Origin of the sequence: Maricaulis sp. (assembly GCF_030149425.1) — a bacterium.
Classification (GTDB): Bacteria; Pseudomonadota; Alphaproteobacteria; order Caulobacterales; family Maricaulaceae; genus Maricaulis.
This window is the reverse complement of the sequence record NZ_JASBRQ010000077.1, coordinates 1-49,612: the sequence shown is the minus strand read 5'-3', so window position 1 is coordinate 49,612 and position 49,612 is coordinate 1. Positions and strand designations below refer to the sequence as shown.

The window sequence follows — 49,612 nt, the reverse complement described above, 5'->3', positions numbered from 1 at the left end:
CAAGGCCTATGGCGGTGCTTACGATGTGATGAGCTCCAAGCATCTGCGCGGTGATGTGAACTACGCCTGGCCGACCGCGGAGATCGCGGTCATGGGGGCCAAGGGCGCTGCTGAAATCATCCACCGCAAGGATTTGGGTGATGCCGACAAGATGGCCGAGCATGTGAAGGAATATGAAGACCGCTTCGCCAATCCCTTCATCGCCGCCGGCCGCGGCTATATCGACGACGTCATCATGCCGCGCAACACCCGCAAACGCCTGATCGCAGCGCTAAGAACGCTGAAGAACAAGAAGGCGGAAAACCCGTGGAAGAAACACGATAATATTCCGCTTTGACGCCTTATACGGCGTCATCCCAAACTTGATTTGGGATCCAGAGGGGAAGGCTGCCACGCTTTACAACCGAGTAAGTAACCTTGACGTTACATTGTGTGTGCGGTAGCTCTGGGTGTAGATGTCACCTGGAGGTTACTTATGACCGATATGAAGCAAGTCGAGAAACTGTCGCGCCGCCGTCGCGGTCTCATGCTCGTTTTCGTCGGATCGTTCCTGACCTGGCAGGTGCCCTTCATGGACCGGTACGAAGCGGTAGCGGCGGGCGCGATACGCAATGTGGACCTTGTTTATATCGCCGGTTTTCTGCTCTGGGCCCTGGTCTTGATCGCGTTGCTGCGTTTCGGGCGTAGCGGTGCGAAATCGCCGGAGGTGCGCGCCGCGCTTGAGGACGAGCTGACTCAGGACAATCGCGCCAAGGCGTTCAGTTTTGGCTATTGGGCCATGCTGATTATTGCCGGTGTCGCTTTCGCAGCGTCCTTCTTTGTCGGTATGTCCGCCCAAGAAGTAGCACATCTGATCATAGTTGCCGCCGTGGTCGCGCCGCTACTGCGCTTTGCATTCCTGGAGCGGGGCTAGATGGGAGATCATCAGGGCCTGAAGAACGAGTTGAAGGCGCATCGCATTGCCATGGAGCTGACACAGGCAGAACTGGCCAGCAAGGTTCAGGTCAGCCGCAAGACGATCAATACGGTTGAGAATGGTGTCTTTATTCCGTCAACGATACTCAGCCTGAAACTGGCGCGTGCCCTGGGCGTGGGCGTGGAAGACCTGTTTCAATTGCCCGACTAGACGGTGCAACCGATCAGGCAGCGGCGGGCTCGGCCCGCACAGCCTTCCGCAGCATCGCCGGATAGCCCACTGTCACGCACTCATAGCCCTCATAATAGCCCCGCTCGGCCAGCAGCTTGTGCAGCTTGGGCAGGTGATAGGGCGGGACGGAGGCGAACATGTGGTGCTCGAGATGGTAGTTTACATTGTTCGGGGCGACGGTGAGGACCTCCCACCAGCGCGCGCGGGTGGTGTGCGTATTGCGGCGGGGCTCGATGTCATAGCGGTCCGCAGCGACGCCATGCTCGCCAATATTTCGTATGCGCATTATTGCCGGAAACAGGAAGATACGGGCGGCCCACCACAGTGCATAGGTCCAAAGGACGCCGGTCAGCGCCAATACGCCGATCAGCACGGTATGGAAGGCCAGGAAAGGCGCCTTGGTGGCAAAGCTCGGGGCGCGCCAGCTGCCGATGATTTCCTTGATCCCGGTCTGACCGGTGAGGTCGCGGATAAATTTGCGACGCAGGCTGTCCCTGGAGACCGGATAATTCTTCACCAGCCCCTGATCGGGATCCTGATCCGTACCGGCATGTTTGTGATGTTCGAAATGATAGGCGCGATAAGCCAGGAAGGGCGCATCGATCGCCGCGCCGCCAATCCACTTGCCGGCAAACTCATTGAGCCAGGGCGTACGGAACAGCGCCTTGTGGGCGCAGTCATGCATGACAATGGCGAAGGCGAGTTGCTGGCCGGCGATGAGGATCAGGCTGAGCGGCGCGAAGAGGGGTTCAACCGCGCTCAGCGCCAAGGCGAGAGCGAGCATGACGAGATTGCCGCCCAGCATCAGGGCACCGCGCCAGTTCGAGGTCTGCGACAGGGCGCGTAATTCCTCGCGGGACAGAGCATCAGACAGTTTCATGTGCCCAAGTGTAGGGGAGCCGGGTTTGAACGCAAACCCGGGCCATTCCCCCTAGTTAATCTGTGGCCGGCAGGACACGGGCCGGCGGTAAAGAATATTCACAGTGACGCTTGTCACGCTCATCGCCGTAAACAGCGGTATAAACCGCCTGTCTGTCCCGCTTCTGCCCTTCCCAAGGGGAGCGCATAATCAGGGGTGGATATTGTGTGAGGGGCGCCGCGTTCTTAACTCTTCGCCCACACGAATCGCAAAGGTGTTAGCCCTATGTGGCGACTGGTAACGGCATTCATTCTCGCGCCCGCAGCGGCGATTCTAACCCTGCTTCCGCTCAATGCGGTGGCGGCGGCGAGTGGTCAGGCTGAGCCCGTGCGCGTGAATATTGCCACCGAGCCGGTGCGCTATGGTCGCGATGATGGCCTGGCGCTGTGCGTGGCCAGCCAGTTTGCCCGCGACCCCGATCACGATCCGCGCAATGGCCCGCAGGTTCATATCGTCTGGGCCGGCCCGGGCTTTTCCTTTGCGCCGATCGATACCGCCCTGGCCGGCGAGGACGCCTATGCCTGCCGCCGGGCCAATCGCCAGACTGAAGCCGTGCCGTCCAATTGGGTGGGCGTGGTTTATGGCTATGACCTTGGCCAGTGTGCCCTTGATCCCGAGGCGGAGCGCGCCCGAACCTATAACGGGGATTGCCGCTGGGGCTGGGTTGAGGGCGATGCGATCGTTGCACCGCCGAGCGATCTCCTGCTTGCCGATGCCGAGCCGGACGGCGATTGATAACGCCTGCCGTTCGCGCATGGCGGCTTTCCAAATCGTAACAGCGGCGTAAATCTCCGCACCAGGACATCGCGATAGCCTCGTGGTGCAAGGGTCGGCCTGGGGAGGATGGCGATGAATATTCTTGGACGTAGCGCAACAGCGCTTCTAGCAGTGCTGATGCTCTCTGCAGGGGCGATGGCGCAGGACCGGCTGGTTGTGGTCAACAAGGCAGCCAATACCGTGTCTCTGGTGAATGCTGAAACGCTGGAGGAGGGCGCGGTGATCGCGACCCAGCCCAATCCTCACGAAGTCCATGTCTCGCCGGACGGGCGCTTTGCCTACGTGTCTGATTATGGCGGGTCTTATGGCGACAGCCTGACCGTGATTGACCTGGAGACCGATAGCGCCGTGGCGACCTGGTCGCTGGGCGAGTATCGCGGTCCGCACGGCATCTGGACCAGCAATGATGGCGGCCATGTCTGGGTGACCGCGGAACGGAGCAATCGCGTCGTTGAGTTTGATACGGCCACAGGCGAGATTTCCCGCAGCTGGGATACCGGCCGGCCGGGCAGTCACCAGCTCGCTGTGGCGCCGGATAATAGCGCGCTCTACGTCGCCAATATTGCCGGCAATTCCGTGACCGTGATTGATCTGGCCAGCGATGAGGTGAGGACGATTGAAAGCGGAAACGGGCCGGAAGCAATCGATGTCTCGCCGGATGGTTCCGAGCTCTGGGTGGGGATGAGGCAGGATGATGAGATCCGCGTCTACTCCACTGAAGATATGAGGGAAATTACCCGTATAGCGAGCGGTGGCGAGTTCCCGATCCGGCTCAAATTCACCCCCGATGGGGCCCGCGTCTATGTCTCCAATGCGGCGTCCGGATCCGTGGCGGTGATCGACGCGGCCAGTCGCCAGGCGGTCGGTGAGGTCGGTGTTGGGGCCGTGCCGGTCGGCATTTTGATGCAGCCGGATGGCCGCCGCGTCTTTGTCGCCAATACCCAGGATGACTTCGTCACCATCATCGATGCGGACAGTCTCAGCGTGACCGGCCGCGTCGTTGCCGGCGATGAGCCGGACGGGCTCGCCTGGGCCCCTGAGCTCGGGCGATAGGTGCGGCTAGCGGGACAGGCGTTCGCGTAGGGCTTTGACTTCGCGGCGGCTGACCGGCACGACGCGCCCATCACTCAGGTGGATCTGGTAGCGGCTGCCTTCAGCCGCGCTGAGCCGCTCAACCCTCTCCAGGTCGACCGCATGCGAGCGGTGCACGCGGTAAAAGCGGCTGGGCAGAGCCTGCATGAGCGCTCCCAGATTGCGATTGTCGAGCTCGATCCGGCCATCCTCGAGACCAATCTCGGTGTAGTTTCCGCTCGCATGCAGCGAGATGATAGCGGCCGTCGGCACAAAACGGTTCGAGCCGGTTGCGTCGATCTTCAAACGCTCGGGTTCCGCCGGTCGTTGCGCGAGCGGAACGAGGTAATCTGATTTGCGAACAAGAAGATATCCGAAAAGACTCGCAGTTAGGACGAAGATTCCGATATCCAGAAACCCGGCCCGGACCATCTCGGCAAAGACGAGATAGGGCAGTAATCCGCCCGCCAGGAGAAGGGGCTCCGGGGCCTTCCGGCGGATTGCCGCCAGTCCCAGCCAGATCAGGCTGGCGGCAATGAGGCACATGCAGGCTATGACCGACTTGGCGTCATAGCCGCGCAGGAAAACAACCGCTAACAGGCTTACAGCGGTGGTAAGCAGGCTAATAAACCAGCCAGTATATTTCCCAATATTCCAACGGCTTGCTGTATAAAGTAGAAGTGATGCGCAAAACCCGCACGCCCCGACCATCTGGATGGCCTGGCGCGGCTGATGCCAGTCATAAGGATAGTTGATCAAGGCGCGGGAGATCTCCGCCAGTAGCGCGATCATCAGGGCGGCCAGTCCTGCCGCTAGCCACAGGGCCGGTGGGTATTGGCGGCCCAGTGCGAGGCGCAGGATCAGGATGAACAGGGCGGTCAACGCGCCGGAAATCAGAATAGTCGGTGCGTAATAGCGCAGGGAGCGGCGGGCATCGGCCCGGTAGGGCACGACGGCCATGATCTGGATATAGGTGGAGGGCGTGTAGCCGGCCCGGTGGCTGGATAGGCGCAGGCTGACATAATTCGTATCCGAACGAACGAGGGCGGCGGGGATGGCATAGAGCCCGTCAATCTCGCCCGCGACTTCCTCGGCGCGCTCCGTGCCAGGCTGGCCTTTGCGACCGATCTCATCCCCGTTCCAGTAGATGGTGGCGGAGAAGGGGCCGGACAGCATCAGGGCGAGTGGGGTGCTGGCGTCATCGGGCAGTACCACGCCATCCCAGCGCACCCAGATAGCGCTGTCCCCCGGGTCGACCCGGTAACTGGGTAGCAATGCGCCCTCAGGGCTGTCCGGGCCAAGCGCGGTTTGCGCAGCATTGCCGTCGAGCACGCGGACATCGGGATGGCTGACCGGTTCACCCGCTGGCCAGCTCACAGCCAGAACCAGCACTGCGACCAGTAGCTGGACCGCAAGCGGTTCGGCCAAGGAGGCGAAGTGTTTGAGCCGTTCATACGCCATACGAGCAATTCGCCCTTTTTCCCTGTCGCACACAAGGCCTGGCTGCCACAGCCCGGTGAGTTTCACGCCCATGGCATCGACAAGGAGTTCCCCATGATTGCCAGTCTACTTTCCGCCGGTTTTCTTGCTGCAACAGCGCTCACCACGCAACCGGCTGGCCAGCATGCTGCGGCACAGGAGGTGTTTGACGCACTGGCCGAAAGCTTCCCGGCGCTCAACGCCACTGTGATGGTGGAGGGCGAGATCGTCTGGGAGGCGGAAGGCGGGCTGGCCCGGGATGCCGGGGACAGTGTTGAGCAGGACTACAATTTCTATTCTATCGCCAAAATGCTCACCGGGATGGCCTATGCCCGGCTGGAGGCGGAAAGCGGTCTGGATCTGGATCAGAGCATTCGCCTGATCGATACCGGCCTGCCTGTGGCCTATGACGGCATTACCCTGCGCCAGTTGCTGAGCCACACCGGTGGCGTGCGGCATTATCAGGGCGAGCGTGACTGGCGCCGCTTCAATGACCGGCGCTGTGCGACACCGGAGGACGCGCTCGGCCATTTCATCGACGACCGTCTCATCGCCGCTCCGGGCGAGCGGCATCAATACACGACATTCGGTTTTGCCTTGCTGAGCCATCTCCTGGTGGAGATCACCGGTGCCGATAGTTATGACGCGGCGATGCATGCGGTGCTGGGCGATGTTTACATGGCCCGCACGGATCGTGAGGGCGTAGACAAGGCGGTCACCTATATGGGGGAGGCCGGTGCCTTTGACGCCATCGCGCTATCGGCCGAGTGCAAGTTTGGCGGTGGCGGTCTGCTGGCCAGTTCGCGCGATCTGGCCGCCATGGGCGCTGCCTTTGCTGCAGGCGAGGTGATCGCGACCGAGCGTTTCAGCCAGGTCCTGACAGCGCAGACACTTAATGACGGCACATCAACGGGCATGGCCTATGGCATGGGCGTTGGCTATTGGGAGGAGCTGGGCTCGCACTATGCGACCCATTCCGGTGGTTCGCCCGGAGGGCGCGGCTTCCTCCTGGTTCTCGCCGATCTGGAGATCGTCGTTGCGTTGACCGCCAATTTTGACGGCCCGCAACATGCCGATACGGCGATTGCTCTAGGCCAGTATTTCGCGCGTACCTATGCCGGTATCGACCTGCCGCAGGACTAGGTATCGCTACGGGAACGGGCCGTCGCTTTCGGGATGGCCCGCGCCTGTATGGCTCCGGCAATAACCGCCCAAATCGGCAGGGTGGAAAGAACAGCCTCCTGCCCCTCTGCCAGAGCGGCAAAAACGGCCACTAGGGTGATCAGCCCGCCGGCGCGGATGCGAATGCGGTCGAGTGGCGCACCGGTGGCATCACCCACGCTTTCCACAGCTGGCAGGCTCAGCAGCATCAGGGCAAAGATCGCTGCGACGATGCCGGTCGTGATCATCCATTCGATCTCCACAGCAGCCAGTCCGGCCTCGATCAGGGCCATGGGCTCGCCGCCCCGCTCAACGAGGACGAAGACAGACAATCCGACGCCGAGGAAGGCGAAGATCAGGCTGAGCACGCGCGTACGATCCAGCATGACGTCGAAGATCACGGCCAGGGCGAAGATCGCGCCCATCAGCCAGATGCCGTCACGGAACACCGCGGCGGCAGCGAGGCCGAGGACCAGGACCAGGTCGGAAGCCTTGGCCGGCTGGCCGACGGAGCGGTTGACGATACGCGTCGACATCAGGGCAAGGGCGAGTGTCCACACGGCAGGAGACCAGCCAATAGCGATCGCGGCGACGGCGAGGGCCATGCCAACGAAAGCCGTTTCATTGCGATCGGGATCAATCTCGCGGCCCAGAGCCCAGGCCAGGAAAGCAACCAGCGCGCCTTCACCGCCCGCGGCGGCGGCCTGCATCAGCGAAGCGTCACGGAATTCCCAGGCGCTAAAGCCGACAATCCCGGCTGCAACCGGCAGCAGGATCAGAACGGCCAGATTGGTCGGGTAATTCGGTTCCAGCGGACGCGCAATGGATGAAATCTTGTAGATCGGACGGCTCATCTGATTCCCCTCAACTCAGGCGCGACACTAACGCAGTCTTGCGGGAAGGCCAGATTCGCGCGATTTCCTTATTGTTGTTAAGGACAAAGATGTGGCCTGGAGGCATAGATGGGCGCGGCATTACTGGTTTCAGGCCTGATGGCCGTCGGCACGGTGATCATCCACATGCTTGGTCTGATGGTGCTGATGGGCTTCATGCGCGCGCGGTCTGACCATTTGCACCCGCGCCGCAGTGCTTTCCGGCAATCGGTGTTCATCCTCATGGTCGTGCTCGGCCTGTTTCTGATCCACGCCATAGAGATGCTGGCCTATGCGGCGCTTTATTACGGGCTCGGGGAATTCCTGACTTTTGAGGAAGCCCTCTACTTCTCTGTCTCGACTTTCACCACCTTGGGCATGGGCGACATCTATATCGAGAGCCAGTGGCGCCTCGTTGCCGCCATTGAGGGGTTCAACGGCTTTCTCTTGATCGGCTGGTCCACGGCCTTCCTGGTCACGGTAATCGGGCGCTTGCGGGCGATTGAATTCGACTGGCTCGACCGCCTCGGTGACGAGGATGATTAAGCCGTTGGTGGCAAAGACGCAGGCGCGCACTTGCTGCGGCGCGCGAAGCCACGCTAAACCCTCAAACCAGCTGGACGTCCTGTCCGTTTCCGATTTGGGGCTTCAATGTTCAAAAAGATCCTGATCGCCAATCGCGGCGAGATCGCAGTCCGCGTCATCAAGACCTGCCGCCGTCTGGGTATTGCCACCGTGGCTGTCTATTCCGAGGCGGATGCCGATTCCATGGCCGTGGAGATGGCCGATGAAGCCGTCTTCATCGGTCCGCCGGCCCCCGGCGACAGCTATCTGCGCATGGACAAGATCCTCGAGGCGATCAAGGAAACCGGCGCAGATGCGGTCCACCCCGGTTTCGGCTTCCTGTCCGAGAATGCGGCTTTCCCGGCCGAGCTGGAAAAGGCCGGCGTTGCCTGGATCGGGCCGAATGTGAACGCCATTGAGGCGATGGGCGACAAGATCCGCTCCAAGCAACTTGCCGCTAAGTCCGGCGTGTCGACCATCCCGGGTGCCGATGGCGAGATCAATGATGCCGAAACGGCCGTCGCGGCGGCCAAGGCGATCGGTTATCCGGTCATGCTCAAGGCCTCGGCCGGCGGTGGCGGCAAGGGCATGCGTATTGCCCATGACGAGACGGAGACGCGCGAAGGTTTCGAGGCCGCCCGCAATGAGGCACGCACCTCATTTGGCGATGATCGCATTCTGATCGAGAAATTTATCGTCGAGCCGCGCCACATCGAAATCCAGGTGATGGGCGACAAGCACGGCAATGTCATCCATCTCGACGAGCGCGAATGCTCCGTTCAGCGCCGTAACCAGAAAGTTCTGGAAGAGGCCCCGTCGCCCTTCCTCGACAAGAAAACCCGCGATGCCATGGGCGCCGAGGCCGTGGCTCTGGCCAAGGCTGTCGATTATGACAGCGCCGGCACCGTCGAGTTCATCGTCGACAAGGATCGCAATTTCTACTTCCTGGAGATGAATACCCGTCTGCAGGTGGAACATCCCGTCACCGAGATGACGCACGGGCTCGACCTGGTCGAGCAGATGATCCGGTCTGCAGCCGGCGAGAAGCTGGAACTGTCCCAGCGCGATGTGAAAATTGATGGCTGGGCCGTTGAGGCGCGTCTTTACGCCGAGGACCCCTATCGCGGTTTCCTGCCGTCGATCGGTCGCCTCAAGCGTTTCATCGAGCCGGAAGAGGGCAATCTCGCCGGCGGCACGCTTCGCATCGATAGCGGTGTGCGCGAAGGCGATGAAATCTCGCTCTTCTATGACCCGATGATCGCCAAGGTGATCGGCTATGCCAAAACCCGCGAGGCCGCGATCGACACGCTGGCCGCGGCTCTGGACCGCCTGCATGTGGAAGGCCTGCAATCCAACGCCCCCTTCCTCTCGGCGGTCCTGGACGAGGCCGATTTCCGCTCCGGCCGGATCAATACCGGCTATATCGCCGAGCACTACCCGGAAGGTTTCCACGGCACAGCGCCGCGAGAAGACCAGCTGGTCTATGTTGCATCGGTCGCCGCCTATGTGCACGAGGTGATGACCCGGCGTGCGGCCCAGACCGAAGGCCGTCTCGCCGAAGCGCCGGTCGAGGTGACACGCGAATGGGTCGTCCTGATGGATGGCCGCAATATCCCGGTCGAGGTCGAGATGACGGCGCTCGGAAAGGCCAGCCTGTGGATCCCGTCCCTGCGCCCGGAACGCATTACGCTGGAGACCGCCTGGTTGCCCGGGAGCCAGTTGTTCGAGGCGCGCGTTGATGGCGAGGAGTTTGCGGTGGAGTTCTCCAATCGCACCGAGGGCTATGCCCTGCGCCACCGCGGTTATGCCGTCACGGCCCTGGTTTGCACCCCGCGCTCGGCCGAATTGCACGCCCTTTTGCCGGAAAAGGAAAAGGCCGACACCGCCAAGCTGGTGATCAGCCCGATGCCGGGCCTGGTGGTCAAGGTCGATGTCGCGGAAGGCCAGGAGGTCAAGGCCGGCGAAGCCTTGCTCGTGGTTGAGGCGATGAAAATGGAAAACGTCATCCGCGCGGAAAAGGACGGCACCATCAAATCGGTCAATGTCGAAGCCGGCGCGTCTGTCGCCGCTGACGAATTGATGATCGAATTCGCCTAGAGGAGGGCGAGGGGATGCAGGACTGGCAGGGTTTATTCTTCAGCCCCAACGGGCGCATCGGTCAGTCTGACTACTGGAAGGGTGTCGGGGTGATCATCCTCGCCAACCTGCTGCTCAACCTCATCCCGATCCTGGGCACGCTGATCTGGCTGGTGCTGATCTATGTCGGCGTCTGTGTTTACGGCAAACGTCTGCACGATGCCGGCCGCAGCGCCATATTCCACGCCATCCCATGGGTGTTCTGGATTTTCACCCTGGTCGCCAGCGCCATGCTCATGGGCGGTACCTTGATGACGGCCATTCTGTCCGACGGCGATATCAGCCCTGTGGCGGTGATGTCCGCTGGCGGCGCCTTCTTGTTCCTCAATGGTCTGAGCACGCTGGTCTGGCTGGTTTATACCCTTTGGGTGGGCTTGGCGCAGGGCGATCCGGGCGAGAATGCCTATGGCCCGGCACCGGTGATCGAAGGCCAAGCGAAGCCCGTCGATCCGGCCTGACGCCTGTTTGTCACATCCGCTGTCGTGAAATCGTCGTGCGCTGACCGTTGACGCGAACCGGCCTCCTATGGGTAATACAGCGCGTATCCAGTTGAGGGGAATCGACATGAATCCGGGCATCCTGTTTCTGCCTATCTTCCGTGCATCCACCACGGCCTACATTCTCGGCCTTGTGGTGCTGGCAATCTTTGATTTCTGGCGCATGAAGTCCGGGATCAGCATGCTCGGTGGCTGGCAGGGCGCCTTGCTGGTCGGCTTTTTCGTGTTCTCCCTGCACGCCAATCGACGCGCCTATATCGAGAGCAGTCGCGCCTTGGGCATTCTGCCGGTCGTGGTCGGTTGGATTTTCAGTGCCATCGGCGCTGTGATTGCCTTCCTTCCGGGCGTGATTTCCGCCATGCGCGATTTCGCGGCGGAAAACGGTGTTGATGTCGAGGATGATCAGGCTTTCGCCGAAGCGGTTCAGGACCCGGCTTTCACCGACGCGTTCACGGCCCATATCGAGAATGACCAAGCCTTGGCCGAAGCAATCGTCGCCAACGCCCAGATCGGCCTGTTTGCCGGCTTCTGGCTGACTGTTGCGATCTTTGCGGTCTGGTTTGCCCAGATGAAGCGTATGAGCGGTTCGCTGGAGGGGACTGAAGACACGCCCTCACTGTACCAGCCCGCAGAGGTCGAGCCGGCCAATGCGCCCGAGCCGGCTGCGAGCGAGACAGTAGACGCGAGCACGCCGGAAGCGGAACCGGTCGAGGCTGAGCAAACAGATGCTGAAAAGCCTGAAGCCAGTTCGCCTGAACCCCAGGAGTCCGACGCAGAAAAAGCTCCGGCTGAGCCGGAAGCAGCAGAGCCGGCAAGCGAGTCGGAGGCTACCGAGGCCGACGAAGAAAAACCGGCCGAGGACGAGCCCAAGAAGTCCGACTAGGCCGGGTTTTCACCCAGCACCGGCGGATCCGCGCGGCTGACCGGGCCGAAAATCTCCTCGAAGCCGAGGTGAAGTTCGGCATCGAAATCCTCCATCGTCACCGGCTTGGACAAATCCTTCAGGCTGGTGACGCCATAGAGCGGATTGGAAATTCCGCAGGGCGTAATGCCGCCAAAGTGGGACAGGTCCGGCGCCACATTGAAGGCAATGCCGTGAAAACTGACCCAGCGGCGCAGGCGGATCCCGATGGCGGCGATCTTGTCCTCGCGCCCGCCGGAGCGGTCGACCCAGACGCCGACGCGGCCCTTGCGCCGCTCCGCCGTCACACCAAAGCCCGCGGCGGTGCGAATCAGCCAGTTCTCCAGATTGCACACCAGCTGGCGCACATCGCGGCCGCGCTGGGTCAGGTCGAGCATGACATAGGCCACGCGCTGTCCCGGCCCGTGATAGGTGTATTCCCCGCCGCGCCCGGTCTCATAGACCGGGAAACGGTCGGGATAGAGCAGGTCTTCCGGCTTGGAACTGGTGCCGGCGGTATAAAGCGGCGGGTGTTCCAGAAGCCAGACGAGCTCGTCCGCCTCGCCCGCAGCAATCGCCGCAGCGCGCGCCTCCATGAAGGCGACAGCTTCGGTATAGGGCACATGGCCGGGCGAAACCGCCCATTCGGTCCGGGGTTTATTCATTGTGTCTTGTCTTAACAGAGCTGAAACCGTATCGCGCAAACATCGTGATGCGAATCCCAAACGGCAAGTCCGGGAGTGAGTGTTGAGTCAGATCGGCGCAGTCGACGTTGAAATAGCTGTGCTGCTGGGACGGTCCAAGATGCCGATCCAGCAATTCCTGCGCATGGGCCGTGGTGCCGTGATCCCGCTCGATTCGGGTGAGGACGAGGAAGTCTGGATCCTCGCCAACAACCATCCCATTGCCCGCGGGGAGGTCGTCATCCAGGGCGATCGCATCGCCGTGTCCATCACCGGACCGGCCGACGCCAACGAATTCTTCGCCGCTGCATAAGCCACCGCATTTTCCGCTTCACAAGCAGCGGGGATATTGTTATCTCCCGCGCCTCCAACACGTGCGGTCGTGGCGGAATTGGTAGACGCGCAGCGTTGAGGTCGCTGTGGGGTAAAACCCGTGGAAGTTCGAGTCTTCTCGACCGCACCAATGGAGCTCTCTCAAGCTTCTGATGTGTAAAGAAAATTCGCCCTTTGAAGGGCGGCCGCCTCAGAATCTCGGTTTAATTTGCCCTACAATTTGCCCTTCAAATCGCGTTGGGGCGGGGAAAATGCGGCATCGGGATCGGTATCGGAAGCAGCGCGACCGGCATATCACTATATCAGCCGGTGTCACGCTCCCGTTCGATTGCTTGTTCCACGGGAGCTCGGCCGGGATTTGGCTGCACACCCTCATGGTAGCGGCCTTCACCTACACAACCCTGGTGTCCATCCTTAGGGGGGTGGTGTATGTGAGAGAAACGATCTAGCGGGCTACCGAGATGTTGATGAATTTTCCGTTCGACGGTGTGTTTCTTGAACTTTTTGAGGACGTGCTTGGACAAGCCGGTCGGCGTATTGGCCCTCAATTGCTGTCGATGCATGCGGTGTGGCGACCATTCTCGTTTCTTCCCTCCAGCGTTTCCGCTGATCGAGCGGCTCGTTTAGCGGAAGGTGGTCTCGTCTCGTCGGAGGAAACGTACCGTCACTTGGCGGCCTTTAAATCCAAACATGCGGAGATTGGCTCATTGTTATGGGAAGACCCATGGATGAATGAGCAAGATGTTTCGAAGCTTGGACTGCCGAACGACGTCCATTTTTATTGTGACACGTCGGCCTATTATTTGCTGAACTCGCCGGGGTCGGGTTGGCGGGACCTGTTGCGCGCGAGTTGCTCCATGATTTCGTGCGATAAGGTTGTTTATTGTTCTCCATCAATTGGTTCCAAGGACGTAGCTTCACTAGAGACGTACCCGAGCTTGATCTCGCACGTGATCATCTCGGCGTACGATGGCGAGGGGCTGATCGTATTCGAGCGGCGAGCGTGAGGGCGGTCGTGTCCAAGCGTTAAGCGAGCTTATCTGCGAGACGTCGTCATTTGGACAACGCCGTTTTTCCGGGCCTCTCCCCGGGCTCCCGAAGTCGTCTGTCCGTTGGCAGCCGCTCGAGCGGTCCAGCTGTAACACAAGTATCCGTTCATCGGGTGAGAATAGAGTGCCGGCGGGCGGGTGTCGGTGATGGGGATCACGCGCAATCGACGCTATGCAAAATGTAGTGCGGTAATGTGCGTGTTGCGTATCGACCGCACCATTCTCTCCCGGATCAGATCCGGGCCTTGGATGGTCAATCTGCCAGAGTTCAGCTAACCGCCCCTGAGCATGAGTGCTGCCGGGACGTAGCCGTTTGGCGATTTGTCGATTCCGGACATCGCGCTAGCTTCCTGGGCCAAGCCCAGGGAGCCTGTCATGCGCAAAACTGCAGCGGATTTCGATCAACGTATTCTCGACCTGTTCGACGGTTATGTGCATGGCCGGGTTTCAAAACGTGATTTCCTCAAACTGGCCGGTGCCGGCGGCGCAGTGGCTCTGACCCAGCTCAGCCCGGACTACGCCATGGCACAGCAAGTGGCCCCGGATGACGCTGAGATCACGACCGAGCAGGTCAGCTATACCTCGCCGCAAGGACATGGTTCCGTGGACGGGCTGATGGCCTGGCCCGCGGACATGAGCGATCCGGTAGGCGCGGTTCTCGTCGTCCATGAGAACCGTGGGCTTAATCCTTACATCGAGGACGTTGTCCGCCGCGTCGCCAAGGCGGGCTATCTGGCGCTGGGCCCGGACGGGCTGACATCCCTGGGCGGTTATCCCGGATCCGACGAGGAGGGGCGGCCAATGCAGCGCTCGCTCGATCCGGCCAGACTGCTGGCGGACTTCTTTGCCGGGTTTGAATTCGTCCGCGATCATTCCCGCTCGAACGGCAAGGCTGGTGCGGTCGGCTTCTGCTATGGCGGCGGGGTCTGCAATGCTCTGGCCGTGGCCTATCCGGACATGGCCTGTTCCGTGCCCTTTTACGGGCGTCAGGCCGCGGTTGAGGATGTGCCGCAAATCCGCGCGCCGCTTCTGCTGCATTTTGCCGAGAATGATGCGCGCATCAATGCGGGCTGGCCTGACTATGAAGCCGCGCTGCAATCGCATGGCGTTGTCCACGAAGCGCATGTCTATCCCGGGACCAATCACGGCTTCCATAATGATTCCACCCCGCGCTTCGATGCCGATGCCGCAAGTCTTGCCTGGGCGCGTACGCTGGACTGGTTCGGGCGCTATCTGGACTGATCTGTCTGGCCTGACTTTCCCGGCCTGAAATTTCTCTCCTCGGACACGAATCTGTCTCTCGCCTTTGCTGCGCGAGCGTTTTAGTCTGGCTGAACCGATTGATTTGCCCGACATAAGCGCCAGGGAGGAGACCATGAGCGAACCCGCTTTGGAAGACGAACTCCTCATCGAAGCCCCGGCCCGGGCGGACACGGATCCGGCTTTTGTCTCCGACCTCAAAGATGCAATCGAAAACAGCGATCCGGACCGTATCCGCCGTCTGGTCGCACCGTTGCACGAGGCCGATGCCGCCGACGTATTCGAACAGCTCTCGGCAACCCGGCTGGAGCAGATCGCTGATCTGGCACCGGAGGTTTTCACCGGCGAGGTCCTTGCCGAGATTACCCCGGATACCCGCGAGCTTGTGCTCGAACATCTGGATTCCTCCCATCTCGCGGCAGCGATCACCGACCTGGACAGTGATGACGCCACCGAGGTCATCGAGGAGCTGGATGACGATACGCGCGAGGCGGTGCTGGCGGAAATTTCCGCGCCCGACCGTGAAGCGGTCGAGCTGTCTCTGGCCTTTGACGATGAAACCGCCGGCCGTCTCATGCAGCGCGAGTTCGTCGCGGCGCCGAGCTTCTGGACCGTCGGGCATGCCCTGGACCATATGCGGGCGACGGATGAAGAACTGCCGGACAAGTTCCACGACCTCTTCGTCATCGATGCCGGCTTCCGGCCGGTCGGGGAAATTCCGGTTTGCCGCCTGCTCAGCGCGAGCCGTGATACCCGGCTGACCGAGATCATGGAGCAACCGCGCATCAAGGTGGATCCGGAGACCGACCAGGAAGAGGTCGCTTATCTGTTTCAGAAATACCACCTCGTCTCGGCACCGGTGGTCGATGCTGCCGGTCGTCTGACGGGCATGCTGACGCTGGATGATATCGTCGATGTCATCCAGGACGAGAACAAGGAAGACATGCTGGCTCTGGCTGGCGTGAACGAGGCCGGCCTTGCCGATACCGTTGTGCAATCGGTGCGCTCGCGCGCGCCCTGGCTGCTGGTCAACCTGGCCACCGCGATCCTGGCCTCCGGCGTCATTGCCCTGTTTGAGGGCTCAATTCAGCAACTTGTCGCGCTGGCCGTGTTGATGCCGATCGTCGCTTCAATGGGCGGTAATGCGGGCACGCAATCACTGGCCGTGGCTGTCCGCTCGATTGCCGAGCGTGACCTGACGGCCGCCAACTCGGTGCGGGTGATATGGCGCGAACTGGCCACCGGCACGCTCAACGGTTTGATCTTCGCTGTCGTCATGGGCGTGACGACCCTGGTCTGGTTCGGCGATATGCAGCTCGCCGGCGTGATCGCCATCGCCATGGTGTTGAACCTGGCTTGCGCTGGATTGTCGGGCATTCTCATACCCTTGGGGCTGATGCGGGCAGGGGCGGACCCGGCCGTTGCGTCGTCGGTTTTCGTCACCACCGTGACCGATGTGGTCGGGTTTCTTGCATTCCTGGGGTTGGCGACCCTCGTCCTTCTGTGATGATATTAACGCCGCGCTGGGGTGCGATAGGTGGTGAAAGACGTGCGTAATCTAAGTCTCATGCTCGCTGTGACGGCGGGCCTGGCGTCGACGGCCATGCTCGCGAGTGTGCCGGCAGCGCATGGCTGGGTAGAGGGCCAATGGGGCAGTGCGGCCCGCCTGGACGCGCCGCGCGCGGGCCTCGCGGTGGCTGTGCTCGATGGTCGGCTCTATGCCGCGGGCGGGTCAGGCGTGACCACGCCGCGCGTTGAGTTCGACAGCTATGACGCGGAGATCGACCGCTGGTTCCCGGAAACGCCGTTACCGCGCGGGCTTGAACGTTTCGGCATGGCCGCGGCTGACGGGCGCATCTATGTCGCCGGCGGATATGCACAAGGCGGTTTGGTCCAGGGTGAGGCTTGGTCCGGTGATGTTCTGTCAGGGCGTCAATCGGTCCGCGAACAGGCCGTGGCGCCGAGCGCGCGGATGTGGTCCTGGTCGCCCGAGGGCGGTGTCTGGCAAAGCGAAGCAGCCATGCCGGCTGCCAAGGCGGATTTCGACCTCGTCACCCTGGACGACCGGCTCTATGCCATTGGCGGGCAGCGCGACGACAATCAGATTTTCGTCTTCGATCCGCAAACCCGAAACTGGGAGACGCTGGAAAGTCCGGTGGGCGTAACCCGCAGCGCGGCGGCGACCATTGTTTTCGACGGCCGTATCTATGTCATTGGCGGTTTTGCTGGCGGTGAGCCGCTGAGCCGTGTCGATGTGTTCGACCCGCAATCGGCCAGCTGGTCTGCTGCGACGGCTTTGCCGGATGCGCGCGGCGGCCTGGCCGTCGCCCATGATAGCGAGCGCATCCATGTCTTCGGCGGCCGCGGCACCGATAACACGACACTTGACCTGCACGCCTCCTGGGCGCCGGGTGAGGGGCGCTGGCGCACTGATACGTCATTGCCGAGCCCGCGCACCAATGCGGCGGCGGCCGCGCTGCAGGGCGCGCTTTATGTGATTGGCGGTGGCTCGGGCGGCGGGTTTTTCTCGCCCTTCACCGCGATCGATAACACCGACATTTTCCGCGACGAGGCGAGCTAGACCTCCTGCGGCGTCAGGCTTGCAGGGGGCAGGGCGGATCCAAAATCAGCGTGTCAAAACTGAACACTATGAAACCGCAACTCAAATCCACCAGCGCAGCGCGCGAGCTCATCAAACGGTTTGAACCGTTTCGGGATACCGCCGTGCGTGCGGATAATGGCCGCTGGATTGTCGGCTTCGGTCACCGGGCTGCCGCCAAGGAAGGCACCCAGGTCAGTCAGGATGAAGCCGATCTTCTGTTGATTTACGACGTGCTGAAAGCGGAACAGGCGATCGAAGATGTCGTCAACTCGCCGCTGAAGCCGGCCCAGCGTGATGCGCTGGTTTCCTTTGTGCACGATATCGGATCGGCCGCTTTCAAGCGCTCGGACGTTGCCCGTTACCTGTTCGAAGGCCGGACCATGGCCGCGGGTGAGGCTCTGGCCATTTATGGCGATAGCCGTCTCGACCGCCGGGAGGCCGAGAGCGCCCTGTTCATGACCTCGTTCGCACCGCCCGCCTCGAAAAAGGCCGAGGAGCGTGAGAACGCGACGGTGGAGTTGGTCATCAAGGTCGAGCATCCCAGCGAAGCGCCGATGGCGCCGCCGGTCGAGGCTCCCATACCTGTTCTGGAAACGGCCGAGGCCGCGCCGGCAGCCGAGACGGCCCCGCCACCGTCTGCGCGCGAAATTGCGGCGCGGCGTGAAGCCGAAGCCGAAGCCGAAGCCGAAGCCGAAGCCGAAGCCGAAGCCGAAGCCGAAGCCGAAGCCGAAGCCGAAGCCGAAGCCGAAGCCGAAGCCGAAGCCGAAGCCGAAGCCGTAGAAGCGCCCGCCGCTAAAGCGCCTGCTGCAGCAGATGAAGCGGCGCAGCCAGTGAAGCCTGAGAACAGCCCGGCGCCGCGTCCGCGCCCGGCCATGTCCTATAATGGTTTCGTCTCCAATATTCCCACGGTTCCGCTCGACCTCGCACATCGCCCTGAGCCGGAACAGCCCAGCCTGCCCGAAGCCCTGAACGCAGCGGCGGAAGCGCCGGCTCACAAGGCGCGCGGCGAAGCGGCGGCGGCCCAGGTTGTGGCGCGCATGAGCCAGGAAATCGAGCATGTGCAGACTGATGCACAAAGCCCGGTGACCGGTCGTGCAGCGGTGCAGACCTATGATGATACCTTGCCGGAAGGGGCCACGCTTGGTTTCGCCCTGGCCGGTCAGCTGGCTGCGCATTTCCCGCAGGCCGAGGCCGAGCTTGAAGCGGAAACCGCGACGGACAGTGTAGCTGTGGACGGCACGGTTGAGGCGGAGCTCGCCGAACTCGCCGAGGCCATGGCCGACGTGGAGGATGAGGCCCTCACCGAGGCGCCGGCCGATCCGGCACCGGAGATGGTCAGTCTCAGCGCTATTGCATCAGCCGCCGAGGCGCCGGTGGATCTGGCTGAGCCTGAAGCCGAGCTGGATGCGGAACCGGTCGAGGCAGCAGAGGACGTGGACGCGTCCGAGCCTGCCGAATTTGTAGAAACCGGGCCGGCCGAGGCCGAAACGGCCGCAGCCGAAGTCGTCGAAACCGAGCCGGCCGAGGCCGAAAGCGCTGCGACCGACGGCACTGACAACCCGGGGGACACCCAGGCGGACACCCAGGCACCTGCCGATGACGTCGCTGAAGCGGTCACGGCTCGCGTGCATGATGTGGTCGAGAAGGTGATTGCTGCTGCGGATGAGGATAATCCGCCGCCGCACCCGGCTTTTGACCCGGCTGCAACAGAAGGCGAGGTCGGCGAGGTCGAAGCGGATCCGCGTGCCGAGCGTGCCGCCGCACACCTGGTTGATGATATCGCCGATACGCGCCGCGACCCGGTGATCGATGAGGACTTCTCTCCGGAGGATCTTGCGGCCGGTGAGGATGTTTTCACCGGTACCGAACCGGCCAAACCGCCGAAGGACCGCTCGACCATCATGTTCGTCCTGTCCTTGATCGCCGGGCTGGTCGTTGCCGGCATTGGCGGCGTGGCGGCTTTCCCGAGCCTGGATCAGATCTGGGGCGAGCGTCAGCTCAATACCGAAGCGTGGATGTTTATCGGCGGCACGCTGGTCTTTCTCGCCTCTGCCGCGCAGCTGGTCTCCATCTGGATGGAAAAACAGCAGGATAAGGCACGCGTTTAAAGGGTTTCGCGGCGCTGCTGCGGCGCGCAGACCAGCCTTGCCTTGACGGGATTTGGTGCCGTGATACATCGCGCGGCATGATACCGAACAGTTATCCCTCCTTGAATTTCCACCTGGGCGAAACTGCGGACATGATCCGCGATACCGTCCGTTCCTTTGCTGCCGACGAGATTGCGCCGCGTGCGGCCGAGATTGATCAGAGCGATGTCTTCCCGCCGGACCTCTGGCAGAAGATGGGCGATCTGGGGCTGCTGGGCATTACCGTTGGTGAAGAAGATGGCGGCTCCGGCCTGGGCTATCTCGAACACGTCGTGGCGATGGAAGAAATCAGCCGCGCTTCGGCCTCGGTCGGTCTGTCCTACGGCGCGCACTCCAATCTCTGCGTCAACCAGATCCGCCGCTGGGCCACGCCCGAGCAGAAGGCGCGCTATCTGCCCAAGCTGATCTCCGGCGAACATGTCGGTGCGCTGGCCATGTCCGAGCCGGGTGCCGGATCTGATGTCGTCAGCATGCGTCTGAAAGCCGAGAAGAAGGGCGATCGCTACGTCCTCAACGGTTCGAAAATGTGGATCACCAACGCACCGGCGGCCGACACGCTTGTGGTTTACGCCAAGACCGATGCGGAAGCCCATTCACGCGGCATCAGCGCCTTCCTGATCGAGAAGGACTTCAAGGGCTTCTCCGTGGCGCAGAAGCTCGACAAACTCGGCATGCGCGGTTCGGAAACCGGTGAGCTGGTGTTCGAAGACTGTGAAGTGCCGGAAGAGAACATGATGGGCCCGCTCAATCGCGGTGTCGAAGTGCTCATGTCCGGTCTCGATTATGAGCGCGCGGTTCTGGCCTCCGGCCCGATCGGCATCATGCAGGCCTGCCTTGATGTGGTGCAGCCCTATGTCCGCGAGCGCCAGCAATTCGGCAAGTCGATCGGCGAATTCCAGCTGGTCCAGGGCAAGCTGGCCGACATGTATGTCCAGACCAATGCCGCGCGCGCCTATGTCTATGCCGTGGCCCAGGCCTGTGACCGCGGCGAGACCACCCGCAAGGACGCGGCCGGCGCCATCCTTTTGGCCGCCGAAACCGCGACCAAGCTGGCGCTCGACGCGATCCAGCTGCTCGGCGGCAATGGCTATATCAACGAATATTCGACTGGCCGCCTGTTGCGCGATGCCAAGCTCTACGAGATCGGTGCGGGCACGTCGGAGATCCGCCGCTGGCTGATCGGTCGCGAGCTGTTCACCGAGACCGCGTAAGCTGCTCGACGATCTGAACAAGGCCTCCTCGTTCAGCGAGGGGGCCTTTTTTGTTGGCGGCAGGCTGGCTAGGCTCTGCACGAGACTTATGGGAGACCGTCATGCTCATCCTCGCCCTGGCAGCCGCCGCACTTGTAACCCAGCCCAAGCCGATGGGATCGCCGGCGATGGACATTCTCTCCGCGCCGGACACGATCAGCACCTGTCTGCGGGCGCATCAGGGGCTGGCGGAGCGGCGCGCGGAATGCGTCGGCCAGTTCGCCGAGGCCTGTATGAATTTCCGCGAGGGCGGACAGACGACGGTCGGCATGATGCAATGCTCGATGGAAGAGGCTCAGGCCTGGGATGCCCGCCTCAATACCGCCTACCAGACGCTGCGCAATCGCTATCAGGGGCAATCGGCCCATGCCGCCATCCAGGACGCCCAGCGCGCCTGGATCAGCTTCCGCGACACCGATTGCGCCTATATGGCTTCGATCTATGAGGGCGGTTCGATCGCCACCGTGATCCATGCCGGCTGTGTGCTCGACAAGACCGGGCAGCGCGCGCTGGAGCTGATCGAGCAGACCGACCTGCCCGACTAGCTACATCATCACCTGGGGCAGGTGCAGGCGGCGGCGCATTTTTTCCGACAGTCCGGCCAGCATGCCCTGGGCCGCGTCATAGCCGGCCTCGATGACACTCTCGAACTCGCCCCAGTCGCGGATATCAACCGGGGTGTCCGGCAGGATCAGCATGTCTGCGGCGCTGCGGCCGATATCGCGGTGATCGGCGACACCAATGGTGGCGGCCCGCATGAGCAGCGAGGCGATGGGCGGCGGCGATTTCAGACCATTCTTGCGTACCCAGCCCAGAAAGCTCGGCGGGTCGATGAAATCGGCCGGGTTGAGACCCTGGGCCCGGGTCACATCGATCCCGACCACGGCACCGCGGTGATAGGCGCGCATTTGCTGGGCCGGGAAATTGGTGAAGACGGCGCCGTCGACGAGGATGTCATTGCCATCAACAACGGGCGGCAGCAGGCCGGGAATGGCGATGGAGGCGCGCAGGGCTTCGCGGACCAGGCCGCGCCGGTGCACATGCGGGCGCCCGGTCGCCAGGTTGGAGGACAGGCAGAAGAAGGGGCGTTGCAGGTCGGCGATCTCGGTGTCGCCGAAATGATCGAGCAAACGCTCATCGACTTTCTCGCCCTTGGCCAGCGAAACAACGGGCAGGGCCCAGTCATCGAGCGGGTTACTGTCAACGAAGGTCTTGCGGATACGCTCCTGCAATTCGTCGTCGGACCATTCCAGCGCAATCCCGGCAGCGATGATCGCGCCCATGGAGGCGCCCCCCACGAAATCGATCGGCATGCCGGCTTCGCGCAGGGCCCGGATCGCGCCCATATGGGCGTAGGCCCGCGCTCCGCCGCCGGACAGGATCAGCCCGACCGACTGTCCCGCCAGGGTGCGGGCGAGGCGGTCGGCATCGGCACGGGCATGGTCCTGGCGCCAATGGAACAGGCGCGAGGCGTCGGCGGCGTCGACCCATTCCTGTGGCTGGGCCGCCTGGCGGATACCGCCCATGTGCAGGAGTACGATGTCGAGCAGTTTCAGCTTGGTGGCCGGGGAGGGATCATCCGGCAGCAGGGGCGTGGAGGGACGCGCATCGGCGCGGGCAAAGACCCACATGCGATCGGCCCGGCCCATGGCACGCCGGGCCCAGCCCGGATCGCTCATCTTGGCGATGAACAGGCAGATATCATAATCCTGTTCGATCTTGTCGAGCTTCTGGCCGGACCAGTCGGCGCACTCCGCATCACCGACAAAACAGCTCAGCCCCAGGCGTTTGAGCGCATCGCGCAGCTCGCTGGCGCGATAATCCAGATCGATTGTCGGTGAAGTGGAGACCAGGGCGAAAATCTTGGGCTCCGACCCGGTCTGCCGGTTGTAGCCGCGCAGCCGCGCCAGCATCATCCGGGCCAGCTCACGCATCAGGCTGGCATGCTTGCGCGTCAGGCGCTCAAAGCTGGCCTTGGGCAGGCGTACCAGTTCCGCATCGCGCAGGGCATAGACACTGGCAGAGTGCGGGGTTTCGTCCAGCAGCGACATCTCGCCCACCGGTTCGCCGGCCCGGATATAGCCGATCAGGTCAGGCCGTCCGAGCGCGCCGTTGCGGAAGGCGGCCAGAGCGCCGGTGCGGACCAGGTAGAAGGCGTCAGCATCATCGCCCTCGCGGAACAGCATTTGCCCGGCGGGCAGGCAAAACCACTCGACCTCGTGTTCGACCGCCTTGATGGCAGCCTTTTCGACACGGTTGAGGAAGGGCAGGAAGGAAAGATTGAGCGCCATGACCTGAGCGAAACAGCTGAATTCCCACCAAGGTTATGCCGCTTCGCCGGTCAGGAGAAGGGGAGGTGCAGCGCTAGTATCCCGCTTCGTAGAGGATGCGCCCGATCCACTGCTCCCGGTCCCACCAGGCACAGCGCTGGCCTTCGTGATAATAATTCCAGCAGATCACCGGGCCACCCGTTTGCCGGGCCCGTTCATAGGTCGGTTGCCAGCGCGGGAGCGGCTGGCCGGGTTCCTGGGCGCCGTCCGGCTTGTTGTCGACGAACGGGAGATCGCTGGCATATAGGCGCTGATCGATGAAAATTCCACTTTCGACCGCGGCGCGGGCTTCAGCGCGGCTCGGTCGCCGGTCATTGAGAACATCGGTCAGGGCAAAGGCATCGGCGATAATCACCTGGTTTCGCAGACCGATGATGCGGACTACGACGGTCGCGGCTGAACAGGTCTCGCCCAGAGTTTCAACGATCAGCGTGTCCATCCCCGCAGAGCCTGACATGGAAACCTGGAATTCCTGTTTGAATTCACAGTTTTCCTCAAGGCCCTGTGCGGTGGCGAGAAGGCCGATTGATAAGGTGAGTGCAAGCATGTCTATCCCCTTCCATTGAAGGAGTGACGGCAATTTGCGTCGGGATCAAGGCGGGAGAACTAGAAGCGCCGCCGGATAACGAGATGGCCGACCGGCTTGACCGAGCGGGTATCGGCATTGCGCACCAGGCCGCGATCCATGCTGTCGAGATCATCGAGCAGAAGAACGCTCTCACCGGTATTGTGGTTGAGCAATTCCATGCGGGTGGACGCATTGTCCTGGAAATAGGCGCCGCCCTCGACGGTCAGCGTCCATTCGTCCAGCGTGCGCACGGTGAAACCGGCACCGAAATAGCGTGTCAGTTCTTCCAGCCGGCCCGTCGTGTCGATTTCGCTCAGGCTGGCGGTGGCGTAGCGTTCGCCGGTTTCCATATCGACGAGCAAGGTCCAGTCCGGCGCCTCGCCATTATCCAGCAGCTGATGGGCTCCGGCGGAGAGGTAAAACTCGTCCCCGAACGGGTGGAATTCAATCTGGCCGGATACGGCGGCAAGCTCACCGTCGGCCTCGTTCTCGCGCAGGAGGACGCCGGTGGTGTCCGCGAACTCAGCGTTAACGCGCCAGCGCACATTGACGGGTGTATCGGTCTCTTCGACAGCGGCCTGCCAGGCCAGGCTGTCGGCCGATTGTGTGGCATGTGCGACCGGCGAGATTGCTAATAGAGCAAGGGCTGCCGGTACCGAACAGTAACGCATGAACACCTCCCAGCCGGGTCCATTTTTGGACCTCATCTCAGGGCCAAGCGTGCCCCTCGGCTCTGAATCAGACGTTAACATCTACGGCTCAATTCGCTTCAAACTCGCCTCTTGAGAGGCTGACTGTCAAACGTGGCAACTTCACGTCCCCGTCGGAAAAAATTCTCCGGGGAGCGGTCGGCGCCTTACCCTGTTGAGGATAAGGCGCCGGCTATCCCGTCCCGGCGCTGGGGAGGCGAGGACGGAATATTTTATTTACCGTGTGAGATAATCGAGCGGATCGACCCAGCTCAGGTTCGGGGCCTCGTCGACGAACTGGTCGAGCAGGTATTTGTGGCCCGAGCCGTAGATCACCAGCACACGGTCGCCGGGTTCGGCCAAGCGGGCGATATTGGCGTAGATGTGCATGTTGCGGGCCCACCAATTGGTCATTTCCTCAACGCCGGCGGGATTGTCCGCGGCTCCCATCTGGGCCAGCAGCAAATAGAGCGCATGCTCGTCGCGGACCTGTTGGACATTATTGCTGATCAGGCGGTCCAGGATCGGCAATTCCATAACCGCCGGGTCTTCCATGCGGGCTCGCAGAGGTCCGGTGAAGGCGTCCCACTCGGCCAGGAGCCGGGTCTGACCTGCGGTTTCGGCTGCACCCATCATGGCCGCGAAGTCCATGCCGCCCTGATGGTCGACACCCCAGAGGCGCTCATGCCCCATGCGGCTGGCCAGGCGCATGCCGATCTGCTGGCGCTCATTTACGGTCAAATCATGCTCGCCGCGGCGATAGGCGCGGTAGCGCGCATTGAAGCGCTCCTCGTATTGCGGCTGCAGTTCGACAAAAATCTTGGTCGGCTGGTAGGCCTCAAGCCGGTCCAGGACCTCGGCGATCTCCGCTTGCCGGGTATCGGACAGGAAGTCGTCCACTTCCGGATTGATCATGTCCTGCCCGCCGCCATTGAAGTGGAAGGTGCCCAATACCATCACCTGCGGCGGCTCGGACGGGTCTTGTAGCTTTGTGGTCGCGGCCATGGCGCCGGTCGTCATGGCGCCCGTGGTCATGGCAAAGGAAAGCAGGAGGAGGGCGGTTTCTCGGATCATATCTGTCCCCTATTGTTATGATCCTTCGATGCCTGTCCGCCGCTCATTGGATGCAAGAGCGATTGCCTTTCGCCATGTCGCCGGGTTAATCAGCGCCGCAACGCCCCGTCTTCAACCGCTTTTTTTCAAGCAGGTTTTTCATGTCCCAGCTGACCAGCGCCATCGATACAAATTCCGACAGTTTCCGCGAGAACGCCTCCGCCATGGACGGTTTGCTCGACGAGCTGCAGGCCAAGACGGCAGAGGCGGCGCTTGGCGGGTCGGAGCGCTCGCGCGAAAAACTCCTGTCGCGCGGCAAGCTGGTGCCGCGTGAGCGTGTCGAGCGTCTGCTGGATCCCGGCGCACCCTTCCTGGAAATCGGCGCCCTGGCGGCGAACGGCATGTATGAGGGCAATGTCCACGGTGCCGGCGTGATCGCCGGTATCGGCCGGGTCGAGGGGCGCGAAGTTATGGTCGTGTGCAATGACCCGACCATCAAGGGCGGCGCTTACTATCCGATGACGGTGAAGAAGCATTTGCGGGCGCAGGAAATCGCCATGCAAAACCGTCTGCCCTGCGTCTATCTGGTCGATAGCGGCGGCGCCAACCTGCCGCACCAGGCCGAGGTCTTCCCGGATCGCGAGCATTTCGGCCGCATCTTCTACAATCAGGCCAATATGTCGGCCCAGGGCATTCCCCAGATCGCGGTGGTGATGGGCTCGTGTACGGCAGGCGGGGCCTATGTGCCGGCAATGTCGGACGAGACGATCATCGTGCGCAAACAGGGCACGATCTTCCTCGGCGGGCCGCCGCTGGTGAAAGCGGCCACGGGTGAGATCATTTCCGCGGAAGACCTGGGCGGGGCCGACGTTCACGCCCGCACCTCTGGTGTGGCCGATCATTACGCCGCCAATGACGAACATGCCCTGCATCTGGCGCGCCGCGCCGTGGCCAATCTCAACACGGTCAAATCGGTCGATCTCGACATCAAGGAAACCCGCGACCCGGCCTATGACCCCGATGAGCTGGGCGGTGTGATCCCGGCTGATATCCGCGCGCCCTATGATGTGCGCGAAGTGATCGCCCGCATCGTCGACAATTCCGAGTTCGACGAGTTCAAGAAACTCTATGGCGAAACGCTGGTGACCGGGTTTGCCCGGCTATACGGCATGCCGGTCGGTATTATCGCCAATAACGGCATCCTCTTTTCCGAGAGCGCCCAGAAGGGCGCCCACTTCATCGAGCTGTGTGCTCAGCGCGGTATTCCGCTGGTTTTCCTGCAGAATATCACTGGCTTCATGGTCGGCTCGAAATATGAAGCTGGCGGTATCGCCAAGGACGGCGCCAAGCTGGTGACGGCGGTCTCGACCTATGCCGGGCCGAAATTCACCGTCATCATTGGCGGCTCTTATGGTGCCGGCAATTACGGCATGTGCGGACGCGCCTATAGCCCGCGCTTCCTGTTCATGTGGCCCAATGCCCGCATTTCGGTGATGGGCGGCGAACAGGCGGCATCGGTTCTGGCCACCGTCAAGCGCGATGCCATGGAGCATCGCGGCGAAGCGTGGTCGGCGGAGGAAGAGGCTGAATTCAAGGATCCGATCCGCCAGCGCTATGAGGAAGAGGGCAATCCCTATTTCTCCACCGCGCGTTTGTGGGATGACGGCATTATCGCCCCGCGCGATACCCGCCGCGTTCTCGGCCTCTCGCTCTCTGCGGCGCTCAATGCCCCGATCGAGAAAACCAAGTTCGGCGTGTTCCGGATGTAATCCTGGCGGCGGCCGCACTGCGGTCGCACTGCGGTCGCACTCTAGCGGAGACAGAATGATGGACCATCAATCCGACCAAGCCGGTAGCGATGCCGGTGCTGAAGCCGGTTCCATCCGCGACATGAATGATGCGGACCGCGCCGAACTGGATCGCTTGCGTGCCGTGCTGCACGACGCGGCCGGCCTGTCCAACGGCAACCTCCCGGGCTGGTCCGATATCGACCGGATTTATGCCGGTGTGCTGGAGGCGGGGATTGATCCGGAAGCGCCGGAGCCGGCCATGCAGGTGCTCGAAAGCGTATCCATCGGCATGGGCGATCTCATTGTGCGCGATCACGGTTATGACTGGGTCGCCGTGGAAGCCGATGGCGAGGTCTTGCCCGCTGTTGCACGTGAACAGGAAGAGGCGACCGCCGTCATCATCCCGCTGGAATGGATCAGCTTTCACATCGATGAGGGCGCCGAGGGCACGCTTGAGGACCTCATTTCCGGCGCCCTGGCGGCGATGCATGGCGAGGAATAGTCTGGCCCGCGCCATCCTGCCACACTGAATTCGAGCTCTGACTGAAATACCCTTACTTGGTCAAAGGGTATTTTCATGTCGAAGACGATCTGCATCCTCAATGGACATCCGGAAAATGGCGGCAAGCATTTTTGCGACGCCTTGTCGGACGCCTATGCACGCGGCGCACAATGGGAAGGCCATAGCGTCAGCCGGATCAATATCGGGCCGATGGATATCGGTTTTGTGCAGACGGCGGAGGACTATGCCCGCGATCCGGCGGAGCCGATCCTGACCGAACGGCAGAAAATCGCCGAGGCCGAACACTTGGTCATGATCTATCCCCTTTGGCTCGGCGCCTTGCCGGCCAAGCTCAAAGCCTTTCTGGAAGCGGCGTCGGCCGGAGGCTTCTTTCTGGGCGGGATGGATGATCCGAACGCCTTTCCGGTCGGCAAGATGAAAGGCAAATCGGCTCGCCTGATCGTCACCATGGGCATGCCGGGCCTGGCCTATCGCTTCCTCTTCGGGGCCCATTCGCTCAAGGCGACCGAGCAGGGGATTATGAAAATCGCCGGTTTCGGCCCGGTCCGGCACACCATTATCGGCATGGTCGAAGGGATGGGCGATAAAGGCCGCGGCCGCGTGCTCAAGCGCGTGGAAAAACTCGGCGAACGCGCGCTCTAGCCTGATCCGCGAGCCGGTTTGCGGCGTACTCCTGTCATGATCCCAAGGAGCCCCGCCGATGATCCGAGTAATTGCTGCTGCCCTCCTGCTTGTTTTTGCCGGTCCAATGGCCATGGCCGCTGACGAGCCGCCGCACCGCATTCTTGGCCGTGATGGTAATATCGAACTGCGCCTGTATGCGCCGATGATCCTGGCCGAAGTCGAGGTGACGGGCTCGATGCGGGCGGCAGGCAATCGCGGTTTCCGGCCTCTCGGGAACTATATTTTCGGCGGCAATACGGCGCGTTCCGGATCCGGGTCCGACAGTATCGCCATGACCACGCCGGTGGTGCAGCAACGCTCCCAGGAAATCGCCATGACGACCCCGGTGATGCAGCAGGCAACAAATGGTGACAGCTGGCGCGTTGCCTTTGTCATGCCGCCGGAGTGGACGATGGACACCTTGCCGGTACCCGATGATGCCCGCGTTGAACTGGTCGAACAGCCCGAACGCCTGGTCGCGGCGATCCGCTTTTCCGGCGGTGCCAATGAAGCGCGCTTCATGGCCAAGACCGAGGAGCTGCGCGACTATCTCACCGACCAGGGTTTCGAGATTGTCTCGACGGCGATGTATGCGCGCTATGATCCGCCCTGGGTGCCGACACCCTTCCGGCGAAACGAGGTCATGTTCGAGGTCGCCCGCAGCGGCTGATCGGGTCCCGCACAGGACCGGATGCACACGGATATCGCACCGCGAGCCCGCGTGAAACGCACCGGCCGCACGCAGATATCGCGCCTCCATCACGCGTGAATCGCACCGGATTCGCGACGAGATACCCCCCAGAACCGTTCCGGCCGCCTCCCAATCCCCCGGTTCGGAGCCGATTTGCCCCGGTGACGCAAAAGTTAAAATCGGTTAATGGTTGAGTGACGCCCGGCGTGTTGAGCCGGGCAATGGGGGGAAATCCATGGAAGACATGTTTCGTGACGCGCTCGACTTCGCTCGGGCGGGATTTGATGAGGTCAATGCGGTCCAGGGGCTGGTCGTCGCCGTTGTTGCGGCGCTGGCCATGTCCAACTGGGGCAGGCTTTTCGTTGTCGCAGTGAGCGCTGTCGTCGCGCATGTCGCGCTCGATGTGCTCTCGCCGGTCTTCGCCGAAGTGGGGCCTTTGCGCCTGCCAGAAGTGCTTGAACCCTACTTCTGGCGCTATCTGGGGCTGCTTTTTGTCGGCTATCTGATCGCCGTGGGAATTCTCTTCGCGGTCAAGCGGGTTGTGATTAAAGGTTAAGAAAATTCGCCTCACAGGAGAACTCGCTTTTCTTGACCGAGTTTTCGAAGAAAGTTTTCGTTAACGGTGTGTCTTGGGGTAAGATGCGTCGAGTTGTTTAATGCGGGAGGGGACCGCGAATGGAAATTCTGGATCAGATCATGGGCTATCTCAATATGGCCCTCGAGTTCTTCATGCCGGGTCTGCTTGTGCACGCAGGCGACGGTGCAGTTGTTGACTGGATGCAGCTTGGTATTCAGCTGGGCGTGATCGCGCTCGTGCTGGCCCTGCTGATGCGCGAGTTTGGCGCCATCCTGATTTTTACGGTGGTCGGTGTCATCATCCACGTCATTGTCGATGTGGTCATGCCGATGGTCCGTGGCGGCGGTGCTGACGGTTTCGACGCGGCCGCATTTGGCCAGCAATTCCTGCAGCAGGACTATCTTCTTTATCTCGGCGCTCTGGCGGTTGGCTATTTCCTGGCCATCATCGTGCTGTCGATCCTCAAGGGCATTTTCTTCCGCGGCGAGTAAGCCGGGACGAACAGCTCTGACACATATTACCGAGACCTGTTTGAGGGCTGCGAGCACGTGTTCGCAGCCCTTTTTTCCGGCCTTTTTTCTGGCCCGTTTTCTGACCTGGTCCCCGGGCCGGCCTGACCGCGGCAACGCGCCCCTTGGCGTGCGGGCAGGGTCAAGCTAAGCCTATAGTCGACTTCACGCTTTGCTTGAGAAGGGCCTTTGCCATGTCCGATGATTCCGTTCTCCTCGACGTGTCCCGCGCCGGTGTCGCCGTCGTTACCTTGAACCGGCCTGACAAGCACAATGCCTTCAATGCCGACACGATTTCGCGCCTGTCGGACATTTTTGAAACGCTCAGAGGCAATCTGGACGAGGTCCGCGTGGTCTTCCTGCGCGGCAATGGACCCAGCTTTTCTGCCGGGGCGGATCTGGAATGGATGAAGGCTGCCGCGCACTATACCGAAGACAATAATTTCGAGGACGCTTTCAATCTCGCCACCATGCTCAAGCGGCTCTACGACCTGCCGCAAATGACGGTGGCCCTGGTGCATGGCGCTGCGATGGGCGGTGGGGCCGGACTGCTGGCCGCCTGCGATGTGGGAGTGGTGATGAAAGACACCAAGATCTCCTTCTCCGAGGTCAAGCTGGGACTGACCCCGGCAACCATTTCGCCTTTCGTGGTCCGGGCGATCGGGCCGAAATGGGCGCGCGCCCTGTTTGCGTCCGGCGAGCGGTTTGACGGCGCGTTCGCGGTCAAGATCGGCCTCGCACAATATGATGTGGCATCGCTCGATGAGATGCAGGAGCTTGAGGAATATCTCGCCAAGCTCGCTTTTGCAGGCGCCCCGGGGGCGATCCATGATGCCAAAACGCTTGTCGATGACGTCTTCGGCAAAGAGATCGATCACAAGCTGATGACCCATACCGCACGCGGTATTGCCCGCCGGCGCTCCTCCGAAGAGGGCCGGGAGGGGCTCACAGCCTTTCTGGAACGGCGCAAACCCAGCTGGGCGGAGTAACGCGACGGCCAAAGAGCGTTCACTTTTTGCACAACTCAGGCTTGATGAATTCTTGCAGGAATTGTGTAGCTGGGTGATACTTCCCGTCTGGAGAGAGGGGGAGCCATGTCCAGATCATTGCCTCAAGCGGCTGTTATTGCAGTCGCCACGTCCGTCATGCTTGCCGGTTGCGGGGCGACCGTCCACGAGCGGCACTACTTCGCTTCCTACAGTGAAGAAAGCCCGGGCGAGCCGACAAATTTCTTCCGTCTTGAAGTCAGCGGGACGGCCGCATTGTCCTCGGCGCGTTATGTGGCCGGCTATTATGATGAGCGCGCGGTCGATCTGATCTTCAACGAGCTGCGCACCACGGAGAACCAGCGTACGCCGGCCTTGTTCACCAACCTGCCCAAGGTTGAAGGCGAGACCATCCGGCCCCTGTCGCCCGATGCCGATAATGGCGCCTTCGTCATGATCATGAGCACGGACGCGGAGAGCGTGGCCAATATGATTGGCGGCTTCGCCGAGCGCCAAGCTGTGGCCGAGGCGATCACCAATCTGGTCAATCGCGATCAGTTGCGCGAGCAGGCACAAAGCAATGCCATGAGCGGTGTGCGCACGGCGCGGGCTCAGGCGATGACAACCGCCCTGGCAGCGGATCTTGAGGCAGCCCGGGGCATTGATGATGCCACGCAGAAGGAGGCGGCCTATCTGCGCGCCCTCAATACGCTGGCCCGGGCCATGGGGCGATCTGAGGGGTTCAGTGATTTCGCCGAGGCGCGCGGCTGGTTTGATGCCCACCAGGGAGACAGCCAATGAGCCGGATATTCCTGACCGTTCTGATCAGCCTGAGCGCCTGTCTTGGCGCCTGTTCGTCGCTGCAGGTCCGCGTGGATATCGCTAATCCTGATGAAGTTCGTGTCCTGGCCGATGCCGGTGAGGATTGGCGCCGCATGCATATCTATCGACGCCAGACCCAGGCGGACCTGGAGGCTCGTGTGGCGTCCCTTCGTGAGCGCTATGAGGTTGAGTTTGCCAGTGTCGCCCGCGCCCTCGAAACCGTGGCCGCCAACACCCAGGACCAGAACATCAAGGACTGGGTTCAAACCCAGAGCGACGGGTTGTCCCGTTTCCTCGCGCCCGACAGCGATATCAACCGCGCTTTTGCCACCTATATCAGCCGCGCGATGACTTTGAACGAGGCCCTGAACACCGCTCTGGGCAGTGCCAGCGAGGCGGATCGCTACTGGATCCGCGGACCGGTTGCGCAAGCGCTCGGCGCCCGCATCGCCTATGATCAGACCTTTATCCGCGAGCAGGACAGCCAGATCGAATTCGTCGGTGAGTACGCCCAGGGCGTCATCGACCGGCATCGTCGCCTGGTCGGGGCTCCCGCGCCTGCTCCGGCCGAAAGCGGTGCCAGCCAGGCCGTGGCCAATGCACAGGCCCGGCTCAAGGCTCACCTGCGCTCAATCATCGGCAATGGCAGCCTCGTGGACAGCGATTATGCCTGGCATCTGGCCAATCTTCCCGAGGAATACTGGTCGGAAGAGTTCAACGAGGCGCGTGCCGCCACCTTCTTCGGCAATGGCGATATTGTTCTCCGGCTCAATTCCCAGGGTGATTTCTCGGTCAAGGGCATGAGCTTCAACCCGGCGTCTACAGCGGCGATGGCGAGCAAGGCGGCGACGCAGATCCTGCTGACGATGGCCCAGGCGAGCGGTGTGCCGGTGACCTCCGGCACCGCCGGCGAGCCCGGGGCGGCCTTGGCCAATGCCGGTGCAAGCCTTGAACAGGGACAAGACACCCTGATGCAGCGCGATGCGCGCGAACAGGCCTGGCGGGCCGCCATTCATGACATGGCGAGCGTGATCCTCGTTGAGGAGGGGCGCTTATCCGATACGGATGCAACCCGGACGGCCGCGGATGCGACGATCGAGTCGGCGTTCGGCGCTTATCGATCGCTGCTGGACATGTCGGATTATCAATAGGAGGGGCTCATGAGCACATCACCAGGGTCGATTGTGACCAATGGCAGCAAGGTCGGCCGTGTCTGTCGCGAAGAAGCTCAACTCATCGAGGTCTGCGTCTGGCTCAACCCCACGGCACAACCGTCAGAGCGCCAGGTCGTGACAGAGATGTGGCAGAAGTCAGAAGCTAGTCCGCATGCCGGACCGGCACCGGCCTGTCCCTAGCGCCTTGCTTGTGAAGGCGGCCGTCAGGGCCGCTGAACCGGCCCCACGCTTTCCCGATCCGGCTCGCCATGGCATATCGCCTGAGGGGCTCGGAGAGAGGCGGGATCAGTGTGAGCTGTACTGACGGAGATATGCGGGCCCACGGAGCGTGGCTCTGCTAGGCCGCTTTGATCCCAAGACGTGGCTTCATGCGCGCCGGGAGGCCCTGCGGGCTGCTTTCGTGCGCGGCCCTTGGAGCCAGGGCGTGTTCGAGTTTGTTGCCTTCGGCATCAAGCAAGCCTGGGCTTGCCTGTTTGGCGGGCTGATGCTGGCGCTCTTGCTGACGACCTATCTCTTCTATCCCGACAATGCCGCCCTGGCGCGGTATGATTTTCTGACCCTGTCGGCGCTGGCCATTCAGGTCACCTTGATCCTGACCAAGCTGGAAAGCTGGGAGGAGGCCAAGGTCATCGCCGTTTTCCATGTCGTCGGCACGGTGATGGAAATCTTCAAAATCCAGGCCGGGAGCTGGGTCTATCCCGAGGCGAGCCTGTTACAGATTGCCGGCGTACCGCTGTTTTCCGGCTTCATGTATGCCGCAGTCGGGTCCTATCTGGCGCGCGTCTGGCGGATTTTCGACTTCCGTTTCGTCTATTTCCCGCCGCTCTGGCTGCAGGGCGTTCTCGCCGCCGCGATCTATATCAATTTCTTCGCCCACCATTATCTGGCCGATATCCGCCTTGCCCTGTTTGCTGCGACGGTCGCGATTTATGGCCGCTGCCTGGTCTGGTTCCGTCCCGATGAAGCGCACCGGCCGATGCCTCTGGTCATCGGTTTTGTCCTGGTGGCGCTGTTCATCTGGTTTGCCGAGAATATCGGCACGTTCGCACGGGCCTGGACTTATCCGGGTCAGGAAGCGGGCTGGCACATGGTTTCGCTGGCCAAGCTGGGCTCCTGGTATCTGCTGATGATCATCAGCTTTGTCCTGGTCGCCGCTGTGCAATACCGGCGCGACAAGTCCTGAGGCCTAGCCGCTGTCGCGGTTGCGTTGAACATGCCCTAAAAGCAGAGGCCCTGCGCCGCGCATTGCCCGGGTCATTCCCTCGCGGCCCGGAGTGTGCGATACGGGCGCCAACCACTCCAACTGATTGCAAGACCGACATGATCAAGACGCTTCTGATCGCCAATCGGGGCGAGATTGCCCGCCGTGTCATCCGCACTGCCCGCCGCATGGGCATCCGCTGTGTCGCGGTGTATTCCGATGCTGACGCCGACGCCCTGCATGTGCGCGAAGCCGATGATGCGGTGCATCTCGGCCCGGCCCCGGCCGCGGAGAGTTATCTGCTGGCGGACAAGATCATCGCGGCGGCCAAGTCGACCGGGGCGGATGCGATCCATCCGGGCTATGGCTTCCTGTCGGAAAATGCCGAGTTTGCAGACGCCTGCGCGGCCCATGACATCATCTTTGTTGGCCCGCCGGCCGATGCGATTCGCGCCATGGGGTTGAAGGACCAGGCCAAGGCCCTGATGGAAGAGGCCGGTGTGCCGGTCACGCCGGGCTATCATGGTGAGAACCAGGACCCGGAGGTGCTCAAACAAGCGGCCGATACGATCGGCTATCCGGTTCTGATCAAGGCCGTTGCCGGCGGCGGCGGCAAGGGCATGCGCAAGGTCGACGCCACCGAGGGATTCGCGGATGCGCTGGAGAGCTGTAAGCGCGAGGCGGCCAAGAGTTTCGGCGATGACCGTGTCCTGATCGAGAAATTCATCACCAGCCCGCGCCATATCGAGGTGCAGGTGTTCGGCGATACCCATGGCCGTGTCGTGCACATGTATGAGCGCGATTGTTCGCTGCAGCGCCGGCACCAGAAGGTCATCGAGGAAGCGCCTGCACCGGGTATGACGCCAGAGGTGCGGGCCGCCATGTGTTCGGCCGCCATCAATGCGGCCAAGGCGGTCAATTATGCCGGCGCCGGCACGGTCGAGTTTATCGTCGACGGCTCCGGTGAGCTGCGCGAAGACGGCTTCTATTTCATGGAAATGAATACCCGTCTCCAGGTTGAACACCCGGTCACGGAAATGGTCACCGGGCTCGACCTGGTTGAGCTGCAATTGCGGGTCGCTGCGGGCGGTTCGGTGCCGCCGCAGGATCAAATCTCGCTGCAGGGCCATGCCATGGAAGCCCGGCTTTATGCCGAGGATCCCGATGCCGGCTTCCTGCCGTCTACCGGGCCGCTCGATATCCTGCGCCTGCCCGAGGAAGACGAGCACACCCGGATCGATACCGGTGTCGCCGAGGGCGGCGAGGTGTCGCTCTTCTATGATCCGATGATCGCCAAGATCATCACCTTCGACACCGACCGCGAGGGGGCTGCCTATATGATGGCTTATGCGCTCGACGAGGTCGGGGTCTATCCGGTCAAGACCAATGCCGGCTTCATGCGCCGGGCTGTGCTTGACGAGGACTTCCTGGCCGGCCGGGTCAATACCGGCTTCATCGAGCAACGCCTCGATACCCTGGTGCCGGCGGGGCTTGATCTCAAAGGCCTCGGTTTTGCCGCCCTGGCCAGCATGATCGAAGCCGGCGAGGGCGATGATTTCGATCCCTTCGCCATCGCCGATGGCTGGCGCCTGAACGCGGCGCCGCGCCTGCGTAATCGTTTCGTTGTGGGCGAGGAGACCGTGCAGGCCGCGCTTCGCCTCGATGGCTCCGACATGATCGTCGAGGCTGGCGACGGCTCATTGCGGATCAACACCGTGGAAGGCGATTTCGACGAGGCGCTCTATCATTTCGATGCCGAGGCCGAGGATGGCCCGCTCAGTGCCGACGTTCTGCGCATGGAGGAGGGTTTTCTCGTCTCCTGCCGCGGCGATACCCGGCTTTACGCCTTCCCCCATCCGGAAGCGGCCGCCGATGCCGCCGATGCCGGCGGCGTGATCAAGGCGCCGATGCCGGGCAAGGTGCTGGCGGTCAATGTCACAGCCGGTGCCCGTGTCACCAAGGGGGATGCCCTGGTGGTGCTCGAAGCGATGAAAATGGAACACGCCCTGACCGCCCCGCGCGACGGTGTCATTGCCGAGCTGGGCGCCGAGGCCGGAGCCCAGGTGGCCGAAGGCGATATGCTGGTGACGCTGGCCGAGGACGAGGGCTAGCGCAGTTTACCAGGCGGAGACTTCCATCCCGAAAGTGTCGCCGGTTCCATAGCGAGCCTCGAAGTCCGGTCGCGTCATGGGCTCGTGCTGGGCGATGACCATCCAGTCCTTGTGATTGGTCCGGAAGGGCACGTAGTGCATCAAGCCCTGTGCTTCGACACCGTTACGGCGCGACGCGTGGAAACTGCGCACAGATTCTATCTCGCCTTTGAACATGCCGTGTCTTGCGAGCCGGCGGTGAACGGCGGCGGTTTCCTCTCCGGCCTTGTCACCGATGAACTCGCCGATATCGTCCCGGGTGAAGATCCTGAAGTCGGTCCAGGATCTTGGACTCGCATCCGCCAGCACCGGGCGGTCATCGCGGATGGCAAACAGGCCGGCACAGCCATTGGTGGTCTGTATGGTTCGTTCGAGTGAACGCCTCAGCCTGTTACTGGGGGAGGCCTGCAGCTTCTTGCGAAGCCAGTCCTGTATCTCCAGCGGTGGCGGTCGCACGCCTCGCTCCCATTGCGAGACCGCGCCCTGGCTGTATCCCAGGATAGCCGCAAGAGCCTCTTGCTTGAGGTTTTCCAGATAGCGCAGCTCTTTGAGCTTCGCCGGCCAGTCGATCTCGGTTTCTATAATCATCGGAGTGAGCAGTTGGCGATTGAATAGTGGTATTCTACCACGCCTTGCCTGCGCTTTCCCGGCCGGAAATAATTTAATAACGCGTCCGATCCGGTGGCTTGAAAACAGTAAGTACCTTCAGGCTGCGGGTTCTTTTCGCTTGGAGGAGACCAAGCGTAGGTCCTTTTGTTCGCGGAAGTGGCGGGCGGCGTAGGCCACCAGCATGTCGAAGGTTGCGACATCGGGATCGGGGATGGCGACCCGGTGCTTGAAAGTCGCCCCATCGGCTGGAGCCATGACGGCAAAATTCGGGAATAGTCGCTCCGGGACTTCCAGAAAACCGGCGAGCACAACATCGCAGTGCCGCGGGTCGCTCTCGATCCGCTTGAAAGTTGCCCAGACCCGGCTACGCATGCCTTCAAGAATCTGGATGAAATGAATGCCGTCAAAGACCAGCGCACCGGTGAGCCCGGCTTGCGGATTATTGTGAATGCCCGCGCTTAATATGCCCTTGAGCATTTTTCGCCGGGCTTCCGGAGAGCGGGAATCCCAGACAGGCCGACTATAGTAGGCCATGCGAGCGAGAAACATCTCTCTCTCCCTAACCGGCACGCGCGCGCTGCAGGAAATCGTGAATACCGTCCTTCAATGCCGCCATATCGTCGCGAAGCTGGACGGATGAGGCGGTCACCCGGTCTGCCGCATCGCCGGCATTGCGAATATTGCCTTCCAGCCGGTTGGTCGCGTTGGCGCTGTCCTGATTGCCGCGCGCGGCTTCAATGCTATTGCGCGCGATTTCCGAGATCACGGCGGTTTGTTCCTCAATGGCGGCATTGATGGTCAGCGACGCCTGATTCACCGAGTCGATCGTCTGGCTGACCGTGTCGATAGCCGACGTCGTCGAGGCAGTGGCTGATTGGACCTCGGATATCTGGTCGGCGATCTGCTTTGTTGCCTTTGCTGTCTGCCCGGCCAGGGCTTTCACTTCCGAAGCGACCACAGCGAAGCCTTTGCCGGCTTCTCCGGCGCGTGCCGATTCAATCGTGGCATTGAGAGCCAGGAGATTGGTTTGCTCGGCGATGTCCTGGATCAGCGTCACCACTGTACCGATTTCCTCGGCCGCTGTGCGCAGCTGTTCCATTGTGGTGCTGGTGGCGCGGACCTCCTTGGAGGCCGCCCCGGCCGTGTCGGTCGTATTACCGACCTGTTGGGCGATCTCCTTGGCCGAGATCTGCATCTGTTCGACTGCAGCAGAAACGGAGTGCACGCTGGCGGCGGATTCTTCAGCACCTGATGCGGCACTGGTCGCGTCGTCGAGCGCACCATGCACCGACTGGGTCATCTGCTGTGCTGCCGTGTCCAGTTCCTGAGTGGCGCCTGATAGCCTTTCCAGCAAGGCTCCGACCTCGGCATCGAACGTGTCAGCAAGCTCCGCTCTTGCTTTGGCGGCGCGCTTTTCACTCTCTTCTAGATAAACCGAGATGGCGTTCTGCATGTCGAAAAAGATTGCCCGCATCACGGCTTCGATAAATCGCTCTGCCTCTGAGAAATTGGGCCTGCCGATTGGCGAGGTGGTAACGCCCTCGCGCATGGCGCCGATCACCAGATCAGAGGCAATCGCCACATAGCCAGCAATATAGCTTTTCGGCTCCAGCCCGATCTGGGCGTGGATCTTGCCAATCTTACGCACAGCGGCGAAGTAATCATCGCCAAATTCCCCCGCAAGAATGGTCTGCCAGTGGCCCGCCTGGCGGCCTTTGGCCTGGTCACGGTGCGTGTCATCACGAAAAAATCCGTCGACCTGCGCGTTGCGGGCTGTCGTGGCGTAGAAATTGTCCAACGCGTTTTCGAGCGTCTGAGTCAGTGGGAGGCGCAGCTGGCGCAAGGTTTGCGCGCGCGCCGTTGTCAGACCGAAAAATTCAAGATCGGATGAGCGGTCGGATGGGGTCATTTTTTCACCTATTCTGAGGTGTCGAAATCAAGCCGATTCGCAATCCTATAAGACTTTTTTTATACTACTATTTTTCTGGGTTTGGTTGAGGGGCTTGGCGTCCCTTCAGGTAATCTACCCGGTCACGAGCTGCATTGATTGCATTTTTCGACCTCTTCCCACACCACGAGCGGCGGGGGGCGAAGACGGAGCATTGCGAGGCTCTGCTCGTGCCCGTTTGGTTTAAAGCGGCGCGTACGCTTCCCGCCTCAGGGGAAAACGGCACGGGTCTTGCTCCGTTGTCCGCGAACCATGCGGAGACGGATCAATGCGCGACACTTATATGGAACAGTTCTCATCGACCTGGACCGAAACGGCACTGCAGGACTTTCGCAGCCGGCCCGTTGTCGTCCGGCACAATTATCATGAGCACCAGGCTTTCTCCGATATGGCGCTGGCGGCGCTGATCGAGCGTCACCCGCGTGAGCTGACCGATATCTGCACCATGGGCGATGATGCGACTGCGCGGGACAGCTGGCGGGCTGGAGAGGCCGGCGACCTGTCCGGGCTGGAGCTGATCGATGCAGTGCGCAATGGCAAGCTCTGGATCAATCTGCGCCATGCCATGGACCAGGATGAGCAATACCGTCCGATCTTTGAGTCCATGCTGCGCGATATGCGCGCCGCGGACCCGTCCTTCCGGCCGCTTACGGCGGAAGCCGGCATCCTGATCTCCTCGCCCTCGGCTCAGGTCTTCCTGCATTCCGACGTCTCCGAGACCATGCTCTGGCATATGCGCGGGGTGAAGCGTTTTCGGACCTATCCGGTGGCCGAGCCCTTCCTCAAGGCGGAATATATGGAAGCCATTCTGCATCATGAGCAGACCGAGGATATTCCGTTCCAACCTGATTGGGACGAGGCGGCTTTCACGGTTGATCTGCACCCGGGCATGGCGGCCAACTGGCCGCTGCACGGCCCGCACCGGATCGAGAACCAGTCCGGCATCAATGTCTCTGTACCGTTTGAGATTTCCACCCCGCAATCGCGCCGCCGCAATGCCATCCATTTCGCCAATGGGCTGATGCGCCGCAGTTTCGGCATGAACCCGACCTCGCTCAACGAGACAGGGCTGGGGGCGGAGGCCAAGATCTGGCTGACGCGGATGTGGAAACTGAAGCAGAAAATCCTGCCCGCAAAGGCCAAACCGATGCCGAAATCGGAACGGACTTTCGAGGTCGACCCGGACGCGCGCGACGGGTTTATCGACCGCGAAGCGGCCTAGGCGGCGAGCGGTTTGGGGCGGAAGTCCCAGGCCAGCAGTATGCCGGCCGGGACTTCAATCATGAAAATGATGAAGCCGATTTCGCCGTGATAATACGGGTTGCTCAGATTGGAGACCCAGACGGCCGCATGGCCGACCACGGCCACCGTATAGGTGGCAAATACCCAGGGTGAGCGACGGATCAGCAGGACCAGGCTTGTGATGGTCACGCCCAAAAGGATGAAGGTGCCGTTCAGCGTGAAGCTTGATGAGTGGCGCACGATATTGGCGCCATCGAGGCCGAAATAATTCTCCGGCCAGATACCGGTTTTTAGGACCAGGATCGCGCTGACCAGAAACAGCAGGACAAATGTCTGCAGGCCCAGAAAAAAGGCGACGACCGTCGTTGTCCGGCTGTATGGCGATATGGCGCTGCGATTGCCCACAGAATACACGAGCCCCGTTCCGTTTCGCCACAGACTACACCCTGTGCTGCCCGGTACGAACCAGTATTTTTATATAGATCAGTGTCTTAGGTGGTGTGGTTGCGATTTGCTCCCGTTTGGCGTGTGGGCGGCTTTGACCCCGGACCTGAGTCGGACTAACTCAGCTTGATGGCTATGAATCTCGTCAAACTCTGCGTTGGTATCAGCTCGATCGAGCAGCTGGAGGCCTGGCGCGAAAAGGAATGCGCACGGCGCCGGGCGGCCGGAGAACCGGAACTCATCGTCCATGTCACCCGCATGATGCCGGCCAAGAAGGACGAGGTCGAGAATGGCGGATCGCTTTACTGGGTCATCAACGGCTCTATCCAGTGCCGCTCAGAGATTATCGCACTGGAACAAGTGCAGGGCGATGACGGCATCAAGCGCTGCGCCATCATCATGGCGCCGGAACTCATCCGGACATCGCCATCACCGAAACGCCCTTTCCAGGGCTGGCGCTATCTCAAGCCAGAGGATGCACCGCGCGATCTGGGCGAGGGTGCGTCAGGCGGCGATGATTTGCCGCCGGATCTGCGGGCCAAGCTGATGGAAATCGGCGCCTGGTAGGCTATTGCGCCGCATCTGGCAGCGCGATCTCGTACAGCACCGGCCAGCGCTTTCCGGTCATGAAGATACGGCCGGTCTCGGGGTCGTGGGCGATGCCATTGAGGACATTATCGCGCGGATTGCCGATATTGGCCGGCACATGGTCACGCATATTGATGACCGCGGTGACCGCACCGCTTTCCGGGTCGATGCGCAGCACTTGCGGCTGCTGCCAGACATTGGCCCAGATCTCGCCGTCAATCCATTCCAGCTCATTGACCCGCCGAACCGGCCGGCCATTGAGGGTGACCGGAAGTTCGCGGACCAGGCTCATATCTGACGGATCGAGAAAGCGCAGCACGTCCGAGCCGTCGCTCATGATCAACGCGTCGCCATTATCGGTCAGGCCCCAGCCTTCGCCGGGATAGGTGAAGGTTTCGATCAGCTCGAGTGTTTCAGCGTTGTAGATGAAACCGGTCTGAGACATCCAGGTGAGCACGAATATCTCGTCGCCCAGCCGGGTGCTGCCCTCGCCGAAGACTGAGTCGGGCAAATCGCGCTGGTCTAGGACGGCACCGCTTTCCAGATCGACCCGGCGCAGATTGGATTCGCCGAACTGCCCGGTGGACTCGAATAACTGCCCGTCGGAAATGAAAAGCCCCTGGGTAAACGCGTCCGTATCATGCGGGTAAGTGGCGACGATCTCAGGCCGGATGATCTCGATTTGGGCCTGAGCCGGCATCGCAGCAGCAAACGGCAAGACCAGCGCGGTCAACCAACGCATCATGGACATTTCTCCCCCAGGGCAATCGGAAGCGCCAGTCTAGCCCGGATTGGGGCCCTTGAAAGGCAGAGCGGCAAGATTATCGATCAGCCGCGTGTCGCCGAGACGTATAGCCGCCAGAATGCGCCCGGTCTCGCGCAGCGGGCCGGGCTCGGTTTCGGCCAGATCCGCGGCCTTGCGCACGGTGATGTAGTCGACGCCATCAAACGCCGCCTCGGCGGTGTCGCGGGCCGTCGCCAGGGCGGTTTGCACATCGCCGCCTGCAGACAAGGCATCGGCGAGCGCCTTGAGAATTTTCGGCAGGGCCGCGGCGCGTTTGCGGTCGGCCTCGCTGAGATAGGCATTGCGCGAGGAGAGGGCGAGGCCATCCCGATCCCGCCCTGTCTCGCCGGCGATGATGTCGATGGGGAAATCGAGATCGCGCACCAATTGGCGGATCACCAGCAATTGCTGGTAGTCCTTTTCGCCGAAGACGGCGACATCGGGGCGAACCTGGTTGAACAGTTTGGCGACAACAGTGGCGACGCCGGAGAAGAAATGCGGCCGGCTTTCGCTTTCCAGACCCAGGGCGGGGCCCGTCATTTCGATCTTGCTGGCAAACCCGCCCGGATACATCGCCTCGCGTTCCGGCAGATAAATCAGGTCGCACTGCGCCGTCGCCAGCTTCTCTGCATCACTCAGCATGTCGCGCGGATAGGTGTCGAAATCCTCACCCTCGGCAAACTGCGCCGGGTTGACGAAGATACTGGCGACCACGCGATCCGATTGCGCCTTGGCCAGGCGCACCAGGGACAGGTGGCCATCATGCAGCGAGCCCATGGTGGGAACAAAACCCACCGTCAGGCCGTCTTCGCGCCAGGATTTAATGCGGGCACGCAGAGCCGAGACAGTGGTGGCGTGGGGTATTTGCAGATTGATCATTGGGTGATCCGAAACAGCCGGAACTGGCTTTGCACCGGCTTACTCATAAGCGATGAGGGAGGCAAGCGGCACGACTCGCGCTAACAGCTATTGTCATGACACGCATCGGCTTTGCACTGCTTCTTCTCCCGCTCGCGGGCTGCGCCACCCTGTCGTCTGCGGATACCGGGGATGTGGAGGTTTCCATCGCGCCCACGGCCAATGCCCGGCTGGCGGATGCCACCGCGCGCGAGCTGGCGCATCTGGCGCGTTTTGATCCTCAGCAGATCGAGACTGTCGAACCGGAACTGATCGCACTGGCGCGGGCACTCAGCGAGCGCGGCGATGGTCCGGATCCCTCGGCCATGCCGGCCGCGAGTGGCCAGGCGGCAGGGGCTCCGGCTGCTCCGCCAGCGGACATGATCGACGCGCCCAGCCTGCAGCATGGGGTGCATATTGCCTCCTATCGCCACGCCCATAATGCGGTGGCCGGCTGGCAGACCCTGCAGTCCGAGCATCCCGGCTTAGGGGCACTTGAAGCGCGCCTCGAGACCCGTGAGATCGCTGGGCGGGGCACATTTCTGCGTCTGAAGGCCGGTCCGTTCGACAGCGCCGGCGAGGCGCGTAGCCTGTGTGCAGACATCGAGGCCCGCGGCGGTTATTGTATGGCTGGGGATTTTACCGGGCAGGGGCTTGAAGGTGTGTCGGAAGAGGCGCACGAATAACAGCCGCGTATGCGTCCATGGCTATTGAAGCGGGCGGGCGCGAGATAGTGTTCGGGTCATGACCACGCATTCTGCATTCAAGCTTCCCTCCCAGCCGATCGGCCGCGTGCGTGCCGGTTCCAAGGCTGCCCATGTCATCGTCGTCGGCAATGAGAAGGGCGGTGCGGGCAAGTCCACCGTCGCCATGCATCTGGCCATCGCCTTGTTGCGCATGGGCAAAACGGTTGGCGCGCTGGATCTGGATCTGCGTCAGCGCACGTTCGGCCGCTATCTGTCGAACCGTCGTGACTGGTCAGAGCGTCACGGGGTGGAATTGCCGCAACCGGCGGAAGTGCGCCTGTCACCGAGCTCGCAGCGGGATCTCGACCTTTCGGAGATGGAAGAGACCGAACGCTTTTCCAACCTGCTGAGCGATCTCAAGCAGCATTATGATTTCATCGTCATCGACTCGCCCGGTGCCGATACGCACTATTCCCGTCTGGCGCATGCCTCCGCCGACACGATTATCACGCCGGTGAATGACAGTTTCGTCGACTTCGACCTGCTCGCCGAGATCGACCCGGAGAGCTATGAGGTCGGCAAGCCGAGTATCTACAGCGAGATGGTGTGGGAATGCCGCAAGCGCAAAGCCTCGCTGGAAAAACGGTCGATTGACTGGATCGTCATGCGTAACCGCATGTCCATGCTCGATGCGCGCAATAAGCGGCGGGTCGGTGAGGGGCTGAAGCGTCTGTCCCAGCGTATCGGTTTCCGCCTGGCGCCTGGGTTCGCCGAGCGCGTGGTCTATCGCGAGTTGTTTCCGCTCGGCCTGACCTTGCTGGATCTGACCGAGGACGGGTCCACCATTGCCTTCACCATGAGCCATGTGGCCGCGCGGCAGGAGTTGCGTGACCTGCTGATCGTGCTCAAATTGCCCGATCTTGAAGGCGCTTCGATTCCGTTCTGATCATGAACATGCTTTTCAGCCTTATTGCCGGCATGGCGTTATTGGCAGCGGGCTGGTGGTTCGCCCGCCAGAAGACCTCTGATGCCGTCCGCGCGACGCGTATCGTGCTGATGGCCGGGGCGCTGATCGCGGGCACGGTGATTTCCCTGCGCGGCGTACCGGCCCTGGGTATCCCGCTCGGTCTGTTCGGCCTGGCCATGATGAGAGATATCGTGCGGCCCGCCGCCGGTGGTCAGTCTTCCCGGCCGGGCGGCCAGCACGGCCAGCCCTCGTCCACCGGACCGTCTGCGATGACGGCAGCGCAGGCGCGTGAGGTCCTGGGCGTGTCCGACGATGCCGGCGAGACGGAAATCCAGACCGCCTACCGAAGCCTGATGAAAAAGCTGCATCCGGATACCGGCGAAGGATCAGCCGCCCTGACGCGTCAGGTTCAAGCGGCGCGCGACCTGCTCCTGGATCAAATCCAGAAAAACTCCTAATTCGCGCATATATTGATTCATACACCAATAGGTAGTAATTTGGGGTTGTGGGAGAGAAACACATGACCCTTCAATTGCCGCTCTTTCGTCGCCGCAAGCCGGCGAGCCCCAAGCCCGGCCATGACCTCTTCGGTCAGCCCATATCCCCATCTATCACCGCAGACGGTGACATGCTGGAGCTGGCGGAACGCCTGCGGGCCCTCAGCGAGGATGCCTATCATGCCGGGCTGGAGCGTTGCTGTAGCCTGATTGAGGTCACCGCCTTGATGGTGGAAATGGAGGCGGGCGTGGGTTCGGCCGCGCGCGAACCCTAGACGCGCTGCACACGCGCCCCGGGCAGCTGGATGACGGCGCCGGTCAGTTCCAGTTCCAATATCTCAGCCTGGATTTCACCCGCGCCTTTACCCGACTGGCGAGCCAGCTCATCGACCGAAACCGGGACGGGTGAGATCAGGTCCAGAAGGTCACGCGCCGGCATTGGGGCGCTGTGCTCGGCGTCCTCTGCATGGGGGGTGTCGTGCTCCGGTGCCGTGTCCGTCGCAAACGGCGTGAATGGACCGTCATCCGCTTCGCGGACCTGTTCAGGCGGGGGCAGGTGTATCTGGCCGAGAAGCTCGACCACATCCTCAGCGCTCTCGATCAGATGGGCGCCCTCGCGGAGGAGGTGATTGGTTCCCTTGGCCCGCGGATCAAGCGGAGAACCGGGCACGGCCATGACCTCGCGGCCCTGTTCGCCGGCCAGTCGCGCCGTGATCAGCGAGCCCGATTTCATGGCGGCCTCAACCACCAGCGTACCGCGGGTCAAACCGGAGATGATCCGGTTGCGGCGCGGGAAGTCCCGCGCAGTGGGACGCGAAGCGAGCGGCATTTCAGATACGACCAGGCCGGTTTCAGCAATCTCGTGGTGCAAGCGGGCATGTTCGGGCGGATAGATATGATCGATGCCGCCAGCAACGACAGCGATCGTGCCGTGGGCCAGCGAACCCGTGTGTGCTGCTCCATCAATGCCCCGGGCCAGGCCTGAGGTGACCACCAGGCCCTCGGCGGAGATCGCTGCGGCCAGATCGCGCGCGAGGCGCAGGCCGACCGCTGATGCATTGCGTGAGCCGACAATTGCGCATCCAGGCCGTTGCAGCAGCTCAGCCCGGCCGCTCACCATCAGGGCGGCGGGGGCGTCAGCGATGCGCGCAAGGAGGTCGGGATAGCTTGGCTCCCCAAGCAGAAAGAGAGCGGCGTCGGCCCGGTCGACCGCCTCGAGCTCACGCTGGGCCGCGTCCCGGCTGGTGATGGAAAGATGGGCTGCGCCCTTCAGCGAGGGCAGAGCGTCCAGGGCTGTCTGGGCGTCGCCATAGCGGTCAATCAGACGACGGAAATTGACCGGCCCGATACCTGCTGTCCGGGCCAGGCGGAGTGTGGCGAGGCGGGCCTCTCTGTGCGTATCCGGGCCGTTCAAGGCGCCTCCGTTTCTGCCCCGTTTTTGTCGGCACCATCTTCTTTTGCTGCCTCGTCAGGCTTGGCTGCCGCCTTGTTCTTGTCGCCAATGCGCGGCTCCTCGCCTTTGAGCAGGCGGCCGATATTGGCCCGGTGCAGCCAGTAGATCATCACGGTCAGCGCGCCCGCCATAATCGCCACATCAACACGGCCAAAGCCCAGCGCCGCAAACGGTGCGGCCAGGGCCGCGACCAGTGCGCCAAGCGAGGAAATCCGGAAAATCGCAGCGGTGGCCAGCCAGCTTGCGATCACAACCAGGCCGACCGGCCAGTAAACCACCAGCATGGTGCCGACAAAGGTGGCGACTCCCTTGCCGCCCTTGAAACCCAGCCAGACCGGGAAGCAGTGGCCGGCAAAGGCGAGCGCACCGGCCACCAGGCCCGGAACGGTTCCGAACAGCGCCCCGAAGATGGCCGCGGCGATCCCGGCCTTGCCCGCGTCGAGCAGGAGCGTGGCTGCAGCCAAGTCCTTGCGGCCGGTGCGCAGGACATTGGTCGCACCGATATTGCCGGAACCGATCTCGCGGATATCGCCCAGCCCGGCCAATCGGGTGATGACGAGGCCGAAGGGGATGGAACCGAGCAGGTAACCGCCTAGGGCGGAGATGATCAGGAACAAGATTTCCATAGCGCTACCCGTTATAGTTGTAAATCGCCTGGCCGTCGACAAATGTTTGTATCGCGCGGCCCATGAAGCGTCGGCCAGCCCAGGCGGAGTTTCCACGCGGCGACTGGAAGGTGTCCGGATCGCAGACCCAAGGCTTGTCCCCGTCGATCAGCACCAGATCGGCCGGCGCGTTTTCCTGCAGGCGGCCCTGTGGCAGTCCCAGCAGATCGGCCGGACCGCAGGTCACCGGGCGCAGCGCCTCGACCAGGCTGAGTTCGTCGTCATGCACCAGCGCCAGCAGCGAGGCGAGCAGGGTTTCAAGCGCCATCGTGCCGGCAATCGCCATGGCAAACGGCTCGCCCTTATCGTCAAAAGGCGTGGGACGGTGATCGGAAACAATGGCGTCGATCTCTCCACGCGCGACCGCATCAATGAGAGCCCGGCGGTCTTCCTCCAGGCGCAGCGGCGGCAACATGCGCACAGCGCTGTCCAGCCCGCCGGCATCGACTTCATTCAGGCTGAGATGGGCGATGGCCGCCGTTGCAGCGACCTCGATATCGCGTTGCCGGGCGGCGCGCAGCGCGTCGAGCCCGTCACGGGTCGACAGCCGGTCGATCATCAACTTGCCGCCGGAGAGCGCGGCAATCGAGGCGTAGCGGTCAACCGCCATGCGTTCGGCAATCGCCGGTTCCGCCGGCAGTCCCATCCGGGCCGACCAGTCGCTTTCCGTAGTCACGGCATGACGCGACAGATGCGCGTCTTCCGGCCGCAGCGCGAGCCAGAGGTCGAACTGGCTGGCATAGCTCATCACCCGGCGCAGGGTGCGGCTGTCTTCGATCGTATGATCACCCTGTCCGACATAAACGGCGCCGGCCTTGGCCATCAATCCGATCTCGGCCATGGCTTCGCCCTGCAGGCGGTGGGTTGCCGCTGCAGCGGAGTGCACACGGACACCGTGCTGGCTCAGCGACCGGACCATGCCGGCAAAACCACCGGCCACGTCCAGTGGCGAGGTTTCATTTGGCGCCAGGACGACGGTGCCGAAACCGCCGGCCGCGGCCCCCGCCGCGAGACTCGACTGGGTTTCCCCATCCGAGGTCAGGGCCGGTTCCTTGGCGGCGCGCAGGTCAATAAGAGCCGGGGCGAGGATTTTCCCGCCCGCGTCGATGACGGTTTCTGCCCCGCTCAGGTCCAGGCTCTCACCGGTCTGGGCAATGCGGCCGTCCTCGACCAGCACCCCGCCGGGGCCGTCATACTCCGTCGCCGGATCGACCAGGCGCGCATTGGTGATGGCAAAACTCGTCCTCATGCGCGCGTCTCCTGGCGCAGATTGGCGCCGATCAGTTCCAGCGCGGCCATCCGCACCGCAACCCCGTTCTCGACCTGGTCCATGATCACCGAATGCTCGGGATCGTCCGCCAGTTTCGAGTGGATCTCGACGCCGCGATTCATCGGGCCCGGATGCATCACCAGCACGTCGGGCTTGGCCCGGCGGATACGCTCATGGGAGAGGCCGAACAGTTGGAAGAATTCGCGTTCAGAGGGCACAAACCCGCCGGACATGCGCTCCTTTTGCTGGCGCAGCGCCATGACGGCGTCGCAATCGGTCATGGCGTCGTCGAGATCGTGGAAGACATCCACCCCCCATTGATCAACATCGGTCGGCAACAGCGTCGGCGGGGCGCACAGGCGAATCTCCGCGCCGAGAATGTTCAGGAGGCCGATATTCGAACGGGCGACGCGCGAGTGCAGGATGTCGCCGACGATCAGGATACGCTTGCCGCCAACCCCGCCCCAACGCCGCGTCAGGGTGAAGACGTCGAGCAGGCCCTGGGTCGGGTGCTCATGCATACCGTCACCGGCATTGACGACCGCAAGATGGGTCCGGTCAGCCAGATATTGCGGTGCGCCCGTCGCGCTGTGGCGAACCACCAGAATGTCGGGCTGCATGGCCGCGAGATTGCGTGCCGTATCGGACAGGCTTTCGCCCTTCTTCGCCGAGGAATGGGCAATGGCGAAATTGACCACATCGGCACCGAGGCGCTTGGCGGCCATTTCGAAACTACCCTGGGTCCGGGTCGAGGCTTCGAAGAACAGGTTGAGCACCGTCATGCCCCTGAGGGCGTCAGACGTCTTCTCGGTCGTGCGATTGACCGCGCGCCAATGCTCGGCGCGTTCGAAGATCATCTGGATGTCAACGGGATTGAGGTCAGCCACCGAAATCAGGTGGCGGTGGGGAAAGTCGTAGGTGAAGGCCGCGCGGCTCATCATCTCTCCCGGTGTTGAAAGGCCCTGGACAAGGTTTGCGGCGGTATAG

The 49,612-nt window shown here is 62.1% G+C and carries 54 protein-coding genes and 1 tRNA gene; 37 read left to right on the top strand and 18 right to left on the bottom strand.

Annotated features, from left to right (window positions below):
- From Q1V57_RS13500 to Q1V57_RS13490, 3 genes are all read left to right on the top strand, one after another.
- Positions 1-337: carboxyl transferase domain-containing protein (locus Q1V57_RS13500; protein ID WP_300531887.1), on the top strand; the 337-nt coding region annotated here is incomplete at its 5' end.
- A gap of 138 nt (positions 338-475) precedes the next feature.
- Positions 476-913, top strand: coding sequence for a hypothetical protein (locus Q1V57_RS13495; RefSeq protein WP_300531886.1), 438 nt, complete (start codon positions 476-478; stop codon positions 911-913).
- The gene (locus Q1V57_RS13490; RefSeq protein WP_300531884.1) at positions 914-1,126 is read left to right on the top strand and encodes a helix-turn-helix transcriptional regulator; all 213 of its coding nucleotides are present in this window, start codon (positions 914-916) and stop codon (positions 1,124-1,126) included.
- A gap of 13 nt (positions 1,127-1,139) precedes the next feature.
- Here Q1V57_RS13490 and Q1V57_RS13485 read toward each other — a convergent pair whose 3' ends face one another.
- Complete coding sequence (locus tag Q1V57_RS13485) at positions 1,140-2,027, bottom strand: fatty acid desaturase family protein (protein ID WP_300531882.1); 888 nt, start codon at positions 2,025-2,027, stop codon at positions 1,140-1,142.
- 264 nt (positions 2,028-2,291) lie between these two features.
- Between Q1V57_RS13485 and Q1V57_RS13480 the strand changes: the two genes are divergently transcribed.
- A complete protein-coding gene (locus Q1V57_RS13480) occupies positions 2,292-2,801 on the top strand; it encodes a hypothetical protein (protein ID WP_300531881.1) in 510 nt (169 codons plus the stop codon).
- Positions 2,802-2,915: 114 nt separating this feature from the next.
- Positions 2,916-3,896 carry a YncE family protein gene (locus tag Q1V57_RS13475; protein ID WP_300531873.1) on the top strand — a complete coding sequence of 327 codons (981 nt, stop codon included), beginning with the start codon at positions 2,916-2,918 and terminating at the stop codon, positions 3,894-3,896.
- Positions 3,897-3,902: 6 nt separating this feature from the next.
- Here Q1V57_RS13475 and Q1V57_RS13470 read toward each other — a convergent pair whose 3' ends face one another.
- Positions 3,903-5,375, bottom strand: coding sequence for a LytTR family DNA-binding domain-containing protein (locus Q1V57_RS13470; RefSeq protein WP_300531871.1), 1,473 nt, complete (start codon positions 5,373-5,375; stop codon positions 3,903-3,905).
- A gap of 93 nt (positions 5,376-5,468) precedes the next feature.
- Between Q1V57_RS13470 and Q1V57_RS13465 the strand changes: the two genes are divergently transcribed.
- Positions 5,469-6,536 carry a serine hydrolase domain-containing protein gene (locus Q1V57_RS13465; protein ID WP_300531868.1) on the top strand — a complete coding sequence of 356 codons (1,068 nt, stop codon included), beginning with the start codon at positions 5,469-5,471 and terminating at the stop codon, positions 6,534-6,536.
- On the opposite strand, the gene Q1V57_RS13460 is transcribed toward Q1V57_RS13465, so the two are convergent.
- Positions 6,533-7,408, bottom strand: coding sequence for a hypothetical protein (locus tag Q1V57_RS13460; protein ID WP_300531865.1), 876 nt, complete (start codon positions 7,406-7,408; stop codon positions 6,533-6,535). The two genes, Q1V57_RS13465 and Q1V57_RS13460, sit on opposite strands and share 4 nt — an antisense overlap.
- A gap of 108 nt (positions 7,409-7,516) precedes the next feature.
- On the opposite strand from Q1V57_RS13460, the gene Q1V57_RS13455 reads away from it, so the two are divergent.
- From Q1V57_RS13455 to Q1V57_RS13440, 4 genes are all read left to right on the top strand, one after another.
- Positions 7,517-7,972 (top strand): potassium channel family protein, encoded by a 456-nt coding sequence (locus tag Q1V57_RS13455; protein WP_300531862.1) that lies wholly within the window; start codon positions 7,517-7,519, stop codon positions 7,970-7,972.
- Positions 7,973-8,077: 105 nt separating this feature from the next.
- Positions 8,078-10,087, top strand: a complete 2,010-nt coding sequence (locus tag Q1V57_RS13450) for an acetyl/propionyl/methylcrotonyl-CoA carboxylase subunit alpha (RefSeq protein ID WP_300531860.1) — start codon at positions 8,078-8,080, stop codon at positions 10,085-10,087.
- Positions 10,088-10,101: 14 nt separating this feature from the next.
- Entirely contained in the window at positions 10,102-10,584 is a 483-nt protein-coding gene (locus Q1V57_RS13445) for a DUF805 domain-containing protein (protein WP_300531857.1), read from the top strand.
- Between the two features lie 106 nt (positions 10,585-10,690).
- A complete protein-coding gene (locus Q1V57_RS13440) occupies positions 10,691-11,506 on the top strand; it encodes a hypothetical protein (protein ID WP_300531854.1) in 816 nt (271 codons plus the stop codon).
- Here the strand turns inward: Q1V57_RS13440 and lipB are convergent.
- A complete protein-coding gene (lipB, locus tag Q1V57_RS13435; RefSeq protein WP_300531852.1) occupies positions 11,503-12,189 on the bottom strand; it encodes a lipoyl(octanoyl) transferase LipB in 687 nt (228 codons plus the stop codon). The genes Q1V57_RS13440 and lipB overlap by 4 nt on opposite strands.
- A gap of 82 nt (positions 12,190-12,271) precedes the next feature.
- Here lipB and Q1V57_RS13430 point away from each other — a divergent pair, with 82 nt between their 5' ends.
- The 9 genes from Q1V57_RS13430 (at position 12,272) to Q1V57_RS13390 (ending at position 21,393) form a co-directional block, all read left to right on the top strand.
- Positions 12,272-12,520, top strand: a complete 249-nt coding sequence (locus Q1V57_RS13430; RefSeq protein ID WP_300531849.1) for a FliM/FliN family flagellar motor switch protein — start codon at positions 12,272-12,274, stop codon at positions 12,518-12,520.
- 63 nt (positions 12,521-12,583) lie between these two features.
- Positions 12,584-12,670: transfer RNA gene (locus Q1V57_RS13425), tRNA-Leu, on the top strand.
- 337 nt (positions 12,671-13,007) lie between these two features.
- Positions 13,008-13,547 (top strand): hypothetical protein, encoded by a 540-nt coding sequence (locus tag Q1V57_RS13420; RefSeq protein ID WP_300531847.1) that lies wholly within the window; start codon positions 13,008-13,010, stop codon positions 13,545-13,547.
- A gap of 417 nt (positions 13,548-13,964) precedes the next feature.
- Positions 13,965-14,831: a dienelactone hydrolase family protein gene (locus tag Q1V57_RS13415; RefSeq protein WP_300531844.1), complete on the top strand. Its 867-nt coding sequence runs from the start codon at positions 13,965-13,967 to the stop codon at positions 14,829-14,831.
- 133 nt (positions 14,832-14,964) lie between these two features.
- The gene (mgtE, locus tag Q1V57_RS13410) at positions 14,965-16,356 is read left to right on the top strand and encodes a magnesium transporter (protein WP_300531841.1); all 1,392 of its coding nucleotides are present in this window, start codon (positions 14,965-14,967) and stop codon (positions 16,354-16,356) included.
- Positions 16,357-16,398: 42 nt separating this feature from the next.
- The gene (locus Q1V57_RS13405; RefSeq protein ID WP_300531839.1) at positions 16,399-17,430 is read left to right on the top strand and encodes a kelch repeat-containing protein; all 1,032 of its coding nucleotides are present in this window, start codon (positions 16,399-16,401) and stop codon (positions 17,428-17,430) included.
- Between the two features lie 68 nt (positions 17,431-17,498).
- Positions 17,499-19,559, top strand: coding sequence for a hypothetical protein (locus Q1V57_RS13400; RefSeq protein ID WP_300531838.1), 2,061 nt, complete (start codon positions 17,499-17,501; stop codon positions 19,557-19,559).
- Between the two features lie 77 nt (positions 19,560-19,636).
- Entirely contained in the window at positions 19,637-20,809 is a 1,173-nt protein-coding gene (locus Q1V57_RS13395; protein WP_366145163.1) for an isovaleryl-CoA dehydrogenase, read from the top strand.
- Positions 20,810-20,910: 101 nt separating this feature from the next.
- Complete coding sequence (locus tag Q1V57_RS13390; protein ID WP_300531835.1) at positions 20,911-21,393, top strand: lysozyme inhibitor LprI family protein; 483 nt, start codon at positions 20,911-20,913, stop codon at positions 21,391-21,393.
- On the opposite strand, the gene Q1V57_RS13385 is transcribed toward Q1V57_RS13390, so the two are convergent.
- From Q1V57_RS13385 to Q1V57_RS13370, 4 genes are all read right to left on the bottom strand, one after another.
- Complete coding sequence (locus Q1V57_RS13385) at positions 21,394-23,139, bottom strand: patatin-like phospholipase family protein (RefSeq protein ID WP_300531832.1); 1,746 nt, start codon at positions 23,137-23,139, stop codon at positions 21,394-21,396.
- A 73-nt stretch (positions 23,140-23,212) separates the two neighbouring features.
- Positions 23,213-23,725, bottom strand: a complete 513-nt coding sequence (locus Q1V57_RS13380; RefSeq protein WP_300531829.1) for a hypothetical protein — start codon at positions 23,723-23,725, stop codon at positions 23,213-23,215.
- A 59-nt stretch (positions 23,726-23,784) separates the two neighbouring features.
- Positions 23,785-24,417, bottom strand: coding sequence for a hypothetical protein (locus Q1V57_RS13375; RefSeq protein ID WP_300531826.1), 633 nt, complete (start codon positions 24,415-24,417; stop codon positions 23,785-23,787).
- Between the two features lie 255 nt (positions 24,418-24,672).
- Positions 24,673-25,509, bottom strand: a complete 837-nt coding sequence (locus Q1V57_RS13370; RefSeq protein ID WP_300531825.1) for a DUF5694 domain-containing protein — start codon at positions 25,507-25,509, stop codon at positions 24,673-24,675.
- 140 nt (positions 25,510-25,649) lie between these two features.
- Here Q1V57_RS13370 and Q1V57_RS13365 point away from each other — a divergent pair, with 140 nt between their 5' ends.
- The 12 genes from Q1V57_RS13365 (at position 25,650) to Q1V57_RS13310 (ending at position 36,536) form a co-directional block, all read left to right on the top strand.
- Positions 25,650-27,257, top strand: coding sequence for a carboxyl transferase domain-containing protein (locus Q1V57_RS13365; RefSeq protein ID WP_300531822.1), 1,608 nt, complete (start codon positions 25,650-25,652; stop codon positions 27,255-27,257).
- Positions 27,258-27,315: 58 nt separating this feature from the next.
- A complete protein-coding gene (locus Q1V57_RS13360) occupies positions 27,316-27,780 on the top strand; it encodes a DUF3806 domain-containing protein (protein ID WP_300531820.1) in 465 nt (154 codons plus the stop codon).
- 75 nt (positions 27,781-27,855) lie between these two features.
- Positions 27,856-28,443 carry an NAD(P)H-dependent oxidoreductase gene (locus Q1V57_RS13355; RefSeq protein ID WP_300531817.1) on the top strand — a complete coding sequence of 196 codons (588 nt, stop codon included), beginning with the start codon at positions 27,856-27,858 and terminating at the stop codon, positions 28,441-28,443.
- A 58-nt stretch (positions 28,444-28,501) separates the two neighbouring features.
- Positions 28,502-29,134 carry a heme-binding protein gene (locus Q1V57_RS13350; protein ID WP_300531814.1) on the top strand — a complete coding sequence of 211 codons (633 nt, stop codon included), beginning with the start codon at positions 28,502-28,504 and terminating at the stop codon, positions 29,132-29,134.
- A 256-nt stretch (positions 29,135-29,390) separates the two neighbouring features.
- Positions 29,391-29,711, top strand: a complete 321-nt coding sequence (locus tag Q1V57_RS13345; protein ID WP_300531811.1) for a hypothetical protein — start codon at positions 29,391-29,393, stop codon at positions 29,709-29,711.
- A 119-nt stretch (positions 29,712-29,830) separates the two neighbouring features.
- The gene (locus Q1V57_RS13340) at positions 29,831-30,223 is read left to right on the top strand and encodes a hypothetical protein (protein WP_300531808.1); all 393 of its coding nucleotides are present in this window, start codon (positions 29,831-29,833) and stop codon (positions 30,221-30,223) included.
- Positions 30,224-30,435: 212 nt separating this feature from the next.
- Positions 30,436-31,230, top strand: coding sequence for an enoyl-CoA hydratase-related protein (locus Q1V57_RS13335; protein WP_300531805.1), 795 nt, complete (start codon positions 30,436-30,438; stop codon positions 31,228-31,230).
- A gap of 105 nt (positions 31,231-31,335) precedes the next feature.
- Entirely contained in the window at positions 31,336-32,028 is a 693-nt protein-coding gene (locus tag Q1V57_RS13330; RefSeq protein WP_300531802.1) for a hypothetical protein, read from the top strand.
- Positions 32,025-33,200, top strand: coding sequence for a hypothetical protein (locus Q1V57_RS13325; RefSeq protein WP_300531799.1), 1,176 nt, complete (start codon positions 32,025-32,027; stop codon positions 33,198-33,200). Before Q1V57_RS13330 ends, Q1V57_RS13325 begins: the two co-directional genes overlap by 4 nt.
- A gap of 9 nt (positions 33,201-33,209) precedes the next feature.
- Positions 33,210-33,404, top strand: coding sequence for a hypothetical protein (locus Q1V57_RS13320; RefSeq protein ID WP_300531797.1), 195 nt, complete (start codon positions 33,210-33,212; stop codon positions 33,402-33,404).
- Positions 33,405-33,624: 220 nt separating this feature from the next.
- Positions 33,625-34,407, top strand: coding sequence for a DUF817 domain-containing protein (locus Q1V57_RS13315; RefSeq protein WP_366145162.1), 783 nt, complete (start codon positions 33,625-33,627; stop codon positions 34,405-34,407).
- A gap of 137 nt (positions 34,408-34,544) precedes the next feature.
- Positions 34,545-36,536, top strand: a complete 1,992-nt coding sequence (locus tag Q1V57_RS13310) for an acetyl/propionyl/methylcrotonyl-CoA carboxylase subunit alpha (protein ID WP_300531792.1) — start codon at positions 34,545-34,547, stop codon at positions 36,534-36,536.
- A 6-nt stretch (positions 36,537-36,542) separates the two neighbouring features.
- Here the strand turns inward: Q1V57_RS13310 and Q1V57_RS13305 are convergent, their stop codons facing one another.
- The 3 genes from Q1V57_RS13305 to Q1V57_RS13295 form a co-directional block, all read right to left on the bottom strand.
- The gene (locus Q1V57_RS13305; RefSeq protein WP_300531789.1) at positions 36,543-37,163 is read right to left on the bottom strand and encodes a helix-turn-helix domain-containing protein; all 621 of its coding nucleotides are present in this window, start codon (positions 37,161-37,163) and stop codon (positions 36,543-36,545) included.
- A 117-nt stretch (positions 37,164-37,280) separates the two neighbouring features.
- Entirely contained in the window at positions 37,281-37,733 is a 453-nt protein-coding gene (locus Q1V57_RS13300; RefSeq protein WP_300531786.1) for a BLUF domain-containing protein, read from the bottom strand.
- Between the two features lie 10 nt (positions 37,734-37,743).
- On the bottom strand, positions 37,744-39,093 hold the full coding sequence (locus tag Q1V57_RS13295; protein WP_300531783.1) for a globin-coupled sensor protein: 1,350 nt from the start codon (positions 39,091-39,093) through the stop codon (positions 37,744-37,746).
- A 307-nt stretch (positions 39,094-39,400) separates the two neighbouring features.
- Here Q1V57_RS13295 and Q1V57_RS13290 point away from each other — a divergent pair, with 307 nt between their 5' ends.
- Positions 39,401-40,354: a hypothetical protein gene (locus Q1V57_RS13290; protein ID WP_300531780.1), complete on the top strand. Its 954-nt coding sequence runs from the start codon at positions 39,401-39,403 to the stop codon at positions 40,352-40,354.
- On the opposite strand, the gene Q1V57_RS13285 is transcribed toward Q1V57_RS13290, so the two are convergent.
- Positions 40,351-40,788 (bottom strand): hypothetical protein, encoded by a 438-nt coding sequence (locus Q1V57_RS13285; RefSeq protein WP_300531777.1) that lies wholly within the window; start codon positions 40,786-40,788, stop codon positions 40,351-40,353. The two genes, Q1V57_RS13290 and Q1V57_RS13285, sit on opposite strands and share 4 nt — an antisense overlap.
- 159 nt (positions 40,789-40,947) lie before the next feature.
- On the opposite strand from Q1V57_RS13285, the gene Q1V57_RS13280 reads away from it, so the two are divergent.
- Entirely contained in the window at positions 40,948-41,385 is a 438-nt protein-coding gene (locus tag Q1V57_RS13280; protein WP_300531775.1) for a DUF1489 domain-containing protein, read from the top strand.
- A 1-nt stretch (position 41,386) separates the two neighbouring features.
- Here the strand turns inward: Q1V57_RS13280 and Q1V57_RS13275 are convergent, their stop codons facing one another.
- Positions 41,387-42,151 carry a glutaminyl-peptide cyclotransferase gene (locus tag Q1V57_RS13275; RefSeq protein WP_300531772.1) on the bottom strand — a complete coding sequence of 255 codons (765 nt, stop codon included), beginning with the start codon at positions 42,149-42,151 and terminating at the stop codon, positions 41,387-41,389.
- A gap of 36 nt (positions 42,152-42,187) precedes the next feature.
- On the bottom strand, positions 42,188-43,069 hold the full coding sequence (gene panC, locus Q1V57_RS13270) for a pantoate--beta-alanine ligase (protein WP_300531769.1): 882 nt from the start codon (positions 43,067-43,069) through the stop codon (positions 42,188-42,190).
- 95 nt (positions 43,070-43,164) lie between these two features.
- Between panC and Q1V57_RS13265 the strand changes: the two genes are divergently transcribed.
- The 4 genes from Q1V57_RS13265 (at position 43,165) to Q1V57_RS13250 (ending at position 45,512) form a co-directional block, all read left to right on the top strand.
- Positions 43,165-43,773 (top strand): SPOR domain-containing protein, encoded by a 609-nt coding sequence (locus Q1V57_RS13265; protein ID WP_300531766.1) that lies wholly within the window; start codon positions 43,165-43,167, stop codon positions 43,771-43,773.
- A gap of 58 nt (positions 43,774-43,831) precedes the next feature.
- Positions 43,832-44,719, top strand: a complete 888-nt coding sequence (locus tag Q1V57_RS13260) for a division plane positioning ATPase MipZ (RefSeq protein WP_300531763.1) — start codon at positions 43,832-43,834, stop codon at positions 44,717-44,719.
- A gap of 8 nt (positions 44,720-44,727) precedes the next feature.
- Positions 44,728-45,198, top strand: a complete 471-nt coding sequence (locus tag Q1V57_RS13255) for a J domain-containing protein (protein ID WP_300531760.1) — start codon at positions 44,728-44,730, stop codon at positions 45,196-45,198.
- 62 nt (positions 45,199-45,260) lie between these two features.
- Positions 45,261-45,512: a hypothetical protein gene (locus Q1V57_RS13250; RefSeq protein ID WP_300531758.1), complete on the top strand. Its 252-nt coding sequence runs from the start codon at positions 45,261-45,263 to the stop codon at positions 45,510-45,512.
- Here Q1V57_RS13250 and dprA read toward each other — a convergent pair.
- The 4 genes from dprA to Q1V57_RS13230 are packed head-to-tail and all read right to left on the bottom strand — an operon-like array spanning position 45,509 to position 49,563.
- Positions 45,509-46,651: a DNA-processing protein DprA gene (dprA, locus tag Q1V57_RS13245; protein WP_300531755.1), complete on the bottom strand. Its 1,143-nt coding sequence runs from the start codon at positions 46,649-46,651 to the stop codon at positions 45,509-45,511. The genes Q1V57_RS13250 and dprA overlap by 4 nt on opposite strands.
- On the bottom strand, positions 46,648-47,316 hold the full coding sequence (gene plsY / locus Q1V57_RS13240; protein WP_300531752.1) for a glycerol-3-phosphate 1-O-acyltransferase PlsY: 669 nt from the start codon (positions 47,314-47,316) through the stop codon (positions 46,648-46,650). Before plsY ends, dprA begins: the two co-directional genes overlap by 4 nt.
- Before the next feature lie 4 nt (positions 47,317-47,320).
- Positions 47,321-48,604 (bottom strand): amidohydrolase family protein, encoded by a 1,284-nt coding sequence (locus tag Q1V57_RS13235; protein ID WP_300531749.1) that lies wholly within the window; start codon positions 48,602-48,604, stop codon positions 47,321-47,323.
- Positions 48,601-49,563, bottom strand: a complete 963-nt coding sequence (locus Q1V57_RS13230; RefSeq protein WP_300531888.1) for an aspartate carbamoyltransferase catalytic subunit — start codon at positions 49,561-49,563, stop codon at positions 48,601-48,603. Before Q1V57_RS13230 ends, Q1V57_RS13235 begins: the two co-directional genes overlap by 4 nt.
- Positions 49,564-49,612: the final 49 nt, after the last annotated feature.

What these genes read in the sequence shown, in the direction of transcription:
- Q1V57_RS13495 (WP_300531886.1), top strand. Translation starts at nt 476, where the DNA reads ATGACCGATATGAAGCAAGTCGAGAAACTGTCGCGCCGCCGTCGCGGT.
- Q1V57_RS13490 (WP_300531884.1), top strand. Translation starts at nt 914, where the DNA reads ATGGGAGATCATCAGGGCCTGAAGAACGAGTTGAAGGCGCATCGCATT.
- Q1V57_RS13485 (WP_300531882.1), bottom strand. Translation starts at nt 2,027, where the DNA reads ATGAAACTGTCTGATGCTCTGTCCCGCGAGGAATTACGCGCCCTGTCG.
- Q1V57_RS13480 (WP_300531881.1), top strand. Translation starts at nt 2,292, where the DNA reads ATGTGGCGACTGGTAACGGCATTCATTCTCGCGCCCGCAGCGGCGATT.
- Q1V57_RS13475 (WP_300531873.1), top strand. Translation starts at nt 2,916, where the DNA reads ATGAATATTCTTGGACGTAGCGCAACAGCGCTTCTAGCAGTGCTGATG.
- Q1V57_RS13470 (WP_300531871.1), bottom strand. Translation starts at nt 5,375, where the DNA reads ATGGCGTATGAACGGCTCAAACACTTCGCCTCCTTGGCCGAACCGCTT.
- Q1V57_RS13465 (WP_300531868.1), top strand. Translation starts at nt 5,469, where the DNA reads ATGATTGCCAGTCTACTTTCCGCCGGTTTTCTTGCTGCAACAGCGCTC.
- Q1V57_RS13460 (WP_300531865.1), bottom strand. Translation starts at nt 7,408, where the DNA reads ATGAGCCGTCCGATCTACAAGATTTCATCCATTGCGCGTCCGCTGGAA.
- Q1V57_RS13455 (WP_300531862.1), top strand. Translation starts at nt 7,517, where the DNA reads ATGGGCGCGGCATTACTGGTTTCAGGCCTGATGGCCGTCGGCACGGTG.
- Q1V57_RS13450 (WP_300531860.1), top strand. Translation starts at nt 8,078, where the DNA reads ATGTTCAAAAAGATCCTGATCGCCAATCGCGGCGAGATCGCAGTCCGC.
- Q1V57_RS13445 (WP_300531857.1), top strand. Translation starts at nt 10,102, where the DNA reads ATGCAGGACTGGCAGGGTTTATTCTTCAGCCCCAACGGGCGCATCGGT.
- Q1V57_RS13440 (WP_300531854.1), top strand. Translation starts at nt 10,691, where the DNA reads ATGAATCCGGGCATCCTGTTTCTGCCTATCTTCCGTGCATCCACCACG.
- lipB (WP_300531852.1), bottom strand. Translation starts at nt 12,189, where the DNA reads ATGAATAAACCCCGGACCGAATGGGCGGTTTCGCCCGGCCATGTGCCC.
- Q1V57_RS13420 (WP_300531847.1), top strand. Translation starts at nt 13,008, where the DNA reads ATGAATTTTCCGTTCGACGGTGTGTTTCTTGAACTTTTTGAGGACGTG.
- Q1V57_RS13415 (WP_300531844.1), top strand. Translation starts at nt 13,965, where the DNA reads ATGCGCAAAACTGCAGCGGATTTCGATCAACGTATTCTCGACCTGTTC.
- mgtE (WP_300531841.1), top strand. Translation starts at nt 14,965, where the DNA reads ATGAGCGAACCCGCTTTGGAAGACGAACTCCTCATCGAAGCCCCGGCC.
- Q1V57_RS13400 (WP_300531838.1), top strand. Translation starts at nt 17,499, where the DNA reads ATGAAACCGCAACTCAAATCCACCAGCGCAGCGCGCGAGCTCATCAAA.
- Q1V57_RS13395 (WP_366145163.1), top strand. Translation starts at nt 19,637, where the DNA reads ATGATACCGAACAGTTATCCCTCCTTGAATTTCCACCTGGGCGAAACT.
- Q1V57_RS13390 (WP_300531835.1), top strand. Translation starts at nt 20,911, where the DNA reads ATGCTCATCCTCGCCCTGGCAGCCGCCGCACTTGTAACCCAGCCCAAG.
- Q1V57_RS13385 (WP_300531832.1), bottom strand. Translation starts at nt 23,139, where the DNA reads ATGGCGCTCAATCTTTCCTTCCTGCCCTTCCTCAACCGTGTCGAAAAG.
- Q1V57_RS13380 (WP_300531829.1), bottom strand. Translation starts at nt 23,725, where the DNA reads ATGCTTGCACTCACCTTATCAATCGGCCTTCTCGCCACCGCACAGGGC.
- Q1V57_RS13375 (WP_300531826.1), bottom strand. Translation starts at nt 24,417, where the DNA reads ATGCGTTACTGTTCGGTACCGGCAGCCCTTGCTCTATTAGCAATCTCG.
- Q1V57_RS13370 (WP_300531825.1), bottom strand. Translation starts at nt 25,509, where the DNA reads ATGATCCGAGAAACCGCCCTCCTCCTGCTTTCCTTTGCCATGACCACG.
- Q1V57_RS13365 (WP_300531822.1), top strand. Translation starts at nt 25,650, where the DNA reads ATGTCCCAGCTGACCAGCGCCATCGATACAAATTCCGACAGTTTCCGC.
- Q1V57_RS13360 (WP_300531820.1), top strand. Translation starts at nt 27,316, where the DNA reads ATGGACCATCAATCCGACCAAGCCGGTAGCGATGCCGGTGCTGAAGCC.
- Q1V57_RS13355 (WP_300531817.1), top strand. Translation starts at nt 27,856, where the DNA reads ATGTCGAAGACGATCTGCATCCTCAATGGACATCCGGAAAATGGCGGC.
- Q1V57_RS13350 (WP_300531814.1), top strand. Translation starts at nt 28,502, where the DNA reads ATGATCCGAGTAATTGCTGCTGCCCTCCTGCTTGTTTTTGCCGGTCCA.
- Q1V57_RS13345 (WP_300531811.1), top strand. Translation starts at nt 29,391, where the DNA reads ATGGAAGACATGTTTCGTGACGCGCTCGACTTCGCTCGGGCGGGATTT.
- Q1V57_RS13340 (WP_300531808.1), top strand. Translation starts at nt 29,831, where the DNA reads ATGGAAATTCTGGATCAGATCATGGGCTATCTCAATATGGCCCTCGAG.
- Q1V57_RS13335 (WP_300531805.1), top strand. Translation starts at nt 30,436, where the DNA reads ATGTCCGATGATTCCGTTCTCCTCGACGTGTCCCGCGCCGGTGTCGCC.
- Q1V57_RS13330 (WP_300531802.1), top strand. Translation starts at nt 31,336, where the DNA reads ATGTCCAGATCATTGCCTCAAGCGGCTGTTATTGCAGTCGCCACGTCC.
- Q1V57_RS13325 (WP_300531799.1), top strand. Translation starts at nt 32,025, where the DNA reads ATGAGCCGGATATTCCTGACCGTTCTGATCAGCCTGAGCGCCTGTCTT.
- Q1V57_RS13320 (WP_300531797.1), top strand. Translation starts at nt 33,210, where the DNA reads ATGAGCACATCACCAGGGTCGATTGTGACCAATGGCAGCAAGGTCGGC.
- Q1V57_RS13310 (WP_300531792.1), top strand. Translation starts at nt 34,545, where the DNA reads ATGATCAAGACGCTTCTGATCGCCAATCGGGGCGAGATTGCCCGCCGT.
- Q1V57_RS13305 (WP_300531789.1), bottom strand. Translation starts at nt 37,163, where the DNA reads ATGATTATAGAAACCGAGATCGACTGGCCGGCGAAGCTCAAAGAGCTG.
- Q1V57_RS13300 (WP_300531786.1), bottom strand. Translation starts at nt 37,733, where the DNA reads ATGTTTCTCGCTCGCATGGCCTACTATAGTCGGCCTGTCTGGGATTCC.
- Q1V57_RS13295 (WP_300531783.1), bottom strand. Translation starts at nt 39,093, where the DNA reads ATGACCCCATCCGACCGCTCATCCGATCTTGAATTTTTCGGTCTGACA.
- Q1V57_RS13290 (WP_300531780.1), top strand. Translation starts at nt 39,401, where the DNA reads ATGCGCGACACTTATATGGAACAGTTCTCATCGACCTGGACCGAAACG.
- Q1V57_RS13280 (WP_300531775.1), top strand. Translation starts at nt 40,948, where the DNA reads ATGGCTATGAATCTCGTCAAACTCTGCGTTGGTATCAGCTCGATCGAG.
- Q1V57_RS13275 (WP_300531772.1), bottom strand. Translation starts at nt 42,151, where the DNA reads ATGATGCGTTGGTTGACCGCGCTGGTCTTGCCGTTTGCTGCTGCGATG.
- panC (WP_300531769.1), bottom strand. Translation starts at nt 43,069, where the DNA reads ATGATCAATCTGCAAATACCCCACGCCACCACTGTCTCGGCTCTGCGT.
- Q1V57_RS13265 (WP_300531766.1), top strand. Translation starts at nt 43,165, where the DNA reads ATGACACGCATCGGCTTTGCACTGCTTCTTCTCCCGCTCGCGGGCTGC.
- Q1V57_RS13260 (WP_300531763.1), top strand. Translation starts at nt 43,832, where the DNA reads ATGACCACGCATTCTGCATTCAAGCTTCCCTCCCAGCCGATCGGCCGC.
- Q1V57_RS13255 (WP_300531760.1), top strand. Translation starts at nt 44,728, where the DNA reads ATGCTTTTCAGCCTTATTGCCGGCATGGCGTTATTGGCAGCGGGCTGG.
- Q1V57_RS13250 (WP_300531758.1), top strand. Translation starts at nt 45,261, where the DNA reads ATGACCCTTCAATTGCCGCTCTTTCGTCGCCGCAAGCCGGCGAGCCCC.
- plsY (WP_300531752.1), bottom strand. Translation starts at nt 47,316, where the DNA reads ATGGAAATCTTGTTCCTGATCATCTCCGCCCTAGGCGGTTACCTGCTC.
- Q1V57_RS13235 (WP_300531749.1), bottom strand. Translation starts at nt 48,604, where the DNA reads ATGAGGACGAGTTTTGCCATCACCAATGCGCGCCTGGTCGATCCGGCG.
- Q1V57_RS13230 (WP_300531888.1), bottom strand. Translation starts at nt 49,563, where the DNA reads ATGAGCCGCGCGGCCTTCACCTACGACTTTCCCCACCGCCACCTGATT.